A 40,573-nucleotide genomic window follows, 5' to 3' on the forward strand; every position below is an offset into this window, starting at 1 on the left:
GCACGCCGCCAGCGTTCATCCTGAGCCAGGATCAAACTCTCATGTTTAAAGTTGATTCTTGTCCAAGATTACTTAGCTTGGCTAATGTTATCTTAAACCGTTTTACTTGGTTTTTGTTCTGAATTTTCTCAAATCCTAAGGTCTAAACCAAACCTTTTGAATTGTTAGAATTTTCAGGGTTTTACATACTGTTTAATCTTCAATTTTCAAGGATCTTTGCTGTTGTTTTCTCATCAGCAACTTTTATATCTTATCACAGTCGCTCGCGTTTGTCAACAACTTTTTTTATTTTTATTTTTTCGTTTTTGCCGATTGCCTCAGCGAGTATCAATGATATCACACTTAAGCGCTCATGTCAACCACTTTTTTAACAATTTTCAAAAACTTTTTTAGGAAAATGGAGCGGAGAAAGAGGGATTTGAACCCTCGCGCCGGTTTCCCGACCTACACCCTTAGCAGGGGCGCCTCTTCGGCCTCTTGAGTATTTCTCCGAATTCAAATTTCCATATAATTGCTCCTGACAGGTATATCTGCCCGCCAGACGCATAGGGTATTATACTAAAGGGTTCTTATTATGTCAAGAGCTATTTTTCAATTTTTTTACATAATTTTTTATAAACGAAAAACCTAAACGAAAAACCGGCCCAGTCGAAACTCTGACTGAACCGGTTTTTCTTATTGGAATTTATTCGGACTCATTTTCCGTATCTTCTTCATAATACTCTTCATCATAAACATTGCTGTCCTTGGCTTCGCTTTCGCGTACCTTGGCAATGCTTGCTACCTTAATATCTGAATTTTGATCAATAGACATAAGTTTTACACCAGAAGTATTTCTTCCGATTACTGAAATATCATCTACAGACATACGGATAATAATGCCTTCTGTGGTAATCAGCATGATTTCCCTTCCGTCATTTACCAGCTTGGCGCCTACCAGGTTCCCTGTCTTTTCCGTTATCTTATAGCAGAGCACACCCTTTCCGCCTCTGAACTGAGGCTTAAACTCCTCAATCGGCGTACGCTTGCCCATACCGTTTTCAGATACTACAAGAAGCTCCTCTCCCTGGCTTTCCATCTGCATGCCAATAACCTCGTCATCCTCATCAAAGCGCATACCGATCACGCCCATGGATACACGGCCAGTGGTTCTTACATCCTTTTCCTTAAAGCGGATGCACATTCCCTTCTTGGTTACCAGGAAAATATCCTGCTTATCGTCTGTAGCCTTTACTTCAATGAGTTCGTCTCCCTCTTTCAGTACAATAGCCTGAAGTCCGTTTTTGCGTACATTGCCGTACTCTACCATAGGGGTTTTCTTTACCATACCCTCTTTGGTTGCCATAAAGAGATACTGATCCTCATTAAACTCCCTCATGGGAATAATGGCAGTAATCTTTTCTCCCGGCTGAAGCTGCAGAAGGTTTACAATAGCGGTTCCTCGAGCAGTGCGGCCTGCCTCCGGAATCTCATATGCCTTTAAGCGGTATACGCGGCCTGTATTTGTAAAGAACATCATGTGATGGTGATTGGTTGTCATAAGAAGGTCTTCAATATAGTCCTCCTCAATGGTCTGCATTCCCTTAATACCTTTTCCGCCCCGGTTCTGGCTCTTGAAATTATCTGCATCCATGCGTTTAATATAGCCTAAATGAGTCATGGCTACCACTGTATCCTCATCCGGGATCAGATCTTCCATAGACATATCATCATCAAAGCCAATAGCAGTACGGCGGTCATCCCCGTATTTGGCCGCAATGATATTGATTTCCTCTCTGATTACCATAAGAAGCTTCTTCTCATCTGCCAGAATTGCCTTTAACTGGGCAATTTTAGCCTGCAGCTCCTTAAATTCATTTTCCAGCTTTTCCCGTTCCAGACCGGTAAGAGCACGCAGTCTCATATCTACAATTGCCTGAGACTGGGCATCCGAAAGCCCGAACCGCTCCATCAACTGTGTCTTGGCCTCTGCCACGTTGGCAGAACCGCGGATAATACGGATGACTTCATCAATATGATCCAATGCGATCAGCAGACCCTGCAAAATATGAGCCCGCTCCTCTGCCTTATTCAAATCATACTGAGTTCTTCTTCTTACTACCTCTTCCTGATGGGAAATATAAACCTCCAGCATCTGATGAAGGTTCAGGATCTTTGGCTGATTATTCACTAATGCCAGCATAATGACACCAAAGGTATCCTGAAGCTGGGTATGCTTAAGAAGCTGGTTTAAAATTACGTTCGCATTCACATCACGGCGCAGTTCGATATTGATGCGCATACCTTCACGGTTGGACTCATCTCCAATATAAGTGATTCCGTCAATCTTCTTTTCTTTCACAAGATCCGCAATCTTCTCAATGAGACGGGCCTTATTTACCATATAAGGCAGCTCGGTGACAATAATCCGGGATTTACCGTTTGCCATAGTCTCGATATTGGTAACAGCTCTCACCTTGATCTTGGCACGGCCTGTACGGTAAGCCTCCTCAATGCCTCTGCGGCCTAAAATAGTAGCTCCTGTAGGAAAATCCGGCCCCTTGATGACTTCCATAAGCTCCTCTATGGAGGTATCACGATCCTCATTGACCCGATTGTCAATCATCAGGGAAACAGCCCCTATGACCTCTCTGAGATTGTGAGGCGGAATGTTAGTTGCCATACCTACGGCGATACCGGAGGTACCGTTTACCAGAAGATTTGGGAAACGTGCCGGAAGAACCATTGGCTCCTTCTCCGTCTCGTCAAAGTTGGGAGCAAAGTCTACGGTGTCCTTATTGATATCAGCCAGCATTTCCATGGAAATACGGCTTAAACGGGCCTCTGTATATCGCATGGCTGCTGCTCCGTCTCCGTCCACGGAACCAAAATTTCCATGGCCGTCTACCAGCGGATAACGGGTGGACCAGTCCTGGGCCATATTTACCAGAGCTCCGTAGATGGAGCTGTCGCCGTGAGGATGGTATTTACCCATGGTATCACCTACGATACGGGCACATTTTCTGTGTGGCTTATCCGGTCCGTTGTTTAACTCTATCATGGAAAAAAGCACACGGCGCTGAACGGGTTTTAAACCGTCTCTGGCGTCCGGAAGAGCCCGGGCGCTGATAACGCTCATGGCATAGTCAATATAGGACTGTTCCATGGTCTTTTTCAGGTCTACGTCATGGACCTTGTCAAATACATTTGGTTCCATAGTATATCTCCTTTATGTTCGATCTCATTTGCAGCTTAAATATCCAGATTTTTCACCTTTTTGGCATTATTTTCAATAAATTCCCTTCTCGGCTCTACCTGGTCGCCCATGAGAGTGGTAAAGGTCAGATCCACTTCTGAGGTGGTTTCCTCATCCATGGTTACACGCAGAAGGATACGGCGTTCCGGATCCATGGTTGTCTCCCAGAGTTGCTCTGCATCCATCTCTCCAAGTCCCTTGTAGCGCTGGATCTTATTGCTGTTGTCGCGGCCAATGTCCATAAGAATGGAATTCAGCTCCTCATCGCTGTACGCATACCATACACGCTTATTTTTTTCGATTTTATACAGAGGCGGCTGTGCCAGATATACATATCCCTGCTTGATCAGCTCAGGCATAAACCGGTAAATAAAAGTTAAAAGGAGGGTGCTGATATGGGCGCCGTCCACATCCGCATCAGTCATGATAATGATCTTGTGGTAACGCAGCTTGCTGATATCAAAGTCATCGTGAATACCCGTACCAAAGGCTGTGATCATGGCCTTAATCTCTGCATTGGCATAAACCTTATCCATCCTGGCCTTTTCAACATTTAAGATTTTTCCTCGCAGGGGCAGAATGGCCTGGGTGGCTCTGGAACGGGCCGTCTTTGCAGAACCGCCTGCGGAATCTCCCTCTACGATATAAATTTCACAATTTTCAGGATTCTTATCGGAACAATCTGCCAGCTTTCCCGGAAGAGCCATCCCCTCCAGGGCAGATTTGCGGCGGGTTAAATCTCTGGCCTTTCTGGCTGCCGCACGGGCTCTCTGAGCCATAATGGACTTCTCGCACATGGCTTTTGCTGCTGTGGGGTTCTGTTCTAAATAATAAGTCAGCTGCTCGCTCACAATATTGTCAACCGCACCTCTGGCCTCACTGTTTCCCAGCTTCTGCTTGGTCTGTCCCTCAAACTGAGGCTCCTCTACTTTTACGCTTACGATCGCCGTAAGCCCCTCTCGGATATCCTCACCGGAAAGACTGTCCTCATTTTCCTTTAAAAGCTTATTCTTTCTTGCATAATCATTAAAGGTCTTTGTAAGGGCATTTTTAAATCCTGTCAGATGAGTACCGCCCTCAGGAGTATTGATGTTATTTACAAAGGTGTAAATATTTTCTGTATAGGAGTCATTGTGCTGCATGGACACTTCCACATATACGCCGTCCTTTGTACCTTCGCAGTAAAGGACATTTTCATACAGCGGCGTTTTGCCTTTATTCAGATAGGATACAAACTCCTTGATACCGCCCTCATAGTGGAAGGTATGCTCATGCTTCTCCTCCCTCTCATCATGGAGAACGATTTTCAGATTTTTTGTAAGGAATGCAGTCTCCCGCAGGCGCATTTTTAATGTGTCATAGTCAAATACGGTTTCCTCAAAAATCTCCTTATCAGGAAGGAAGGAAACACGGGTTCCATGCTGATCAGGACTGCATGTTCCCACAATCTTTAAGGGATACATGGTTCTGCCCCGTTCGTAACGCTGCTGGTATACGTTTCCATCTCTGTATACCTGTACCTCCAGCCATTCAGAAAGCGCATTTACAACGGATGCACCCACTCCGTGAAGGCCGCCGGATACCTTATAACCGCCGTTTCCAAATTTTCCCCCTGCATGAAGGATGGTAAATACAACCTCTACCGCAGGAATCCCTGCTTTTTTCTGTATATCTACGGGAATACCGCGGCCGTCATCAACCACGGTAATGGAGTTGTCCTCATTAATAAAAACCTCGATGGAATCACAATATCCCGCCAATGCCTCATCTACCGCATTGTCTACAATCTCATAAACCAGATGGTGAAGGCCCCTGGCAGAGGTGCTGCCGATATACATACCGGGACGCTTTCTTACTGCCTCAAGTCCTTCCAGGATCTGGATCTGATCTGCTCCGTATTGCTGCTCTGCCATGTTCTATATCTTCCTTTCTTTTCAGGTGTTCGTCTAATTCTGGCTGTATACCTTTCCGTCCACTACTTTGAAGATTTTGTCAATGGGGAACCTGTGATTAACAAAATCTTCCAGCCCTGTACAGGTGATCATAGTCTGAATATCCTGTATTGCGGACAGAAGCTGGGTCTGCCGGCTGCCATCAAGCTCTGAGAGAACGTCATCCAGCAAAAGAACCGGTGCATCCCTGCTCACAAGCTTTACCAGCTCAAGCTCTGAAAGCTTTAAAGACAGGGCTGCCGTACGCTGCTGGCCCTGAGAGCCGAACCGGCGGATATCGATTCCATTTACAATAAAATTAATATCATCCCTGTGGGGACCTGCAAGCGTGGTCTTCTGACGGATATCCTGAGAACGGTTCTTTTCCAGTGCGGCTTTAAAATCCTCCTCCCGGATATCCGGATCATAGAGAACCGATATTTCTTCCTTTCCCCCTGATAAACGGGCGTGGATACCGCTTATGATCCCTCCCAGCTGCTCAATAAACAAACGGCGGGAAGTGATCACCTCTACCCCGTATTTTACCAGCTGTTCGTCCCAAATGTCCAGCGTTGTTTCATATTCCGGTTTAAAGGCCAGTTCTTTTAAGAGGCGGTTTCTCTGCAGCAGCACCCGGTTATACTGAACCAGGGAGTGGACATACAGCTTATCCAGCTGGCAAAGCTCCATATCAATAAACCGCCTCCGTTCTGCCGGACCGTTTTTGATAATATTTAAGTCCTCCGGGGAAAAGAATACCATATTCGCCAATCCAAACAGCTCGCTGGCCCGCCGGATAGGAATCCCGTTGATGGCTATGCCCTTTGGTTTATTTTTCTTTAAATGCATATCAATGCGCCAGGGAACGTCATTTTTCCGGATCTGCAGCTTTATATGGGATTCATCCTGTCCAAAACGGATGATATCCCTGTCCTTTGCCCCCCGGTGGGACTTGGATGTGCAGCAAACATAGGCAGATTCCAGAATATTTGTCTTTCCCTGGGCATTGTCACCATAGAGAATGTTGGTTCCCTGATTCAGTTCCATATGCAGTTCTTCATAATTACGGTAATTCTTAAGCTCTATGGACTCAATGACCATGGATGTTCTCTCTTCATGATTATTTTATGATCTTTATAGTCTGGCCCTGATAGGCAACCACATCTCCGTCTACCAGTTTCTTTCCCCTCTGATAAGCAGTTTCACCGTTTACAGATACCAAGCCATCCTCAATCGCATATTTGGCATCTACACCGGATTCTACAAAGCCCGCTGCCTTTAAGGCCTGTCCCAGCTTGATATAATCTTCTCTTAATTTAATTGTTTCCATTGTTTTCCTTTCCAAGCACAGGAGCACCAGAGAAATGTCTTTCACCGGCGCACATGCTGATGTATATTTATGCATTTAAACAGAAGCTGCGTTAAAATTTACAGGAAGAATCAGATAAATATATGTCTCTTCCTCATCCTTGATAAAGCAGGGGGACTTGGGATTCATCATATAAATATTGATTTCCTCATCCTCAATGGCGCGGAGAGCGTCAATAAGGAACTTGGGATTAAAGCCGATCATAATATCCTTTCCAGTCTTGTGGATCAAAAGCTCCGCATTCATGGAGCCAAAGCTGGAATTTAACTTTAATTCCATGGTATTGTCATTTACCTGAAGGATCAGGGGCTTTTTATCATTTTCACGGATCAGGATCGTTGCCCGCTCAATACAATCCAAAAATTCTCTCCGGTTTACAGAAAATTTCGTCTCGTAATCACTGGAAAGCATCTGATTAATACGGAAATACTCGCCTTCAATGAGGCGGGAAACCACGATCGTATCGTCAAATTCAAATAAAATATGGTTGGAGCTGAAGAAAATCCGAACCTCTTTTTCATTGTCTCCCCCAAGGATCTTGCTGATCTCGCTTAAGGTTTTTCCGGGAACGATGACCTTAGTGGGTTCATAGTGATCCTTTAAGGTAACATTTCGGATGGAAATACGGTGGCCGTCCAGTGAAACCACTTTCAGTTGGTTTTCATTTACCTCAAAAAGCTCTCCTCCCATCATTTTATTGCTGTCATTGGGAGAAATGGAGAAAATAGTCTGCTGGATCACTTCCTTTAAGGTGAATTGAGAAAGGGTGATATATTTATCACGTTCAATATAGGGAATATAGGTAAATTCCTCCCCGTCCCGTCCCTGAATATTAAAAACAGAATTTTCACATCGGATAATGGTATTCAGCTTTTGATCGGATTCAATGGTAATGGTTGAATTCTGGCTGGATAAACGACGGGTGATTTCAGAAAAAAGCTTAGCATCCAAAGCAATTTTACCGTGTTCCAGGATCTGGCCTTCTACCTTTGTTTCGATACCTAGTTCCATATCGTTTCCTGTCAGACGGATTTCATTGGAAGAAGCGTCGATCAGGATACACTCTAAAATAGACATGGTTGTCTTGGATGGAACGGCTTTCATAACGATGTTGATGCCATTTACAATGGCGTCCTTCTGGAATTGCAGCTTCATGATTGTTGATAACTTCCTTTCTGAATGAAGTAAAAAAGGCGGAACCTAAATAGATAAAGATATAGTTAATTTCCGCCGTAATCGTAGTAGGGGCTGTGGGTTTGTGTAAAAGTGTGTAAATCCCGTAAAAATGGGGATAAATCACTGTGGAAGAGACTGTGGAAAGAATCCACAAAACCTGGGAGTAAGTTAAGATTTATCCACAGGCGGTTAAAAATGAATTTGAGCCTCAAAAATACCCAAAGGTTATCAACCATTTATCCACAGTGATTCCACGTCTTATTGTGGATTGATCTTCTTCTTTAATATATCAATCGTATTTCGTAAGGTCTCATCCTTCTGCATGTCGCTGGTAATCTTATCAGCACCGTGGAGAACAGTGGTATGATCCCTTTTTCCAAGGCTGCGGCCGATGATCTGTAAGGAGGTTTCCGTCATGGTTCGGCAGAGGTACATGATGATCTGTCTTGGATATACGATATCCTTGGTCCGCTTCTGGGAAATAACATCAGCGGGAGTGATGCCGAAATGATCGGATACTACCTGAATGATCAGCTCCGGAGTCACTTCTCTCTGGGCATTGGGAGAAATGATATCCTTTAATGCTTCCTCTGCCAGTTCCAGAGTAATATCACATTTATTTAAGCGGGAAAGCGCTACGATTTTTGTAAGAGCGCCTTCCAGTTCACGGATATTGGATTTGATATTAGTTGCAATGTATTTGATGACTTCATTATCAATATTGTAGCCTTCCATCTCCTCTTTTTTTCGGAGAATGGCCATTCGGGTTTCGTAGTCCGGGGACTGGATGTCCACGGTCAGGCCCCATTCAAAACGGGAACGCAGCCGTTCCTCCAGAGTTTCGATCTCCTTGGGCGGTTTATCAGAGGAGATGATGATCTGTTTTTTCGATTCGTACAGGGTGTTGAAGGTATGGAAAAATTCCTCCTGGGTACTCTCCTTTCCTATAATAAACTGGATATCATCGATCAGGAGAACGTCGTTGTTGCGGTATTTTTCCCGAAACTCTGTGGTGGTAATATTATTTTTGTTTCGGATTGCGTCGATCAGCTCATTGGTAAAGGTCTCGGAACTGACGTAAAGAATCTTGGATTTCGGGTTGTTTTTCAGTATAAAATGAGCGATTGCATGCATCAAATGGGTTTTTCCAAGTCCTACGCCTCCGTAGATAAACAGCGGATTGTAGATTTCGCCCGGAGATTCCGCTACCGCAAGGGCTGCCGCGTGGGCCAGATTGTTGTTGGAGCCGACTACAAAGGTATCAAAGGTATACTTTGGGTTTAAATTGGCGCTCTGGATCACATCCGGGCTTACGGGAGCTTTGGCTTTTGGGATAAGGGAGGGGGCTGCAGGCGTTTCCTGAACCTCTATCTGCTCCTTTACCTTAAAATCCACCTCACATTCCTGACCAAGAAATTCAGAGATGGTAACTTTAAAAAGGAGGCCGTATTTTTTCTTTACATAAGCTAAAAATGTCTGTTCTGGAACAATAATCGTAATGGTATTTCCCTTAAAAGAATAGGGGCTTAAAGGTTCCAGCCATGTCTGGTATGAAATATTTGAAATTTCATGCTCTTCCTTTAAAATAAGCAGAATTTTTTCCCAGTTTTCTTTTATTTTCTCTATCATTTTCTGTCTCCTGAAACTGTATTGCAGAATTGCCCAATCTAAATACATTGTATACTAACGGTGTGAATTTTTCAATCAAAAGTGTAAATATCTGTGGATAACTTTGTAGGAAACCTGTGGATGAAGGGAATCGAAGGCGTGGACAGAGAGGTTTTCCACAGAATAGGGAAAAAAATAACTGCAGGTTGTACACAAGGGGGAAACTTACAGAAAATAAGGGGATTTTGTCCACGAATGAGGAAAAAGGTCGAAATATCCCATACTTATCCACAAGTTATCAACAAATTGTGGATAAGGTGAAAAAAGGAACCGTGGATTTAGAGGAAAAATATTGACGGGTGAAAAAAATGTCGCTATAATGCCTGTGTAATGCGTTGTATCTTAACATTAAGAACAGCAGCAAGGAGGAAAAAAATGAATAAGAGAAAAAAAGACACCCGTTGGCTTGCAAGTGTTGCACTTATGATGGCGGTGGTGATCCTTCTGGCAAGTACGCCGTTAGGAATGATCCAGCTGCCGGTGGTGAAGGCGACAACTGTGCATATCCCTGTGATTTTGGGAGCCATTCTTCTGGGGCCCCTGGCAGGTTCCATCCTGGGAGGAGTGTTCGGTATCTGTTCTATGGTGAGCAACACGATGGCGCCTACCCTGCTATCCTTTGCGTTTTCACCGTTTATGAGCATGACCGGGATTTCAGGAGCCGTAAAGGCAGTGTGGATTTCCGTTGGATGCCGGATCTTAATCGGTTTTTTTGCAGGATGGCTCTGGATTTTACTGTCAAAATGTAAGATGAACCGCATGGCGGCGCTGGCTGTAACCGGTTTTATGGGATCTATGGTAAATACGGTGGCTGTGATGGGAAGTATTTATAAGCTTTTGGCGCTTCCGTATGCGCAGGTAAAGAATGTGGCTGTTGACGCAGTGTGGGGACTGATCATGGCTACTGTTACCGCATCAGGGATTCCGGAGGCGGTCGTAGCTGCAGTTTTGGTGGCTATAATTGGAAAGATTATGCTGAAATTCATAAAGTAAGCGGTTTCAGGGCGTAAAAGCCTGTATTTTAATAAAAAATTGCTTGACGGAGGCGGATTTCTTCTATATAATTGAGAAGATGTTTAATTATACTAGTCAAATGTGTGTTATATCACATTACCAGATAATATTTGATAGGAGGTGCCCGGATTATGAAGATGACATTTCAGCCTAAGAAAAGACAGAGAGCAAAAGTTCATGGCTTCAGAGCAAGAATGAAGACAGCAGGCGGTAGAAAAGTTATTGCTGCCAGAAGAGCAAAAGGTAGAGCAAAGTTAACCGCTTAAGAATTGCAAGGCCACATTTTCATGTGGCCTTTTTCTTACGTCTACAATAAACAAGTCGGAACCCAGTACATAAACCTGTTCCGGCAAATTTCCAGGAGGATCGAATGAAGCGATTTCCTTCCATTAAAAAAAACAGTGACTTTCAGTATATATATAGAAATGGAAAGTCCTATGCCAACCGTCTTTTAGTCATGTATGTGGTAAGAAGCGGGGGAGAAGCGAACAGCATCGGGATATCGGTGAGTAAAAAAGTAGGCAACAGCGTGGTACGCCATCATGTGACCAGGCTGCTGCGGGAGATATTCCGGTTGAATGATAATAAAATTGAGACTGGGTTAAACATCATTCTGGTAGCCCGTGTGGCTGCCGCAAGATCTGATTACAGACATTTGGAGGGTGCCTATATGCACCTGTGCGGACTGCATCACATTTTAAAGGAATCGAAGTGAGAGTTATGATAAAAAAAGGAATGATCCTGCTTATCAGGATCTACCAGAAATATCTGTCGCCCTTAAAGGTAAGGACTCACTGTATTTACACGCCAACGTGCTCTCAATACGCCATTGAGGCACTTCAAAAGTATGGCGCGTTAAAAGGTACATGGTTAGCCTGCAAGAGGATCCTTCGTTGCCATCCCTTTGCAGAAGGCGGTTATGATCCAGTTCCGTAGAAAGTTCCATAAGGAGGTAGCGTTTTGAACGGTTTAGTCGGCGCAGTAGTATTGACAAAGGACAGCGGTTTTCTGGGGCCGATCGCAAGTATCCTTGGCTGGATCATGGACCTGCTTTTTGAGTTCACCAGCATATTCGGCATTGAAAATATCGGCCTTTGCATTATCCTGTTTACACTGGTTACAAAGGTTCTTATGATTCCCTTGACCATAAAGCAGCAGAAATCATCCAAGCTGATGACGGTTATGCAGCCGGAAATTGCAGCAATTCAAAAGAAATACAAAGGAAAAGAAAATGATCAGAAAGCCGCGATGATGATGCAGGCTGAGATCAAGGCAGTATATGAGAAATACGGCACATCCATGACGGGCGGCTGTCTTCCTCTTCTGATCCAGATGCCGATCATTTTTGCACTGTACAGAGTTATTTACAATATTCCGGCTTATGTACAGTCTGTCAGAGGCTATTATGAGACGGTAATTTCCCATCTTCCCAGCGGATACCAGACCCAGCAGGCGTTTACCCAGCTGGCAGAGGCCCATAAGATGGTGGGTGAGAAATTTGATTATAACAATGTAAACACGGTAATTGACCTTTTATATACCTTTACAGCCCAGCAGTGGGACAGCTTTGTTGCCGCATTCCCGGCAGTGGGACAGGCAGTGACAGATGCAGGCGTAAATGCAGTGGAAGCCATTGAAAATATGCAGAGCTTCTTTGGCCTGAATATTGCGTATACTCCATTTCAGGTGATCGTGAATTTCTTTGAGCAGCAGGGCGGCGTAACTCTGGGTATGGCAGCTGCAGCTCTGGCAATTCCGATCCTTGCAGGCTTAAGCCAGTGGTACAGTACAAAGCTTATGACTGCCAATCAGTCTCAGCCGGCTGATGACGATAATCCGGCTGCCAGCATGATGAAATCCATGAATATCACCATGCCTCTGATGTCCGTATTCTTCTGCTTCTCCTTTGCTTCCGGTATCGGTCTTTACTGGGTGGCTCAGAGTGTGTTCACTATCATCCAGCAGGTATGGATCAATTCCTACCTGAACAAGGTAGATATGGATGACCTGGTACAGAAGAATATTGAAAAGACCAATAAAAAGCGTGCCAAGAAGGGCCTTTCTCCTGTCAAAGTCGGAAATGTAGATGAGATGTTAAAGAGGATGGAAGAGAAGGAATCCAGAGAAGAGTCTGCTCGTATGGAAAAAATTGCCAAGACAAAGGTTCAGGTAGAGGAATCCAATAAGTACTATAATCAGGATGCCAAACCGGGAAGTCTGGCAGCTAAGGCGAATATGGTAGCCAAATACAATGAGCGTCAGGAGAAGGGAAAGAAAAAGTAGGAGGGTTTCGTATGGATATGATTACGGTTTCTGCAAAAACAGTGGATGAAGCGGTTACGAAAGCTCTGATCGAACTTAAGACAACCAGCGATAAACTGGAGTATGAGGTTGTGGAGGAAGGAAGCAAAGGCTTTCTGGGGCTGGGCGCAAAGCCGGCTGTGATCCGCGCAAAGAAGAAGGAAACAGTGGCGGACAGGGCCATTGAGTTTCTGACCCAGATATTTGACGCTATGGGTATGGACGTATCCATTAAGTCGGAATATAATGAAGGGGAGCAGGAGCTGTCCTTGGAATTAGAGGGCGGAGATATGGGAATCCTGATCGGCAAGAGAGGTCAGACCCTGGATTCTCTTCAGTATCTTGTTAGCCTTATTGTAAACAAGGAAACAGACGGTTATCTGAGAGTCAAACTGGATACGGAAAATTACCGTGAGCGCAGAAAAGAGACTCTGGAGACCCTGGCAAAGAACATTGCCTACAAGGTTAAGAGAACCAAACGTCCCGTTTCTCTGGAGCCCATGAATCCCTATGAGAGAAGGATCATCCATGCGGCGATCCAGAATGATAAGTATGTGATTACCCGCAGTGAGGGGGAAGAACCTTTCCGCCATGTGGTAATCGCTCTTAAGAAGGAAACAGGCGCCGGTGAGCGCAGGGGACGTTATGACCGCAGCCGCGGCGGGCGCTATGAGCGTACCGGCGGCTACCGGGGAAATACCCGCAGGAATGACTCCTATCAGGCGGCTTCCCTGTCAGAGCATAATGCTGAGACAGCCGGCGGCAGCGGACAGGAAACAGAGGAGTAATCCGGTAAATGAACATGGGGAGGCTGTTGCAGAGTGATTTGCGGCGGCCTCTTTTTGCGCTGAAAGCCAGAAAGGCGAGGAGTGAAAATGAAAACAGAAACCATTGCTGCCATTGCCACAGGCATGAGCAATTCGGGAATCGGCATTGTAAGGATCAGCGGAGATCAGGCCTTTGAGGTCATTGACCGAATCTATCGGAATAAAAAGGGGCAGGCAGGAACATTATGGGACGCAAAGTCCCACACAGCCCATTATGGATATATTTATGATGGTGATGAAAGGATCGATGAGGTTCTGGTGCTTATTATGCGGGGGCCAAACAGCTATACAGCAGAGGATACCGTTGAGATTGATTGTCATGGCGGCATTCGCATGGTTCAGCGGATTCTGGAAACGGTCCTTCATAACGGGGCAAGAACCGCCCAGCCGGGAGAGTTTACCAAGCGCGCCTTTTTAAACGGAAGGCTGGATCTGGCCCAGGCAGAGGCAGTGGCAGAACTGATCCATGCATCCAATGACTATGCCTTAAAGAGCTCTGTGAGCCAGCTGGGAGGATCGGTATCGGGAAAGATACGGGCTCTCAGGGAAACCATTCTTTATGAGACTGCCTTTATTGAGTCGGCTCTGGATGATCCGGAGCACATTTCACTGGAGGGGTACGGGGACAGGCTTTTAAAGGTGCTGGAGCCGGTGACAGAAGAGATTGAAAAGCTGATCGCCTCGGCAGATGACGGAAGAGTGATGACAGAGGGCGTTCGGACGGTGATCCTTGGAAAACCTAACGCAGGAAAATCTTCCCTGATGAATGTGCTTTTAGGGGAAGAGAGGGCTATTGTAACGGATATTGCAGGTACTACCAGAGATACCTTAGAGGAGCATATTAACCTTCAGGGGATCAGCCTGCATGTAGTGGATACGGCGGGAATCCGGGACACGGAGGATGTAGTGGAAAAGATCGGCGTAAACCGTGCCATGAAGGCAGCAAAAGGAGCGGATCTGATCATTTATGTGGCAGACGGCTCCCGCCCGCTGGATGAGAGCGACCGGGAGATCATGGAGCTGATCCATGATAAGAAGGCCATTGTGCTTTTAAATAAGACGGATCTGGAGCTTACTGTAGATAAGGAGGCTTTAGAGGAGCAGTGCGGCCACCGTGTAATCCCTATTTCCGCCAAGGAGGAGCATGGGATCGGAGATCTGGAAAAGGAGATCCAGTCCATGTTTTATCATGGAGAGATTGCCTTTAATGACCAGGTATATATTACAAATGCCCGTCATAAGGAGGCTTTGGAAACTGCCTTAAGGAGCCTTCGGATGGTGCGTTCAAGTGTGCTTGATGGGATGCCGGAGGATTTTTATTCCATAGATCTTGCAGACGCCTATGAACAGCTGGGACTGATCTTAGGAGAAGCAGTGGATGATGATGTGGTAAATGAGATCTTCTCAAAGTTCTGTATGGGAAAATGAGAGGACAGGAAGGAAGGAAAAAGATGCCGTATTTGGAAGAAAGTTATGATATCGTGGTGGTGGGAGCAGGCCATGCGGGCTGCGAGGCGGCGTTAGCCTGCGCGCGGCTTGGGCTTGAAACCATCATGTTTACGGTCAGTGTGGACAGCATTGCCCTGATGCCCTGCAATCCCAATATAGGAGGCAGCTCCAAGGGCCATCTGGTTCGTGAACTGGATGCGCTTGGGGGAGAAATGGGCAAAAATATTGATAAGACCTTTATCCAGTCCAAGATGTTAAATGAATCCAAGGGGCCGGCGGTTCACTCCCTCAGGGCCCAGGCGGATAAGCAGGCCTATACTCAGGCCATGAGGCAGACCCTGGAACAGACCGAACACCTGACCATACGCCAGGCAGAGGTATCGGAGATGATTGTAAAAGAGGGCGCTGTAAGAGGCGTAAAGACCTTTTCCGGCGCTGTATACCACGCAAAGGCGGTCGTTTTGTGTACAGGCACCTATCTGCGGGCCAGATGCATTTACGGGGATGTAAGCAATCCTACAGGGCCTAATGGCCTTCAGGCGGCCAACCACCTGACACAGTCTCTGATTGATAATGGGATCGAGATGTTCCGGTTTAAGACGGGAACTCCGGCCAGAGTGGATAAGAGAAGCATTGATTTTGCAAAGATGGAGGAGCAGTTTGGAGATGAGCGGATTGTGCCGTTTTCATTTTCAACCGATCCGGACAGCATACAGAAGGAGCAGGTTTCCTGCTGGCTGACCTATACCAATGGGGAGACCCATCAGATCATCCGGGATAATCTGGACCGTTCGCCGCTGTTTTCAGGAGCCATTGAGGGAACAGGCCCTCGATATTGTCCGTCTATCGAGGACAAGGTAGTGCGTTTTCCTGATAAGGAGCGCCATCAGGTGTTTGTGGAGCCGGAGGGACTTTATACCAATGAAATGTATCTGGGCGGAATGAGCAGCTCTCTGCCGGAAGACGTGCAGTATGCCATGTACCGCACCGTACCGGGGTTAGAGAATGTAACGATCGTGCGCAATGCCTATGCGATCGAGTATGACTGCATCAATGCCCTGCAGTTAAAGTCTACCCTGGAGTTTAAACGCATCAGAGGCCTGTTTGCGGGCGGTCAGTTTAACGGAAGCTCCGGATATGAGGAGGCAGCAGTTCAGGGCTTTATGGCGGGCGTAAACGCGTCTATGGAGGTGCTGGGAAGAGAGCAGGTAGTGTTAGACCGGTCACAGGCCTATATCGGCGTTCTGATTGACGATCTGGTGACCAAGGAAAACCATGAGCCATACCGGATGATGACTTCAAGGGCAGAGTACCGGCTTTTGCTGCGCCAGGATAATGCCGATTTACGGCTTCGGGAAATCGGTCATAAAATCGGATTGGTAAGCGATGAGGAGTATGAAAAGCTGCTCTCTAAACGTCAGGCCATCGAAGAAGAAATACGCCGTTTAGAAAATACTGCCATCGGCGGAACGCCGGCAGTCCAGGCAGTTCTGGAGCAGTACGGAAGTACGCCTCTTAAATCAGGAAGTACGCTGGCAGAGCTGGTGCGCCGGCCGGAGCTGGATTATGAAAAGATCAGGGAAATTGATAAAAAAAGGCCGGATCTTCCATTTGATGTGCGGGAGCAGGTAAATATTGAAATCAAGTATGAGGGCTACATAAAGAGGCAGAGACAGCAGGTAGCCCAGTTTAAGAAGCTGGAAGGCAGGCATCTGCCGGAAAACTTTGATTACAGCCAGGTAAAGAGCCTGCGTCGGGAAGCTGTTCAGAAGCTGAATCAGATACAGCCGTCTACCGTGGGACAGGCATCACGGATTTCCGGGGTATCTCCAGCGGATATATCAGTGCTTTTAGTGTATCTGGGAAGAGAGTAAAAGATGGTTTTTACATATAAAAGAGAGGACGGGATCAATGACAGAATCATTTGCTGAGAAAATGAAGGCCGGGACAAGGGAGCTGAATATAACCCTGAGCCAGAGGCAGTTGGAACAGTTTTTTAAATATTATGAAATGCTGGTGGAGACAAATAAAGTGATGAATCTGACAGCCATTACAGAGGAAGGGGACGTGGTGGCAAAGCATTTCTGTGACAGTCTTTGCCTGGTAAAGGCGTATCATGAGCTTCTGGATCGGGAGTCTGAAGGTGAAGCTAAAGATATGAAAACGGTTTCTGTGATTGATGTGGGAACCGGAGCGGGGTTCCCTGGAATCCCGCTTAAGATTGCATTTCCTCAGATTAAACTCACGTTGCTGGATTCGCTGAATAAAAGAGTAAAATTTTTAGAGCAGGTATGCAGAGAGCTGGAACTGGAGAATGTACAGTGCATCCATGGAAGGGCAGAGGATGCAGGACGGATGAAAGAGCACAGGGAGCAGTATGATCTGGCAGTGTCCAGAGCAGTAGCAAATCTGGCATCGCTGTCAGAATATTGTATTCCTTTTGTAAAAAAAGGGGGATTCTTTATTCCTTATAAATCAGGAGAAATTGAGGAAGAGCTGAATCAGGGAAAGAAAGCAGCAGCAATTCTGGGAGGAGAAATAAACGAAGTGGTGCGCTTTTCTTTACCGGAAGGAGATGGAGCCAGAAGTCTGATCCGTATTCGTAAAGTAAAGCCGGTATCTTCCAGATATCCAAGAAAAGCGGGAATGCCGGGGAAAGAACCTCTGGGAAAATAGGCGTGAAGGCAGAGCATATGTGGGTGAGATCAGTGCCGCAGAAGAGATGGAAAACGGTTACACGTACTTTATGACGCATGATGCAAAAACAGGGGATACACTATGAAAACGATTACAGAAAATACAGTACAGGCAGGACAAGGTCGCATGAATATTAAAGAAATTGCCCGGGTGGCAGGAGTATCTCCGGCTACCATATCCCGTGTACTAAATGGTTCGGGATATGTGAAAGAAGAGACAAAGAAAAAGGTAATGGCGGCAGTTGAGAAAAATAACTATACGCCCAGTCTGATCGCAAGGAGTCTGAGCGGAAGAGACAGCTTCAGTATTGGAGTGATTCTCCCTTCCGCAAGTCAGAGAGTTTACAGTGGGATTCTGGAAGGGATCTGCCGTCTGGCTCAGCCTTTCGGCTACAATATTGTTCTTATGAACACAGGAGGGGATATAAAGAAGCAGCATGAGTTTCTGGAGGCTGCTGAAAACCAGAGAATGAAAGGGCTTATCGTTGCTCCCGCAGCTTCTGATGACAGGGGGACGAGAGATAAACTTCTCCATCTGGAAGAGCAGGGAATGCCAGTGATCTTGACAGAAGGGAATATAAAAGGAGCACCGTTTGACTGTGTGTTTGGAGATAACTGGAGGGGGGCTTATGAAGGCGCTGAGTCCCTTATGGATGCAGGCCATAAAAAGATTGCAGTCATTCGTGAAAAAGGCAATTTCAGAGAGGACAGGGAGCGTTTTCGGGGCTTTATGCAGGCAATGGAGGATCATGGCCTGGAGGTTTCCGATGAATATGTAATATACAACGGAGAAAGCGGAGCAGAAACAGCAGATGCGATTGCGCGGCTTTTAGAAGAAAATACACCGCCTACGGCCCTGTTTGCGCTGAGCGGGGAAGGAACATGCAGCTGCATGAAATGTCTGGAAAGGAAGGGGCTGACGGCAGGAGAAGATTTGGGCTTTATGGGCTTTGATGATCAGCCGGTTTTATATGAGCTGGGATATCGTCTTTCTGTTGTGGAGCGGGATGCAGTGGAACAGGGAAGGGAAGCGATGAGACTGCTTCAGGAACGATTTGATGAAAAAGAACAGGAACGCAGAATCGGAAAGCGTGTAATGGTTCCATGCAGGCTGATTCTGCGCGGATCCGGGAATATGAAAACGGTTACAGAAAGCGCTAGAAAAAAGAAATTGGCAGGAAAAAAGGAAAAAGAAAGCCCGGAGCGTTAACTCCAGGCTTCGCGCATCATGGCAATCTCACGGGCATAGCCATCCAGATCATTCGGTGTTTCCAAATAGAAGGGAAGATGGCGTAAGGCGGGATGATTGATAATGGCTTTTAAGGACGGAAGGCCAATCTGGCCTTCGCCCAACCGGGCATGGCGGTCTTTGTGAGAACCAAGGGGATTCATGCTGTCATTGAGATGGATGGCTTTCAGACGATTTAAACCAATGATGTGATCAAATTCTGCGAGAACATCATCCAGATGGTTTGCGATATCATAGCCGGCATCCCATACATGACAGGTATCCATACAGATCCCCATATGGTCGGACAGATCTATCCGGTCAAGAATTTGGCGAAGTTCTTCAAAGCTGCGGCCGATTTCGCTTCCTTTTCCAGCCATGGTTTCTAGGAGGACAGTGGTGGTTTGTTCCGGTTTTAATATGGCATTTAACATATCTGCGATGTAGGAAATTCCCACATCAACACCCTGTTTCACATGACTTCCCGGATGGAAGTTATAAAGATTTCCGGGAGTATATTCCATCCGTGCCAGATCATCTGCCATAGTTTTTCTGGCAAAATCCCTGAGATGAGGATCGGCAGAGCAGGCATTCAGAGTATAGGGGGCATGACAGAGAATGGGAATCAGATTCTGTTCCTGCACCTTTTTAAGAAATAGAGCTACATCTTCAGGATTGATTTCTTTGGCATTTCCTCCGCGGGGGTTGCGTGAGAAAAACTGAAAGGTGTTTGCATGTATTTTGGCAGCATCCTTTGCCATGGAACAGTAGCCTTTGGCAGAGGAAAGATGACAGCCGATTCGTAACATATAGGAGCCTCCTTTAACATTGTTTTTATGTAAAATTGATCGGCAGTTTCTGCAGAAATGTTTCACGTGAAACATTTATAGTAGAAACTGCCGGTATTTTAATTTTCCAGATAAGGGCGGAATAATTCATAAAATCGAGCAGGGGATTCCAGATGGGGCAAATGTTTCGCCTTAGGAACTGGCACTGTTTCGATTGCAGGATTGTAATTCTGATAATCTTCCATGGTTTCGGACATACCATCCAACTCTGCTCCGCCAAAAAGACAGATGCTGTTATCAATCCGGCGCAGAGCGGTTGTAATATTGCATTTCGTGTAGTTACATTTTACACTGGCATAAATGGATTTTGGAGAAGCTCCCAGATGGGCTGCTTCATAGTAAGCATCAACCAGCCGGGAATTAACAGAGTAGGGATTACAGAAGCAGCGGCTCATAAAATCCTGAGTAAGATTTTTTCGGCTGCAGGCTATATTGTAAATCAGAGTTCCTGCAATGGGAAGATCCAAAATCAACTTATAAAGCCGGGCATTTTTTCCCGGAACCAGACTGCTGGAGAGCAGAGATTCGGGATTGATCAGAAGAAGCCGGTCAAAGAGCTCCGGACTATTGCTGCAGGCCATGACAGCAATCGAAGAGGAGTCTCCAGTTGCCGCCACATCGGTGCGGTGACCGATTTCTGATTTAATAAAATCTGAAATCAGCTGGACGTAAAGATAGTTTGTGTAGGTGAGATTCGGCTTTTCTGAACGGCCAAATCCCAACAGGTCAATGGTATAGACGGTTCGATCCTTTGCAAGACGTCGGGCAAATTCTTTCCATTCATAACCGCTGGAAGCGGGGGAGAGATCATGGATCAGAAGAATCGGTTTACCACTGCCTTCTTTTGTATAGTGAATGTTTCCAAAGCGCCAGTGATAGCATAGAGAGGCGCTGCTTTCATTTTCAAGAATGTGTCTGGAAATCGCAGACAGTTTAATAGCCTTGTTGATACAGGCAGTGGCGGCAGCATCACCTGCAGCCAGTATGAGCAGAGTCAATAATTTATTTCTTGTTTTCATTCGTTTTATCTCCTGAAAAAGTAATGATAGGTGTCGTGTGCTGGTTCGTAAACCGGGCAGTTTTTGTCCGCTGATGGTAAGATTATTATAGTACAAGTGGATAGTGATTACAATGAAAACTGTTTTTTGAGTTTCCGCACTTTACTGTGTTCTGGCGTCCTAAACACCAGAACACAGTGCTTCCTTGTCTACAGATGGTAATGTTTCACGTGAAACATTACTCATGTAATATTTTGTATAAAATAGAAAAATAAATACAAATGCAGAGTTTTTCATAGGAAAAGCAGAAAAGTTGTGTTATAATCGTCTGGTACATCGAAAACGAACGTGAGGAAACGGATATGGGACGGATTATTACAATAGCAAATCAGAAGGGTGGAGTAGGAAAAACAACCACGGCGATCAATCTGGCAGCCTGCCTTGCAGAAGCAGGACAGCATGTAATGCTGGTGGATTTTGACCCACAGGGAAATGCCAGCAGCGGCCTGGGCCTGGAAGAAAAGGATTTTGAACAGACCGTTTATGATATGATGGCTGGAGAGGCTTCTATAAAGGAGTGCATCACAAAAGAGGTTCAGGAAAATCTGGATGTACTTCCTTCGGATATGAATCTGGCGGGTGCGGAGATTGAATTTCAGGAATTGGACGAGAAAGAGATTCTGCTTAAGAAATCGTTAGACATGGTACGGGATGAGTATGATTTCATTTTAATTGATTGTCCGCCTTCATTAAATATACTTACGATTAATGCTTTGACAGCAGCTGATACCGTGCTGGTGCCAATCCAGTGTGAGTATTACGCATTGGAGGGATTGAATCAGATGTTAAAGACGGTAGATTTGGTGAAGAGAAAGCTGAACCCGTCATTGGAACTGGAAGGCGTAGTATTTACTATGTATGATGCCAGAACCAATCTGTCTCTTCAGGTAGTGGAGAGTGTGAAGAGTAATCTGAATCAGACAATCTATAAAACAATCATTCCAAGAAATGTGCGGCTTGCAGAAGCTCCAAGTCATGGAATGTCCATCAATCACTATTCGTCCCGTTCTACGGGTGCGGAGAGCTATCGTATGCTGGCAGCAGAAGTGATTAGCAGAGGAGAGGTATAATGGCGGCTAAAAGAGGTTTGGGAAAAGGTTTGGGCGCAATCTTTGGGGAAGAAGTGATTAAGGAACAGAAAGAAAAGATTGCGATGGAAGATGGAAAAGGAAAGGAACTGATGGTAAAGCTTTCTCTGATTCAGCCTAATAAGGAGCAGCCAAGAAAGACATTTGATCAGGAAAAGCTTAAGGAGTTATCTGCCTCAATCAAACGGTACGGGATTCTTCAGCCGCTTCTTGTAAAGAAGAATGGGAACTTTTACGAGATTATTGCCGGAGAAAGAAGATGGAGAGCTGCCCAGATGGCGGGACTCAAGGAAGCGCCGGTGGTTTTAAAGGAGTACAGCCGACAGGAAGCAATGGAGATTTCTCTGATTGAAAATGTTCAGCGGGCAGATCTGAATCCTATTGAAGAGGCGAAGGCGTATCAGCAGCTGATTCGTGAGTTTAATCTCACGCAGGAGGAAATTGCAGAGCGTGTAGCAAAAAACAGAGCGACCATTACGAATACCATGCGTCTTTTAAAGCTGGATGAGCAGATTCAGGAAATGCTCATCCAGGGTATTATTAGCAGCGGTCATGCCAGAGCGCTTCTTTCTCTGGACGGTGGGGGGCTGCAGTTAAAGGCAGCAAAGGAAATTATAGAAAAAAGCTTAAGTGTTCGGGAAACAGAACGGTTGGTAAAACGGATGGCCAAGGAAGCTGCTGGAGAAGAAAAGAAGGAAAAGAAAGCGGATGATGCCCTGATGCTGATTTATCAAAATCTGGAAGACAGAATGAAAACCATTATGGGAACAAAGGTCAGCATACATAATAAGGATAAGAACAAAGGCCGTATAGAAATCGAATACTATTCAGAGGCAGAGTTGGAACGAATTGTGGAATTGATTGAGTCCATCCACTAGAAATAAAGATTCTGTATCTAACATTCGGATAAGAGTAAGGAGAGATTAGATAAGAATGGAAAACAGTATGCTATTTGAACTTCCATTTGATCCGGCATATATTATTGTAATATTGTCAGGCTTGGTAGTGATTCTATTGATTCTTGTAATTGCTGCTATGGCAAAGCTGAAAAAATTGAGTCGGAAATATGATTATTTTATGCGGGGAAAGGATGCGGAAACACTGGAGGATGTGATACTGGATCAGCTGGAGGAAATTCGTATTTTGAAGGCAGAGGATCGGGCAGCCAAGGACTCGATTCGAACGTTGAATCGAAACTTCCGTTCTTCCTTTCAAAAATTTGGAATGGTTCGATATAATGCATTTCCTGGAATGGGAGGAACACTGAGCTTTGTAATTGCAGTTTTGGATTATACGAACAGTGGCTTTATTTTGAATTGTATTCACAGTAAGGAGGGCTGCTATTTATATATGAAGGAAGTAGATGCAGGCAAGACTGAAAAGGTGCTGGGAAATGAGGAGCAGGAAGCTCTGGAGCAGGCATTGGGATATGTAAAGAAAAATTGATGATGCAGGGATATCTGGGAATATAAACTCAGATATCCTTTTTTTATGTTTCACGTGAAACATTTTTTATGGTTTCTGCATATGATAAAAGTGAAAGATATGGGTAAGGACAGATGAATGGAAAATTTTAAAAGTATGTATCCCAGAGAAATCCGGATGATACAGAGCTATGTATCGGAAGCATGTGACAGAATGGATTATCAAAACAGCCCTATGTATGATGAGTGGCCAGAACAGAGAATGGTAGATCAAATGTGCAATTCCGTTTGTGAGGCTGTGAGTACATCCGGAGACATGGGGATTTTAAGAGAGGCGTGGGAGATGCAGGAGAAAAAGACGATTGAAAGAATGAGCGTGGAAGAAGAACAGGAAGAGGAAGTAGTGGATCAGGAAAAAAAAGGGGTGGAAAAAGGTACAGATCGGGAAAAAGAAAAGGTTGAAACAGAGGAGTTAAATGATGAAGAAAACAAGAAAAATGATGGTAAAAAAAAGACTGTGGATGAGAGGGGAGAGGAGAATATAAAAGAAGGGGCAGAAGAAAATAAGAATCCCATGGAAAGTGACATGGAAGAAAATATCTATCAGGTAACAGCAGAGGCGGATTTAAGAGAACATAACAGAATAATTGAAAGCCAGGAAATGAGACTTCCATTGAGGAATTGGTGGAACGGCTGGGGGATCAATGGGATTAGGCCGGACGTGCAGGGAATGGCTTGGGGGATGGGATCCATGTATGCCCCGGTTGTTCCTGTGGAAACTGAAAATGGCCCGGTGCTACTGGGACAGGAACTCAGACGTCCGCCCCGCCCGCCGCAGGGTTCCGGTCCGGTGCGTCCACCGTATCCACCGCAGGGTTCCGGCCCGGTGCGTCCACCGTATCCGCCGCAGGGTCCCGGCCCGGTGCGTCCACCGTATCCGCCGCAGGGTCCCGGCCCAGTGCGTCCACCGTATCCACCGCAGGGTCCCGGCCCGGTGCGTCCACCGTATCCGCCGCAGGGTCCCGGCCCGGTGCGTCCACCGTATCCGCCGCAGGGTCCCGGCCCAGTGCGTCCACCGTATCCACCGCAGGGTCCCGGTCCGGTACGTCCACCCAGACCTGGTATTTATCCAGCCTGGTTTCGCGATATTGTAAAGACCTTGATTTTAGATGAGATGCAGAACCGGCGGTGCCGCAGAGGAATGTGTATTGGATAGAATTACAGCATAAAAGTTATCACAGGAAATATTCAAAAAAGATTAAGTTGTAGTTTTAACGGTTATTATATAAAATAGAGGTAACGATTCAGGACGGAGGGAGAACTGGCAGAAAAATATGTGTCAAGCTTGCTTGTAAGCGGATTTTTCTGCCAGTTCTCACACCGGAGATGGAAAGGTAAAATTGAGCAGATAAAATTCTGAAAAGGAATGAACAGATGAAAAAAATAATACAGAGAGCAGGAATCCTGTTTGTGGTTTTTCTGGCTGCATTGGTGGTATACTTTATCGGTGCACACAGGACATCAGAGCAGGAGGGTGCCGTATATTCATCCATGGATGAATCAAGATTGCCGGTGGTATATACGGAGTTTGAAGGAAAGGAGATTAACGGTCTGCACGGATATGTTCAGGATATGGGAAATCGTGCGGCCGGAGAAGCGATTTCTGTTTTGTCTTCAGACAGAAGACTGAATCTTCGCATCCATGAGTTTGGAAATACAATTACAGAAATCAGTTATGAGATAAGGAATCTTTCCATGGATCGCCTGATTGAACGGACAGAGCTTTCGGACTGGTCCAGCAAGGAGGGCATAACCACAGTGAGCCTTCCTATCCAGAATCTGATTTCTAAGGATAAAGCGTATCTCTTAATTTTAAATGTAAAGACAGCAGAACAGCAGATCCAGTATTATACCCGTATCATGTGGACGGATGCTCCAAGGGCTTTGGATATGCTGCAGCTGGCAGAGGAATTTACAAGAAAGAGTTTGGATTATGAGCAGGCAAAGGAATTGGTATCGTATCTGGAAACCAGTCCGGAGGAGGATAACAGTTCTCTGGGCCATGTGACGATCCGGGCCAGTTTTGATCATTTGACCTGGGATGGACTCCATGCGGAGATGGAAGGAGAACCCAGGATTACCCTTCAGGAATTTGACGGGATTATGGGACAGGTTCAGGTTCAATATTATGTCCGGCTTACAGATTCGCAGGGAAAGGAGAGTCTGGCAGAGGCAGAAGATAATTTTGCCATGAAATGGAATGAGCAGCGGATCTACTTAATGAATTATGAGCGCAATGCCAACCATATTTTTACAGGAAGTGAAGGGGCATTTTCCGGAAAGAGGATTGTTTTGGGAATTTCCGATGAAGCCGGTATTGGTACGGTAAAGAGCCAGGATTCCCGGTATATTCTTTTTAAAGTAAATGGCAATCTGTGGCGTTATGATCAATCAGATCACAGGATCATGTGTGTGTTTACATTTTCAAATGGAGAAACAGACGATGTGCGCAGCAGCTATGGAGATCATGATGTACAGATTTTGAGAGCAGGAGATGACGGCTCGGCAGATTTTCTGGTTTACGGCTATATGAACCGTGGACCGTATGAGGGTCAAACCGGAGTGATATTTTATCGCTATGATGCGGGAAGCAATACAGTCCAGGAGAAATTCTTCATTCCGGTTGTTCAGGAATTTGAAAAATTAAAAAAGGATATAGAGCAGCTGGCCTATGTAAGTCCCGGAGAAATGGTATATCTGATGCTGAATGGAAATGTATTTGGAATTGATTTAAGCAGTAACGAATCCATTTCTGTAGCTCAGGGACTTACGGAGGGAACCTTTGCGGTAAGCCATGACGGAAGCCGCATGGCATGGCAGGAAAAGAGAGAGGACACCCGGGATGAGAGGATTCATGTGATGGATTTTAATACATCCCAAAAACAGGAAATTCCTGTTTCAGAAGGTGATTATGCCAGGGTTCTGGGCTTTGTAGGAAGTGATCTGATCTATGGTTTTGCCCGGCAGGAGGATGTCTGGAGTGTAAACGGAAGGGTGCAGGAAATCCCCATGTATGTGATGTATATCGCAGACAGTGAGATGAACATTGAAAGCGAATACAGAAAGGACGGAATCTACATTTCAGATGTGGTGACGGAGGATGGACGGATTCATTTAAAGAGGCTGGTAAAGCTGGGGGACAATCAGTATTCCTATCAGGATGAGGATACCATTGTCTGCAATGAAAAGGTGGAAACAGATCCACTGGAGGGAATTGGCTGGTATGCTTCTTCCGAGATGGGACGAATGTATTTTGTACAGATGGATTCAGACCAGAAGGCTTCGTCTGTAAAATCCGAACGGCCAAAGGCATTTTCGTATGAAAATACAGGTACTCTGGAGCTGGCAGGAAAAGCGGCTTCGGGAGAAAAAGGTGAAGTGATTTTTTACGCTTACGGAGGCGGCCATTTTCTGGGAGCATCCAGACAGTTTGCAGAAGCTGTGAACCTTGCCTATGATAAAATGGGATTTGTGACAGATGAAAGAGGACACCTTGTCTGGGATCGCATTAACCGTCAGCCGATCCGAAATCTGAAAGATCCATCCGGTGCAGCCGGTGCAGTGATGAGCCATCTGGATGGATTTACCAGAAGTACGCTGTATGAGGACGGGATCATGGTGATTGACGCTACGGGCTGTACACTGAATCAGGTATTGTATTTTATTGATAAAGGGATTCCGGCAGCCGCTTACAGAGAGGATGGAAGTTATGTTCTTCTGTCCGGTTATGATACCTATAATGTAACCATTTATGATCCTGCTGTCCAGGAAAACGTAAAAATGGGGCTGGGGGACGCAGCCGCGCACTTTGGAAGCCAGCATAACCGTTTCCTGTGCGGGTTAAAAATTGAATAAAAATAATTTTGAAACACGCCTGTCCGGTGAAACGTTTTTTTCGCCCGGCAGGCGAGTTTGCTTTACAAATCCTGTTCTTATGGTATAATCTAAGAGATGTAAATAAAATGTGAACAAAGACAGAAAGAAAAATTAAGGTCTGTTCGATCAGTAATTGAGGTATAAAATGGAACATTATATTATAAAAGGCGGCAATCCGCTGGTGGGCGATGTGACCATAGGCGGAGCCAAAAATGCCGCACTTGGTATTCTGGCAGCATCCATTATGACCGATGAGGATGTTCTTATCGACAATCTGCCGGATGTGCGGGATATCAATGTTATGCTGGAAGCAATCCAGGAGATCGGTGCCAGCGTACACCGCATTGACCGCCATACAGTAAAGATCAACGCAGGAAATATCAGAGAAGTATCCGTGGATGACGAATATATCCGCCGGATCCGTGCGTCCTATTATTTTATCGGTGCTCTTTTAGGAAAATACAAGAGCGCTCAGGTTCCTCTTCCCGGAGGCTGCAATATCGGAAGCCGCCCCATTGACCAGCATATTAAGGGCTTCCGGGCGCTGGGAGCAGATGTACAGATTGAGGGCGGAGCAGTGATCGCCCATGCCATTGATTTGGTGGCAAGTCATATTTATCTGGATGTGGTTTCTGTGGGAGCGACCATCAATATCATGATGGCTGCTGCTATGGCAGAGGGACAGACGATTCTTGAGAATGCTGCCAAGGAGCCCCATATCGTAGATGTGGCAAACTTCCTTAACAGTATGGGAGCCAATATTAAGGGTGCAGGAACAGACACAATCCGTATCAGGGGCGTAGAGCGGCTTCACGGCACAGAATATTCTATTATTCCGGATCAGATCGAGGCTGGTACCTTTATGTGTGCAGCAGCAGCAACCAGAGGCGATGTGATGGTAAAAAATGTAATTCCAAAGCATCTGGAGGCGATTTCCGCCAAGCTTACAGAGATTGGCTGTGAGGTGATCGAGTTTGATGACGCAGTCCGTGTTGTGGGTAAGCCGAACCAGCGTCATACAGATATTAAGACACTGCCATATCCCGGCTTTCCTACCGATATGCAGCCTCAGATGGCTGTTACACTGGCTCTTACCAAAGGAACCAGTATGGTTACAGAAAGCATTTTTGAGAATCGTTTTAAATACGTGGACGAGTTGGCACGCATGGGAAGCTCTATCAAGGTAGAGGGAAATGTAGCTGTGATTAACGGCGTAGAAGGCTTTACTGGCGCTCAGGTAAATGCGCCGGATCTTCGGGCAGGTGCAGCTCTGGTAATCGCAGGGCTGGCGGCAGAAGGATATACCATTGTAGATGAGATCGGATATATTCAGAGGGGATACGAAAGCTTTGAGGAAAAGCTCCAGGGGCTGGGAGCCATGATCGAGCTGGTGGATTCTGAAAGGGAGATGCAGAAATTTAAACTTAGGGTAGGATGATGACCGTATATCCATCGTACGGTTTCATATAAGAATAGCCTCTGTCAGGAGTAATCCGGGCAGAGGCAAAATTATCTCATAAGGAGGGTTATGAAATGACCGGGAGAACAGGAAAAAGAAGGTTCCTGGGTCTGCTTTGGTCCCTGATTCTTACCTGCAGCCTTATCACAGGTATGTCCATGTCCGCATGGGCACAGGAGGCTGGAACAGTCAAAGGAGCGGATCAGGACATTGTGGTTCTATATACCAATGATGTTCACTGCGCAATTGATGAAAACATCGGTTACGGCGGATTGGCGCTGTACAAAAAGCAAATGATGAACCAGACACCATATGTTACTCTGGTGGATGCAGGTGATGCCATCCAGGGTGCTCCGGTAGGAACTCTGTCCGAGGGCGGTTATATCATTGATATCATGAATCAGACAGGATATGATGTGGCAGTTCCGGGAAATCATGAGTTTGACTACGGTATGCCCAGCTTTCTGGAATTGGCAGGAAAATTAAACTGCGGATATTATTCCTGCAACTTTATCAGCACTGCTTCCGGACAGTCTGTATTTGCACCCTATAAGATGATTTCTTACGGTGATACACAGGTGGCTTATGTGGGCGTTTCCACACCGGAAAGCTTTACAAAATCTACGCCTGCTTATTTCCAGGATGCGAATGGAAATTATATCTATTCCTTCTGTGAGGATGCAGACGGAACTGCATTTTACAATCAGGTGCAGTCGGCAGTGGACAGTGCCAGGGCTGAAGGAGCGGAATTTGTGATTTTAGTTGGACATCTGGGAGAAAATGGAATCACAGAGCGCTGGAGTGCCGGAAGCCTGATCGGTCATATCCGGGGCGTGGATGCCTGCATTGACGGACATTCCCATGAAACTACACTATCCATGATAGTAAAGGATGCAGACGGAAAGGATGTTATCGTTACCCAGACAGGCACTAAGCTGGCAAATATTGGAAAGATGACCATTCATACAGATGGAACGATTTCCACAGAGCTGATCTCAGAGGTTGTGCCTTCAGAAGTAAATCGTACCTATACGGTTCAGAAGAATGATTCCTTAAGCAGGATCGCCAAGAGAGAGCTGGGAAGCTATGACCGCTGGAGAGAGATTTATGACAGCAATCGGGATAAGATTTCTGATCCGGGTACCATTTATCCCGGAATGGTTCTTACCATCCGCCAGGGCAGTGTTGTAAATGAAAATGGCCGTGCAGTGGATCCGGATACCCACAGCCTGATCGAGCAGATCAAGGGGCAGTTTAACGAAACCTTAAAGACCCCATTGGGAAGTACAGCGTACAAGCTGACGATCAAGGATGAGGCCACCGGAGAACGCCGGATAAGAAATGGCGAAACTAATCTTGGTGATCTGGCGGCAGATGCTTACAGAGTTCAGCTGGGAGCAGACATCGGACTTTGCAATGGCGGAGGCGTCCGCACAGATATTGAGTCCGGAACCATTACATATGAGGATACACTGGCTGTATTCCCATTTGGAAACATGGGATGTGTGGCAGAGGTGACAGGACAGCAGATCAAGGATGCCCTGGAAATGGGCGCTAAGAATTATCCTGAGGAGTCCGGAGGCTTCATGCATGTATCCGGTCTGACCTATACCATTGACAGCTCTGTAAAATCCAGTATAAAGGTGGATGATAAGGGTAATTTTGTCAGTGTAGACGGGCCGTACAGAGTTACGGATATTCTGGTTGGCGGACAGCCCATTGATCTGAATAAGACTTACACAGTGGCTTCCCATAATTATATGTTAAAGTCCGGTGGGGACGGCATGACCATGTTTAATGGCTGCAATATTATAAAGGATGAGGTTATGGTGGATGTAGATGTATTATCCACCTATATTCAGGGTCTGGGCGGTTCTGTATCCTCTGAATATGAGAATCCCGAAGGACAGGGACGGATTGTGATCCGGTAAAAAGATTGTTTTAATGAAAATTCCGGCAGAGGAGATGGAACTTTGCCGGGATTTTTTGCGCGGAAAAATGTATATTGACAGGAAAGAAAAAATGATTTAATATATGCTGGTAGTCATTTCACAATAGAAAACGTTCGTAAATATCCCTTATTCAGAGTGATGGAGGTATAAAGGACCTGTGAAGTCACGGCAACCCCGGTTGAGTATCCCGTAAGCAGTGCTTATGCGGTGTGCGAAAGGGCCGGAAGGTGCCAGCCTGAGCGAGGAGTGCAGCTTATAAAGTTTTAAAAAGAGCTTTTTGATGTGCTTGATCGAGCAATAAGAGGATTTGAAGATCTGATATTTTCAAGTCCGCCGTTGCTGCGGACTTTTCTTTTTGCCAGAGGGCAGAGGATTACACCTGCTTAAATGACACGAAACACAGTACAGTATGTATTTATTTTACAGCAAAGAAAAGGAGAATGATTGATGGAGAGAAGATTATTTACATCTGAATCTGTAACTGAAGGCCATCCGGACAAAATGTGCGACGCGATTTCTGATGCGATTTTAGACGCTTTAATGGAGCAGGATCCCATGAGCCGCGTTGCCTGCGAGACAGCGACCACCACAGGACTGGTGCTGGTTATGGGCGAGATCACCACAAAGGCATATGTAGATATCCAGAAGATCGTAAGAGAGACGGTTCGCGAGATTGGCTATGACCGTGCAAAATATGGTTTTGACTGTGATACCTGCGGCGTGATTACCGCCATTGACGAGCAGTCCTCCGACATTGCTATGGGTGTTGACAAGGCTCTTGAGGCAAAGGAAAACCGTATGTCCGAGGAAGAGCTGGACGCCATTGGTGCAGGCGACCAGGGTATGATGTTCGGCTATGCAAGCAACGAGACAGAGGAGTATATGCCATATCCTATTTCCATGGCTCACAAGCTGGCTAGAAGACTGACTGAGGTAAGAAAGAACGGTACCTTAAAGTACCTTCGTCCGGACGGAAAGACTCAGGTTACAGTAGAGTATGACGAGAATGGAAAGCCGGTTCGTCTGGATGCAGTGGTTCTGTCCACTCAGCATGATGAGAATGTAACTCAGGAGCAGATCCATGCAGATATCAAGAAGTATGTATTTGATGAAATTATTCCTGCAGATATGGTAGATGAGAATACAAAGTTCTTTATCAATCCTACAGGACGCTTTGTAATCGGCGGACCTCACGGAGACAGCGGTCTGACCGGACGCAAGATTATTGTAGATTCCTACGGCGGAACGGCACGTCACGGCGGCGGCGCATTTTCCGGTAAGGACTGCACCAAGGTAGACCGTTCTGCAGCTTATGCGGCCCGCTATGTGGCTAAGAATATCGTAGCTGCCGGTCTGGCTGATAAGTGCGAGATCCAGCTGTCCTATGCAATCGGCGTGGCTCACCCAACCTCTATTATGGTAGAGACCTTCGGAACAGGAAAGCTCAGTGAGGAGAAGCTGGTAGAGATCATCCGCGAGAACTTTGACCTTCGTCCGGCTGGAATCATCCGTATGCTGGATCTGCGTCGTCCGATCTACAAGCAGACCGCTGCTTACGGACATTTTGGCCGCAATGACCTTGACCTTCCTTGGGAGAAGTTAGATAAGGTGGATACCCTTAAAAAATATCTGTAATAAGAATACAAAAAGGCATTTGCACAATGGTATGTATCGGCGTGCAGATGCCTTTTTTCAGCTCCAGCTGCTGTCCGTAACGTGGCATTGGCCGAAACATAGAAAAGCTCTCCTTATGTTACAGTTTTATTTTTATAGTTGTCAGGTATATTTTACCATAATTTATAAAATAGCAGTGGATAGGTTTTAAAATTATACAAAATATCCAAAATGGTGTTATATATTTAACAATCTTTTTGCCATTGGTGAATCGATAGAGTATGCTCTGAGACTAAAAATTTGCGCAAAACCTGAAAAAAGAAAAAATATGGTTGACATTTTTTTAACGATGTTATATAATGCGGATAGTTAAATTGTTAATAAATTGACAAACATTCCGAATACAAACACAAACACAAGGAAAATGGAGGAAATGGAAATGGCAAAGAAGACCGAGCAGGTAGTTCCGGAGATCATTGACAGCGTAGAGGGACTGAACGCCAAGATGGCAGCAATGCGCGAGGCTCAGAAGGTATTTGCAACCTACACACAGGAGCAGGTAGATAAGATCTTTTTCGCGGCAGCAAGCGCAGCGAATAAGATGCGTATTCCGCTGGCAAAGATGGCGGTAGAAGAGACCGGAATGGGCGTGGTTGAGGATAAAGTAATCAAGAACAACTACGCAGCTGAGTATATCTACAATGCATACAAGAATACAAAGACCGTTGGTGTGGTTGAGGAGGATAAGGAGTACGGTATAAAGAAAATTGCAGAGCCAATCGGCCTGATCGCAGCTGTTATCCCTACTACAAATCCAACCTCCACTGCAATCTTTAAGACACTGATTTCCTTAAAGACACGCAATGCCATCATCATTTCCCCACATCCAAGAGCAAAGAAGAGTACCATTGAGGCTGCCAAGGTTGTGCTGGAGGCTGCTGTTAAGGCAGGCGCTCCTGAGGGGATCATTGGATGGATCGACGTTCCTTCCCTGGAGCTGACCAATGAGGTAATGAGAGACGCTGATATCATCCTGGCAACTGGTGGCCCGGGCATGGTTAAGGCTGCATATTCTTCCGGTAAGCCTGCGCTGGGCGTTGGCGCTGGAAATACGCCGGTTATCATTGACGATACGGCTGATATCCGTATGGCAGTTAACTCCATTATCCATTCCAAGACCTTTGATAATGGTATGATCTGTGCTTCTGAGCAGTCTGTAACTGTTCTGGAGCCTGTATATGAGGCTGTTAAGAAGGAATTTGAATACAGAGGCTGCTATTTCTTAAAGCAGGGTGAGATTGAAAAGGTAAGAAAGACCATCCTGATCAACGGGGCATTAAATGCAAAGATCGTAGGACAGTCTGCATACACCATCGCAAAGCTGGCAGGTGTGGATGTTCCGGTTGATACAAAGATTATCATCGGCGAGGTTGAGTCTGTAGATATCAGCGAGGAGTTTGCTCACGAAAAGCTGTCTCCTGTACTGGCTATGTACAAGGCTAAGACCTTTGACGAGGCTCTGGATAAGGCAGAGCGTCTGGTAGCAGACGGCGGCTACGGCCATACCTCTTCTCTGTACATCAATGTAAATGAAAAAGAAAAGATGATGAAGCATGCAGAAAGAATGAAGACCTGCCGTATTCTTGTAAATACACCTTCCTCCCACGGCGGTATCGGCGATCTGTACAACTTTAAGCTGGCTCCGTCTCTTACACTGGGCTGCGGTTCCTGGGGCGGAAACTCCGTATCTGAGAACGTTGGCGTTAAGCATCTGCTGAACATTAAGACTGTTGCTGAGAGGAGAGAAAATATGCTGTGGTTCCGTACACCTGAGAAGGTTTACTTTAAGAAGGGCTGTCTGCCTGTAGCATTAAACGAATTAAAGGATGTAATGGGCAAGAAGAGAGCCTTTATCGTAACAGACTCCTTCCTGTACAAGAACGGCTACACAAATGTAATTACAGACCGTTTAAATGAAATGGGAATCACATATACCGTATTCTCTGACGTTCAGCCTGATCCTACTCTGGCAAATGCACAGGCAGGCGCCAAACTGATGAAAGAATTTGAGCCGGATGTAATTATCGCAATGGGCGGCGGCTCCGCAATGGATGCAGGAAAGATCATGTGGGTACTGTACGAGCATCCGGAAGCAGATTTCATGGATATGGCAATGCGCTTTATCGATATCCGCAAGAGAGTTTATACCTTCCCGAAGATGGGTGAGAAGGCTTATTTCGTAGCTGTTCCTACCTCTTCCGGTACAGGTTCTGAGGTTACTCCATTTGCCGTTATCACTGATCAGGAAACCGGCATCAAGTATCCTCTGGCTGATTACCAGCTGCTTCCAAATATGGCGATTGTTGATACTGACAACATGATGAGCCAGCCAAGAGGCTTAACCAGCGCTTCCGGCGTTGATGTTTTAACCCATGCATTAGAGGCATATGCTTCTGTTATGGCAACGGATTATACAGACGGACTTGCATTAAAGGCAATGAAGAACGTATTTGACTACCTGCCGATCGCTTACAATGAGCCAAACAATGTTGAGGCACGCCAGAAGATGGCAGACGCATCCTGTATGGCAGGTATGGCATTTGCGAACGCATTCCTGGGCGTATGCCACTCTATGGCACATAAGCTGGGAGCATTCCACCATCTGCCCCACGGTATTGCAAATGCGCTGATGATCTCTCTGGTAGTTGAGTTCAACGCTGCTGAGAATCCACGCAAGATGGGAACTTTCTCCCAGTACCAGTATCCGCATACCATGGCAAGATACGCTGAGTGTGCAAGATTCTGCGGAATCAATGCAGGCAGCGATGAAGAGGCTGTGAAGAAGCTGATCGAGAAGATCGAGGAGTTAAAGAAGGCTGTTGGCGTGAAGTCCTGCATCAAGGATTACGGCATTGACGAGAAAGACTTCTTAGACAGACTGGATGATATGACGGAGCAGGCCTTCGACGACCAGTGTACCGGTGCCAACCCAAGATATCCTCTCATGAGCGAGATCAAGGATATGTATTTAAGAGCTTATTACGGAAAATAATCGAACCCATTGAGGGTGAACCTTTATCCTTTGTGTTTGGAACAGGCCGTCTGTCCGGTTAGGGCAGGCGGCCTGTTCGCGTAGAAATATTTACTCCACTGTCCTATACAAAAGCTCATGCTGCCGTTTCACCCGGTTTTTCACCATACTGCGGAAATGGCCTGGCCCCAGAACCTCTATTACGGGGCCGAAGGAAAGGATATCGATGAGAAGCTCCGTTTCATCTGCGGTATCATAGTAAATGGAGCACAGCCAGTATTTGCCTTCTTCATGGTATTCCGTATGCTTTTCATAGCTGGCAAAGTGAAGCATACAGCGTTCAAGAGAGTTCCGTTCTCCGGTTATTTTTAAGAGAACGGGCTCTTTTGCTTTGCGCACCGGGAGAAAGCGGTGGCAGGAGAGAGTCTGTATATCGCTGTTCGAAAGGAGGTCAGGGGAAACGCGGCAGTCACGGATCCGTTCCAGGTTGAGAATGGTATTTAGGCCGCAGCGTCCCCGTCGGTACTGCAGACAGCAGAGACGGAATTTGTCATCCTTGGAGGAGTACTGGAGCTGATAGGGGGTGACTTCAAAGGAATGGCAGATTCCTTTTTTGCCTTCATATCCAATAAAAAGGATATGATGCTCCCTCAGGGCTTTTAAAATTGCCTGAAAATGCTCCTGGTAGGAAGGTGAAGCATAGGAATCACCGTCGCAAAACTGGTCGTAATAGTAAAAATTTTCTTGCTGATACAGCGGTTCAAATCCCTTTAGGGATTCTGAAAGAGTTTTTAATTCTTCATCCGTAAAAAAGAGCCGGAAGCGCGGGTCATGGATCAGAGCTGCCAGCCAGGACATCTGAAGTGCAGTCAGCGGCAGTTCGGGAGGAGAAAAATGCAGGGCACTTTCATAGCAGCCAGGATGCTCCTTTGAGGGGAAAAGAAGGGGCCACTCTCCCTTTGTAAGTTTCGGGAGTACAGCCAGGGCTGTTTCCTGAAAGGCCTGATTTTTGCAGATCTGCTCCATTTCTTTCATGTTCACTGAATGGCCGGCAGCTTCCGCCAAAATATGGCGGACCGTGTGGTAGTAACAGCTGTATATCTCATTAAACAGTTCCATTTGTTTCTTCCTTTTCTTCGCTGCAGTACATCTGATACATCCGTTCCCAGTCTCTTGTGACCTTAAGGATGGCAGGTTCACAGGTTCCCTGAATATCCAGAATGCGCCCGGTAAAGGACTTTACCCAGGACAGAAGTTCATTGGTATCGAAAAATGCTCCCGTATACAGATATTCATGCTCCCGTATTTTTAGGATTTCTCCGCCTTTCCCCTCCCGATAAAGGCGTTTTAAAACATAGGGTTCTTTTTCTTCATCAATAGAAAGGCGCAGGCAGATGGTTTCCAGGCGGCTTCTTCCGCTTCCGAAGGAAACGCCCCAGCAGCGCTTTATATTTGCCAGCAGCGCCTCATAGGTTCGTTCATAGTCTTCCCAGGGCTCCTTAATGGTAATGGAGAGAATGGAATCCAGACGAGCATTGTGGAACCTCCGCAGAGATGGAAGGTACAGACAGAGGTAGCGCCTTCCGGTACGGGTGCTTACAAAGATTTTTAAGGGAACGCCGGACTGGGAGGAAATGCTCCCGGAACGGAAACTCTTATTTTCATAGTCGATCAAACGGTGCTCCCGGATGGCTGTAAGGCTTTGCAGGAGCACCTGATCTTCCAGGGTATGTACGATAAAATGATGCTTGAACTGAAAAAAGGTATTTTTCCGGTCGTGCCAGTCCAGAATGGTGCTCCCGATAAACCCGAAAGGGGCGGTTCCCTGAAAAAAGGAAACAGCGGTTAAAAGAGTATCATTTAAGGGAGAGTCATGGGGAAACTGGGGTGGGAGCATCTGATAGATAAGGTTTTTTCCTTCTTTATGAGAGCACAGCAGTCCCAGAGATTCGTATTCCTTCAGCTTCAGCCGCACGGTCTGGGGGTCAAAGGCAACGCCGTAGGTAAGGGAAATTTCATCACTCAGGGCAGAGGCATTCATTCCCTGAGGATGATCGGTGAGCTGATCCAGAATGAAAAAGTGCAGAAGGATATCATTATCCGTAAAGCTTTTCGATTTCCAGGCCGCATAGAGGGGATTTTCGGGCACTGTCTTACTGTCGATATTGATGTAGACCTGTTTTCCCTTGGTCGTATAGGAAGAGCAGGTGTAATCGCCCAGCCAGCTCTCGATCCGCCTCCGTTCGTTGTCATAGGTCCGGGCGCAGTGGGAGTCAAAATCATTTCTCACCTTAAATCCATAAATATAAAACTGGCGCATATAATCCCGGATCCGGTCAAAGTTTTTGATAAGCTCCTGAAATTCTGCCATATAGATCCCTCCATAGGGTGATATAGCTCCATTATAGCGGGTTCGCACCTTTTTTTAAATGATAAAAATGGAAAATCAGGCTAAGATAAAGCCATGATAAGAAATGAAAGGATGTGCAGGATATGTTCGTAATGTATGAAAAGGATGCCATGAGATTGCCGGTAAAGGTATGGCTTGAGGATAAAAAGGATTTGGAAGAGACCTGCAGGGAACAGGCATACCACCTGGCACAGCTTCCATTTCTCCATAAATGGGTCAATCTGATGCCGGATACCCATGCAGGAATGGGAATGCCCATCGGCGGTGTGATCGCTGCAGAGGGAGTGATCATCCCTAATGCAGTGGGTGTGGATATTGGCTGCGGGATGGCATATACGGAAACCAATATTCCGTTAGAGGCCATTCGGGAGATCCAGACCGGGAACGGAACGCTGATCCAGGCGGTGATCGGTGATATTATGAGAAATGTTCCCGTGGGCTTTGCCCATCATAAGTTGGGGATGCCCTCTTATACCATGGATCGGGCACTGGAAGAGCTGAACCTGTATGAGGAGGATACAGAGCTTTTGGGACAGCTGGAGGCCGGATATTTTCAGATCGGAACTTTGGGCGGAGGAAATCATTTTATTGAGCTTCAGGAGGATGATCAGGGGATGCTGGCAGTGATGATTCACTCCGGCAGCCGTCATTTTGGAAAATCCGTCTGCGACTATTTTCATTATAAGGCCCGTCAGCTGAACCAGAAATGGTACAGCCAGGTGCCGGATGAATACAGGCTGGCTTTTCTGCCCGTGGACAGCCCGGAGGGCCGCCAGTATCTGCGCTGGATGCAGCTTTCCATGGATTTTGCAAAGGAAAACCGGGAAAAGATGATGCTGGCAGTAAAGGCGATCCTGGAAAAGTATATTGGAAAATATACGGAGCTGGATTTGAAGTTTTCCGGCGATATTAACTGTCATCATAATTATGCATCCCTCGAAACACACTATGGAAAAGAGGTATGGGTGCACAGAAAAGGCGCGGTAAGGGCAGAAAACGGCGAACTGGCGGTTATCCCCGGCGCCATGGGTTCTTACAGCTATGTGGTGATGGGAAAGGGGAATCAGGAGAGTTTTTGTTCCTGTTCTCACGGAGCAGGGCGGAAATATTCCAGAAAAGGCGCTATGGAAGCCTTTTCCTGTGAGGATGTAATCCTGGATCTGAGAAAACAGGGCGTGGTTCTGGGAAAGAAGGGAAAGGCAGATGTGGCAGAGGAAAGCCGGTTTGCCTATAAAGATATCGATCAGGTAATGAACGCCCAAACGGATCTGGTAACCCCGGTCAAACGGCTGAAGACCGTAGGGGTGGTAAAGGGATAATGATGGAAGAGTCCGGCACCTGCAGGGCAGGAGGGCCGGTGTCAGATACAGGCAGTTCTGCCCATGGGAGGAGTATTTCCTGGCTCCCCGGTGCCGTCGCCTATGGCGTTTTGGTATTCCGGCAGGACAGCATATAGTCAGCACGATGGGCCGCAGGTTCAAATCCTGCCATGATGGCAAGTCATGTAGCTAAGCGGGTATAGCAATCGTTAAGAGACATCTTAAAAATGTCACAGGAGCACGGCTTTGCAGTCAAAAGGCTGCAGGGCCACAGAAAGAATGCGCTTTTTGCTTCGGCTGCAGGCAGCATCGCGGCAGTCTCCGGCAAGGCCTGTGCAGTTTCGGATACCGCCCAAAGGAGCCGGGATAAGGAAGTTTTGGAGTCCTTTGCCCTTTGGGCTTAAGAAACAGCCCCCTGGGCCGGGGACGAAGCATGGCGCAGGATTTTCTGTATGAAACAGGGAAATTGTTTGTGAAACAGGGAGGTACCTATGATAAAGAAATATAAGATCAATGAAAATGAGTGCGGCTATCTGATCCGCAGGGGCCGCTTTGAGAAGCTGTTGACTGTGGGAACCTACTATTTTCTCAGCCTGTCCGGCTGTGAGGTAAAAATTGTTCCCATGACCGGGGCTGTAAATACCTGTGGGATTCCGGAGGAAATCCTGATGAAGAATCCGGAATTTGCTTCCCGTGTGGTAAAAAATGTGCTTCCGGATACATCCATTGCCATCCGGTTTGTAAATGGAGCGTTCAGAGAGGTGGTCTGTAAGCCGGAGACATTGTTTTGGAATGTATTTGAGAAAAATGAATTTCAGGTGATTGATATCACAAAGCCATGGATGGAAGAAACCCTTCCCAGGATGTATATGGAGCTGATGCCTGCCAAATACTATAAGAAAATTGTGATTAAGGACGGAGAGACCGGGCTTTTGTACTTTGACAATCAGTTTGAGCGGCAGCTGGAAACGGGAACTTACTTTTTCTGGAATTACGGAAGGGAAACTACCTGCAAAGTATTTAATCTGAAGCTTCAGCAGCTGGAAATTTCCGGTCAGGAGATACTGACAGCAGATAAGGTGGGGGTGCGGCTGAATGTGATCTGCACTTACAGGATCACAGATCCCCGCAGGCTGGTAATGCTGGTGGAAAATGTGGGAACACAGCTCTATACCCATGCGCAGCTGATCCTCAGGGAATATGTAGGACGGTTCCGTCTGGATGAGCTTTTGGAGCAGAAGGAGGAGATCAGCCAGTATGTGCTGGAGGAGATGAAAAAGAAGCAGGAGGATTACTGCGTGGAAATCGTCTCTGCGGGAATCAAGGATATTATCCTTCCGGGGGAGATACGGGAGATCATGAATACTGTGCTTCTGGCGGAAAAACGCGCCCAGGCCAATGTTATCACCCGAAGGGAGGAGGTAGCTTCTACCAGAAGCCTCTTAAATACCGCAAGGCTGATGGATGAAAACCAGACCCTCTTTAAGCTTAAGGAGATGGAGTATCTGGAGCGGATCTGCGATAAGGTGGGGACGATTTC

33 protein-coding genes, 1 tRNA gene and 1 riboswitch are annotated in these 40,573 nt (G+C 46.2%); of the genes, 23 read left to right on the top strand and 11 right to left on the bottom strand.

Features of this window, described 5'->3' with window-relative positions:
* Positions 1-403: 403 nt before the first annotated feature.
* The 7 genes from ACZM6M_RS16170 to dnaA all read right to left on the bottom strand — a co-directional run bounded on the left by ACZM6M_RS16170 (position 404) and on the right by dnaA (position 9,340).
* Positions 404-491: transfer RNA gene (locus ACZM6M_RS16170), tRNA-Ser, on the bottom strand.
* 194 nt (positions 492-685) lie between these two features.
* On the bottom strand, positions 686-3,196 hold the full coding sequence (gyrA, locus tag ACZM6M_RS16175) for a DNA gyrase subunit A (RefSeq protein ID WP_337433672.1): 2,511 nt from the start codon (positions 3,194-3,196) through the stop codon (positions 686-688).
* 35 nt (positions 3,197-3,231) lie between these two features.
* Positions 3,232-5,148 (bottom strand): DNA topoisomerase (ATP-hydrolyzing) subunit B, encoded by a 1,917-nt coding sequence (gene gyrB / locus ACZM6M_RS16180; protein WP_066543510.1) that lies wholly within the window; start codon positions 5,146-5,148, stop codon positions 3,232-3,234.
* Positions 5,149-5,181: 33 nt separating this feature from the next.
* Positions 5,182-6,267: a DNA replication/repair protein RecF gene (gene recF, locus ACZM6M_RS16185; RefSeq protein ID WP_066543508.1), complete on the bottom strand. Its 1,086-nt coding sequence runs from the start codon at positions 6,265-6,267 to the stop codon at positions 5,182-5,184.
* Positions 6,268-6,286: 19 nt separating this feature from the next.
* Entirely contained in the window at positions 6,287-6,496 is a 210-nt protein-coding gene (locus ACZM6M_RS16190; protein WP_066543560.1) for an RNA-binding S4 domain-containing protein, read from the bottom strand.
* Positions 6,497-6,571: 75 nt separating this feature from the next.
* Positions 6,572-7,690, bottom strand: a complete 1,119-nt coding sequence (dnaN, locus tag ACZM6M_RS16195) for a DNA polymerase III subunit beta (RefSeq protein WP_337932652.1) — start codon at positions 7,688-7,690, stop codon at positions 6,572-6,574.
* 279 nt (positions 7,691-7,969) lie between these two features.
* Positions 7,970-9,340, bottom strand: coding sequence for a chromosomal replication initiator protein DnaA (dnaA, locus tag ACZM6M_RS16200; RefSeq protein ID WP_066543504.1), 1,371 nt, complete (start codon positions 9,338-9,340; stop codon positions 7,970-7,972).
* A 120-nt stretch (positions 9,341-9,460) separates the two neighbouring features.
* On the opposite strand from dnaA, the gene ACZM6M_RS16205 reads away from it, so the two are divergent.
* The 11 genes from ACZM6M_RS16205 (at position 9,461) to ACZM6M_RS16255 (ending at position 18,876) form a co-directional block, all read left to right on the top strand.
* Positions 9,461-9,640 carry a hypothetical protein gene (locus ACZM6M_RS16205; protein WP_066543502.1) on the top strand — a complete coding sequence of 60 codons (180 nt, stop codon included), beginning with the start codon at positions 9,461-9,463 and terminating at the stop codon, positions 9,638-9,640.
* A 114-nt stretch (positions 9,641-9,754) separates the two neighbouring features.
* Complete coding sequence (locus ACZM6M_RS16210; RefSeq protein ID WP_066543500.1) at positions 9,755-10,372, top strand: ECF transporter S component; 618 nt, start codon at positions 9,755-9,757, stop codon at positions 10,370-10,372.
* Between the two features lie 152 nt (positions 10,373-10,524).
* Positions 10,525-10,659, top strand: a complete 135-nt coding sequence (gene rpmH / locus ACZM6M_RS16215) for a 50S ribosomal protein L34 (protein ID WP_021870170.1) — start codon at positions 10,525-10,527, stop codon at positions 10,657-10,659.
* A gap of 104 nt (positions 10,660-10,763) precedes the next feature.
* Positions 10,764-11,108 carry a ribonuclease P protein component gene (gene rnpA, locus ACZM6M_RS16220; RefSeq protein ID WP_066543498.1) on the top strand — a complete coding sequence of 115 codons (345 nt, stop codon included), beginning with the start codon at positions 10,764-10,766 and terminating at the stop codon, positions 11,106-11,108.
* A gap of 5 nt (positions 11,109-11,113) precedes the next feature.
* Positions 11,114-11,329, top strand: coding sequence for a membrane protein insertion efficiency factor YidD (gene yidD, locus ACZM6M_RS16225; protein ID WP_081422807.1), 216 nt, complete (start codon positions 11,114-11,116; stop codon positions 11,327-11,329).
* Positions 11,330-11,353: 24 nt separating this feature from the next.
* On the top strand, positions 11,354-12,676 hold the full coding sequence (locus tag ACZM6M_RS16230; protein ID WP_066543496.1) for a YidC/Oxa1 family membrane protein insertase: 1,323 nt from the start codon (positions 11,354-11,356) through the stop codon (positions 12,674-12,676).
* 11 nt (positions 12,677-12,687) lie between these two features.
* A complete protein-coding gene (gene jag, locus ACZM6M_RS16235; RefSeq protein ID WP_489490568.1) occupies positions 12,688-13,482 on the top strand; it encodes an RNA-binding cell elongation regulator Jag/EloR in 795 nt (264 codons plus the stop codon).
* An 87-nt stretch (positions 13,483-13,569) separates the two neighbouring features.
* Entirely contained in the window at positions 13,570-14,949 is a 1,380-nt protein-coding gene (mnmE, locus tag ACZM6M_RS16240; RefSeq protein WP_489490569.1) for a tRNA uridine-5-carboxymethylaminomethyl(34) synthesis GTPase MnmE, read from the top strand.
* 23 nt (positions 14,950-14,972) lie between these two features.
* On the top strand, positions 14,973-16,844 hold the full coding sequence (gene mnmG / locus ACZM6M_RS16245; RefSeq protein ID WP_489490570.1) for a tRNA uridine-5-carboxymethylaminomethyl(34) synthesis enzyme MnmG: 1,872 nt from the start codon (positions 14,973-14,975) through the stop codon (positions 16,842-16,844).
* 37 nt (positions 16,845-16,881) lie between these two features.
* Positions 16,882-17,646, top strand: coding sequence for a 16S rRNA (guanine(527)-N(7))-methyltransferase RsmG (gene rsmG, locus ACZM6M_RS16250; RefSeq protein ID WP_066543488.1), 765 nt, complete (start codon positions 16,882-16,884; stop codon positions 17,644-17,646).
* 102 nt (positions 17,647-17,748) lie between these two features.
* Positions 17,749-18,876 carry a LacI family DNA-binding transcriptional regulator gene (locus ACZM6M_RS16255; protein ID WP_418494033.1) on the top strand — a complete coding sequence of 376 codons (1,128 nt, stop codon included), beginning with the start codon at positions 17,749-17,751 and terminating at the stop codon, positions 18,874-18,876.
* Here the strand turns inward: ACZM6M_RS16255 and ACZM6M_RS16260 are convergent.
* Positions 18,873-19,703 (bottom strand): deoxyribonuclease IV, encoded by an 831-nt coding sequence (locus tag ACZM6M_RS16260; protein WP_066543484.1) that lies wholly within the window; start codon positions 19,701-19,703, stop codon positions 18,873-18,875. The genes ACZM6M_RS16255 and ACZM6M_RS16260 overlap by 4 nt on opposite strands.
* Positions 19,704-19,801: 98 nt before the next feature.
* Positions 19,802-20,761, bottom strand: coding sequence for an alpha/beta fold hydrolase (locus tag ACZM6M_RS16265; RefSeq protein ID WP_296038892.1), 960 nt, complete (start codon positions 20,759-20,761; stop codon positions 19,802-19,804).
* A gap of 341 nt (positions 20,762-21,102) precedes the next feature.
* Here ACZM6M_RS16265 and ACZM6M_RS16270 point away from each other — a divergent pair, with 341 nt between their 5' ends.
* The 9 genes from ACZM6M_RS16270 to adhE all read left to right on the top strand — a co-directional run bounded on the left by ACZM6M_RS16270 (position 21,103) and on the right by adhE (position 35,325).
* Positions 21,103-21,870, top strand: a complete 768-nt coding sequence (locus tag ACZM6M_RS16270; RefSeq protein ID WP_337433669.1) for a ParA family protein — start codon at positions 21,103-21,105, stop codon at positions 21,868-21,870.
* Positions 21,870-22,766, top strand: coding sequence for a ParB/RepB/Spo0J family partition protein (locus ACZM6M_RS16275; RefSeq protein ID WP_066543478.1), 897 nt, complete (start codon positions 21,870-21,872; stop codon positions 22,764-22,766). Before ACZM6M_RS16270 ends, ACZM6M_RS16275 begins: the two co-directional genes overlap by 1 nt.
* A 55-nt stretch (positions 22,767-22,821) precedes the next feature.
* Positions 22,822-23,334 (top strand): DUF4446 family protein, encoded by a 513-nt coding sequence (locus tag ACZM6M_RS16280; RefSeq protein ID WP_066543476.1) that lies wholly within the window; start codon positions 22,822-22,824, stop codon positions 23,332-23,334.
* Between the two features lie 117 nt (positions 23,335-23,451).
* A complete protein-coding gene (locus ACZM6M_RS16285; protein WP_489490571.1) occupies positions 23,452-24,528 on the top strand; it encodes a hypothetical protein in 1,077 nt (358 codons plus the stop codon).
* Positions 24,529-24,746: 218 nt separating this feature from the next.
* Entirely contained in the window at positions 24,747-27,227 is a 2,481-nt protein-coding gene (locus tag ACZM6M_RS16290; protein ID WP_484076972.1) for a hypothetical protein, read from the top strand.
* Between the two features lie 166 nt (positions 27,228-27,393).
* Complete coding sequence (murA, locus tag ACZM6M_RS16295) at positions 27,394-28,686, top strand: UDP-N-acetylglucosamine 1-carboxyvinyltransferase (RefSeq protein ID WP_066543470.1); 1,293 nt, start codon at positions 27,394-27,396, stop codon at positions 28,684-28,686.
* A 95-nt stretch (positions 28,687-28,781) separates the two neighbouring features.
* Positions 28,782-30,638 (top strand): 5'-nucleotidase C-terminal domain-containing protein, encoded by a 1,857-nt coding sequence (locus tag ACZM6M_RS16300; protein ID WP_489490572.1) that lies wholly within the window; start codon positions 28,782-28,784, stop codon positions 30,636-30,638.
* 144 nt (positions 30,639-30,782) lie between these two features.
* A riboswitch (SAM riboswitch) is annotated at positions 30,783-30,921 on the top strand.
* Between the two features lie 185 nt (positions 30,922-31,106).
* Positions 31,107-32,294, top strand: a complete 1,188-nt coding sequence (metK, locus tag ACZM6M_RS16305; protein WP_066543466.1) for a methionine adenosyltransferase — start codon at positions 31,107-31,109, stop codon at positions 32,292-32,294.
* A gap of 418 nt (positions 32,295-32,712) precedes the next feature.
* Entirely contained in the window at positions 32,713-35,325 is a 2,613-nt protein-coding gene (gene adhE, locus ACZM6M_RS16310; RefSeq protein ID WP_066543556.1) for a bifunctional acetaldehyde-CoA/alcohol dehydrogenase, read from the top strand.
* Positions 35,326-35,415: 90 nt separating this feature from the next.
* On the opposite strand, the gene ACZM6M_RS16315 is transcribed toward adhE, so the two are convergent.
* Positions 35,416-36,423, bottom strand: coding sequence for a WYL domain-containing protein (locus ACZM6M_RS16315; protein WP_489490573.1), 1,008 nt, complete (start codon positions 36,421-36,423; stop codon positions 35,416-35,418).
* On the bottom strand, positions 36,410-37,675 hold the full coding sequence (locus ACZM6M_RS16320) for a WYL domain-containing protein (RefSeq protein ID WP_340277901.1): 1,266 nt from the start codon (positions 37,673-37,675) through the stop codon (positions 36,410-36,412). The genes ACZM6M_RS16315 and ACZM6M_RS16320 overlap by 14 nt, the downstream gene beginning before the upstream one ends.
* A 122-nt stretch (positions 37,676-37,797) precedes the next feature.
* Here ACZM6M_RS16320 and ACZM6M_RS16325 point away from each other — a divergent pair, with 122 nt between their 5' ends.
* From ACZM6M_RS16325 to ACZM6M_RS16335, 3 genes are all read left to right on the top strand, one after another.
* Positions 37,798-39,033 carry an RtcB family protein gene (locus ACZM6M_RS16325; protein WP_337933337.1) on the top strand — a complete coding sequence of 412 codons (1,236 nt, stop codon included), beginning with the start codon at positions 37,798-37,800 and terminating at the stop codon, positions 39,031-39,033.
* A gap of 227 nt (positions 39,034-39,260) precedes the next feature.
* The gene (locus ACZM6M_RS16330) at positions 39,261-39,437 is read left to right on the top strand and encodes a hypothetical protein (RefSeq protein WP_167544847.1); all 177 of its coding nucleotides are present in this window, start codon (positions 39,261-39,263) and stop codon (positions 39,435-39,437) included.
* Between the two features lie 87 nt (positions 39,438-39,524).
* Positions 39,525-40,573: slipin family protein (locus ACZM6M_RS16335; RefSeq protein ID WP_418926712.1), on the top strand; the 1,049-nt coding region annotated here is incomplete at its 3' end.

The sequence above is a fragment of the Enterocloster sp. genome (genome assembly GCF_057861365.1).

Excerpts from the sequence above, each read along its gene's own strand:
- gyrA (WP_337433672.1), bottom strand. The coding sequence starts at position 3,196 with ATGGAACCAAATGTATTTGACAAGGTCCATGACGTAGACCTGAAAAAG.
- gyrB (WP_066543510.1), bottom strand. The coding sequence starts at position 5,148 with ATGGCAGAGCAGCAATACGGAGCAGATCAGATCCAGATCCTGGAAGGA.
- recF (WP_066543508.1), bottom strand. The coding sequence starts at position 6,267 with ATGGTCATTGAGTCCATAGAGCTTAAGAATTACCGTAATTATGAAGAA.
- ACZM6M_RS16190 (WP_066543560.1), bottom strand. The coding sequence starts at position 6,496 with ATGGAAACAATTAAATTAAGAGAAGATTATATCAAGCTGGGACAGGCC.
- dnaN (WP_337932652.1), bottom strand. The coding sequence starts at position 7,690 with ATGAAGCTGCAATTCCAGAAGGACGCCATTGTAAATGGCATCAACATC.
- dnaA (WP_066543504.1), bottom strand. The coding sequence starts at position 9,340 with ATGATAGAGAAAATAAAAGAAAACTGGGAAAAAATTCTGCTTATTTTA.
- ACZM6M_RS16205 (WP_066543502.1), top strand. The coding sequence starts at position 9,461 with ATGAAGGGAATCGAAGGCGTGGACAGAGAGGTTTTCCACAGAATAGGG.
- ACZM6M_RS16210 (WP_066543500.1), top strand. The coding sequence starts at position 9,755 with ATGAATAAGAGAAAAAAAGACACCCGTTGGCTTGCAAGTGTTGCACTT.
- rpmH (WP_021870170.1), top strand. The coding sequence starts at position 10,525 with ATGAAGATGACATTTCAGCCTAAGAAAAGACAGAGAGCAAAAGTTCAT.
- rnpA (WP_066543498.1), top strand. The coding sequence starts at position 10,764 with ATGAAGCGATTTCCTTCCATTAAAAAAAACAGTGACTTTCAGTATATA.
- yidD (WP_081422807.1), top strand. The coding sequence starts at position 11,114 with ATGATAAAAAAAGGAATGATCCTGCTTATCAGGATCTACCAGAAATAT.
- jag (WP_489490568.1), top strand. The coding sequence starts at position 12,688 with ATGGATATGATTACGGTTTCTGCAAAAACAGTGGATGAAGCGGTTACG.
- mnmE (WP_489490569.1), top strand. The coding sequence starts at position 13,570 with ATGAAAACAGAAACCATTGCTGCCATTGCCACAGGCATGAGCAATTCG.
- mnmG (WP_489490570.1), top strand. The coding sequence starts at position 14,973 with ATGCCGTATTTGGAAGAAAGTTATGATATCGTGGTGGTGGGAGCAGGC.
- rsmG (WP_066543488.1), top strand. The coding sequence starts at position 16,882 with ATGACAGAATCATTTGCTGAGAAAATGAAGGCCGGGACAAGGGAGCTG.
- ACZM6M_RS16255 (WP_418494033.1), top strand. The coding sequence starts at position 17,749 with ATGAAAACGATTACAGAAAATACAGTACAGGCAGGACAAGGTCGCATG.
- ACZM6M_RS16260 (WP_066543484.1), bottom strand. The coding sequence starts at position 19,703 with ATGTTACGAATCGGCTGTCATCTTTCCTCTGCCAAAGGCTACTGTTCC.
- ACZM6M_RS16265 (WP_296038892.1), bottom strand. The coding sequence starts at position 20,761 with ATGAAAACAAGAAATAAATTATTGACTCTGCTCATACTGGCTGCAGGT.
- ACZM6M_RS16270 (WP_337433669.1), top strand. The coding sequence starts at position 21,103 with ATGGGACGGATTATTACAATAGCAAATCAGAAGGGTGGAGTAGGAAAA.
- ACZM6M_RS16275 (WP_066543478.1), top strand. The coding sequence starts at position 21,870 with ATGGCGGCTAAAAGAGGTTTGGGAAAAGGTTTGGGCGCAATCTTTGGG.
- ACZM6M_RS16280 (WP_066543476.1), top strand. The coding sequence starts at position 22,822 with ATGGAAAACAGTATGCTATTTGAACTTCCATTTGATCCGGCATATATT.
- ACZM6M_RS16285 (WP_489490571.1), top strand. The coding sequence starts at position 23,452 with ATGGAAAATTTTAAAAGTATGTATCCCAGAGAAATCCGGATGATACAG.
- ACZM6M_RS16290 (WP_484076972.1), top strand. The coding sequence starts at position 24,747 with ATGAAAAAAATAATACAGAGAGCAGGAATCCTGTTTGTGGTTTTTCTG.
- murA (WP_066543470.1), top strand. The coding sequence starts at position 27,394 with ATGGAACATTATATTATAAAAGGCGGCAATCCGCTGGTGGGCGATGTG.
- ACZM6M_RS16300 (WP_489490572.1), top strand. The coding sequence starts at position 28,782 with ATGACCGGGAGAACAGGAAAAAGAAGGTTCCTGGGTCTGCTTTGGTCC.
- metK (WP_066543466.1), top strand. The coding sequence starts at position 31,107 with ATGGAGAGAAGATTATTTACATCTGAATCTGTAACTGAAGGCCATCCG.
- adhE (WP_066543556.1), top strand. The coding sequence starts at position 32,713 with ATGGCAAAGAAGACCGAGCAGGTAGTTCCGGAGATCATTGACAGCGTA.
- ACZM6M_RS16315 (WP_489490573.1), bottom strand. The coding sequence starts at position 36,423 with ATGGAACTGTTTAATGAGATATACAGCTGTTACTACCACACGGTCCGC.
- ACZM6M_RS16320 (WP_340277901.1), bottom strand. The coding sequence starts at position 37,675 with ATGGCAGAATTTCAGGAGCTTATCAAAAACTTTGACCGGATCCGGGAT.
- ACZM6M_RS16325 (WP_337933337.1), top strand. The coding sequence starts at position 37,798 with ATGTTCGTAATGTATGAAAAGGATGCCATGAGATTGCCGGTAAAGGTA.
- ACZM6M_RS16330 (WP_167544847.1), top strand. The coding sequence starts at position 39,261 with ATGTCACAGGAGCACGGCTTTGCAGTCAAAAGGCTGCAGGGCCACAGA.